We start from the raw sequence: 54,495 nt of genomic DNA, 5'->3' as shown, positions 1-54,495 counted from the left end.
GTGGACGGGTTCCGGATCGACGTGGTGCAGAAGCTGGCCAAGGATCCCCTGCTGCGCGACGTCGTCGAGGGCGCGCCGGTGCCCTACGAGGACTGGCAGCCGGCGATCCACGAGCGGCTGCGGCGGTTGCGCGCCGTGGTGGACGAGTACCCCGACCGCATGCTCGTCGGCGAGGTGTACCTCCTCGACCTCGAGCGGATCGTCGCCTACGTCAACAGCGGCGACGAGCTGCACCTGGCTCACAACTTCACGTTCGTGCACCTGCCGTGGCGGATGGAGGCGTTCCGGGCGGCCATCGACGGCTTCGAGGCGCTGGCCTCCGCAGCGGCGTGGCCCGCCTGGTTCGTGGCCAACCACGACAACCCGCGCGTCGCCTCGCGCTTCGACGACGACGACCAGGGGCCGGCCCGCGCCCGCGCGGTGCTGCTCATGTTGTACGCCTTGCGCGGGACGCCGTTCGTCTACCAGGGCGAGGAGCTCGGGCTGCCCGACGCGGCGATCCCGCCCGATCGCGTCGTCGACGTCGACGGACGCGACCCCGAGCGCGCGCCGATCCCCTGGCGGCCGCCGTCGGAGGCCGGCCCCGGCGCCGGGTTCACCACCGGCGACCCGTGGCTGCCGCTCGCGGCCGAGGCCGAGGAGCTGGCCGCGCAGCGCCAGAGCGGCGACCCGCGCTCCACGCTGGCGCTGACGCGGCGGCTGGCGTGGCTGCGCCGCGGCGAGCCGGCGCTGCAGTCCGGCGCGCAGCGCTCGCTCGACGCCGGCGCCGACCTGCTCGCCTGGGTCCGCACCGGCGACGACGGCACGGCGCTGCTGGCGATCGTCAACTTCGCGGCCCGGTCGCGTCCGTTCGCCGGCGCCCCCGACCTGCCGCCCACGGCCGTGCTCGCCCTCTCGACCGACCCTGACCGCGCGCCGGGGACGCTCGCGCTCGAGACCGTGACGCTGGGCCCCGGCGAGGCGCTGCTCCTGCGCCTGTGACCGGCGGTCATCGCCATTCCCGTTCACCGGCGTGCGCTTCGGCGTGGACAAGTCCCGCCGCGGACCTAGTGTCGGCAGGGCATGCGCACTCTCCTCCTGCTTCTCGTGCTCGCTGCCGCGACCGTCGCCGTTGCCGGCTGCGGTGGCGGTACCACCACCCAGACGGTGACCGCCGACTCCGGCTCCGCCCCGGCGGGCGCGAACGCCGCCGACAGCCTCGAGACCCAGTTCATCGACGTCGTCCGCCAGCGCGCGCCCTCCGTCGTCCAGATCGAGACCACCGACGGCCTGGGCTCGGGCGTCGCCTACGACGACAAGGGCAACATCGTGACCAACGCCCACGTGGTCGGCACGGCCAAGACCTTCACGGTCACCCTGGCCAAGGGCGACACCCACAAGGCCACGCTCGTCGGCAGCTACCCGCCGTCCGACCTCGCCGTCATCCACCTGGAGTCGGGGACCGTCGCGCCCGCGCCGCTGGCCGACTCGTCGAAGCTGGCGGTGGGCAAGGTCGTCCTGGCGATCGGCAACCCGCTCGGGCTGCGCTCCAGCGTCACCGATGGCATCATCTCCTCGCTGGGCCGCACGGTCAGCGAGGGTGGCGGCGCGGTGATCGCCTCGGCGGTTCAGACCAGCGCCTCCATCAACCCGGGCAACTCGGGCGGCGCCCTCGTCGACCTCGACGGCAACGTCGTCGGCATCCCGACGCTCGCGGCCACCGACCCCCAGCTCGGCGGCGGCCAGGCGCCGGGCATCGGCTTCGCGATCCCCAGCGACACCGTGAGGAACATCGCCGACCAGCTCGTCAAGAACGGACGCGTCACCAACTCCGGGCGGGCCTACCTCGGCGTCGAGATCGCCTCGACCCTGCAGGGCACCGGCGTCGTCGTGGCGGCCGTGACGAAGGGCGGGCCTGCCGACAAGGCCGGCGTCCGCGCAGGCGACGTCATCCTGAAGGTCGCCGGCAAGCCCACGCCCACGGCCGACGACCTCGCCACCGTGCTCGCCACGCTGAAGCCGGGGCAGACCGTGCCCGTCGAGGTCCGGCGCGCCGACGGCTCGACGAAGACCCTCGACGTCAAGCTCGGACAGAACCCCGGAACGTGAGGACACCCAGGGCGGCCGCCACCACGCACCGTCACGACGCGGGTCGCGCTGCCGGCTCAGCCGCCGACCAGCCCGACCAGCGCGCCACGTCGACGACGACGAGCGCGCCGGTCGGAGGCCGGCGGCGGTAGGGCGGGTAGCGCAGCTCGAGCGCGTCGAGCGCGCGGGTGCGCAGGGCCGGCTCCTCGCCGGCGTCCACGACCCGCGCGACGCCGTCGGCGCGCGCCCACCACAGCTGCGTCCAGTCCTCGGCGTAGTAGTCGGCCAGGACGGCGACCTGCGGGTTGGCGGCGATGTTGGCCAGCCGCCGCAGCGCCGTGGTGCGCTTGGGCTTGTGGTCGACGGCGCTGACGATCGTGCCGTCTGCGAGGACCGCGAACGTGATCGGCACCACGTGCGGCCGTCCGTCGGCGTCGGCCGTGGCGAGATGCGCCACGCGCGCGCCGGCCAGCCGCGCATGCGCCTCGGCGGCCTGCACCTCAGCCACCGGTGAGCTCGGCGATGGCCGTCTCCCACTCCTCCAGCGCACGCTCGACCGGCGCGCGCCCGCCGTTGGGCAGCCAGTGCACGACCCGCGTGAGCCCGGCCTCGTAGGCGCGCTCGAGGTGGCGCGCGTCGGCCGGGATGCCGATCGTCTGGACCTCGATCGGCCGGTCGGCCCGGGCGCGCAGCTCGGCGGCGCGGGCGTAGAGCTCGTCCGGGTTGTTGTAGTTGGGCATCCACGCGTCCCCGAAGGCCAGGACGCGGTCGAGCACCGTCGGCCCCTCACCGCCCACGAGGATCGGAGGGTGCGGGCGCTGCAGCGGCTTGGGGAAGGACCAGATGCGGTCGAAGTTCACGTGCTCGCCGTGGTAGCTCGCCTCGCGGTCGGCCCAGATCGCCTTCATCGCCTCCACGCGCTCGCGGAGGATCGCCATGCGCTTGCGGGGATCGGTCCCGTGGTTGCGCATCTCCTCGCGGTTCCACCCGGCGCCGACGCCGAACTCCAAGCGCCCGCCCGAGAGCTGGTCGACGCTGGCGACCTCCTTGGCGGTGATGATCGGGTCGCGCTCGATGACCAGGCAGATGCCGCTGCCGACCCGCAGCCGCGAGGTCGCGGCCGCCGAAGCGGTGAGCGCCACGAAGAGGTCGTAGGTGTGCCAGTACTTGCGCGGCATCTCGCCGCCCGGATACGGCGTCGTGCGCTCCGCCGGGATGTGCGTGTGCTCGGCGAAGAACAGCGACTCCTGACCGTGCTCCTCGACGAGGCGGGCCAGCGGACCGGGCCGGATGCCGTCGTGGGTGGGGAAGTAGCCGATGCCGAACTCCATGGATCGAGGCTACTCCTCGCCCTCGGCGGGCCCGGCGCTGCGCGGGCCCAGAGTGGTCTCGTGCTCGGGACAGGCCGGGAGGGAGGTCGCCGCGGGTCGGCCGCCAGCTCAGGCCAGCGCGGGCACCAGCTCGCGCCCGATCAGCTCCACGGTGTCGAGGTCGCGATGCACGAGGTGCTGGAGGTAGATGCGCTCCACGCCGGCGGCCTCGTAGGTCCGCAGCCGTGCGACGACCTGCTCGACGGTGCCCGCGACCCACCTGTCGGCCGCGGCCGCGAGGTCGACGGGCTCGCCGCGCCAGATCGTGAGGTCCTGGGCGCGGCGCCGCAGGTCGGCCTCGTCGGTGCCGATCAGCGCGGTGGTCATCACCGTGAACGGGATCGGCGCGCGCCCGGCGCGCTCGCACGCCGCGACGATGGCGGCGCGGCGCTCGGCGATCTCGTCGAGCGTCGGCATGACCGTGTTGTACTCGTCGGCGAAGCGCGCGGCGAGGCGCGCGGCGCGAGGACCGGCGGCGCCGCCGAGGATCAGCGGAGGGTGGGGACGCTGCACGGGCTTGGGCCGCGCATCGAGGTTCTCGACGGCGTAGTGCGTGCCGTGGAACGTGAACGGGCCGTCGCCCCAGTGGCCGTCGTGGAGGATCGTCAGCTGCTCCTCCAGCACGTCCATCCGCTCGCGCATCGCCAGCAACGGGAAGCCGAGCGCGGTGTGCTCGACCTCCGACCAGCCGGTTCCCACGCCGACCTCGATCCGGCCGCCCGAGACGTGGTCGGCGGTCGTGGCCAGCTTGCCGAGCACCGACGGATGCCGGAAGCTCGCGGGCGAGACCAGGGTCCCCAGCCGCAGGGTCGACGTCCGCGCCGCCAGCGCGTTGATCGTGCCCCACGCGTCGAGCGCGCCCCGCTCGTGCGCGCCGCTGACCGACAGGTAGTGATCGGAGCGCAAGAGCGCCTCGATGCCCACCCGCTCGCAGGTCTCGGCCAGGGCGACCCAGTCCTCCCAGGTGACGTCCTCCTGGCCCTCGATCATCAGCGCGACTCGCATGCCCTCAGTCATACCGGCTCGCGCGGCGCGGGCTCGCCCGGCGGCGATCGCCGAGCGAGCTGCGCTGAGCGCGCTCACCCCGGCCGGCGGAACGCGGCGCGCCAGCGGTGCGGGTCGGCGTGCTCCTCGACGGCGACCGTGGTGAGCGCGCCGCCGGCGGCGAACGCCTCGACCTCCTCGCGCACCAGCGGCCACGGCGGTCCGCCCTCACGCGCGCCGCCGTCGTGCGCCGCGGCGACGACGAGGAGCGTGCCGCCGGGGGCGACCAGGCGCGCGACGCTCGCGATGGCCGCGCGGCGCGGCGGATCGGGCAGGGCCTGCACGGTCATGATCTCGACCACGAGGTCGAAGGCGCCGATCCACTCCGCGGGCAGGTCGAGCAGATCGGCGGCCACGTACTCCACCCGCGAGTCCGGATGACGCTCCTGCGCGGCGTGGACGGCGGTCTCGGAGATGTCGAAGGCGGTGGTCGCGAACCCGAGGCCCGCGACGTGCTCGGCGTCGTGGCCCGGCCCGGCGCCGACGACCATGGCGCGCCGGCCGGCGCCTTCGAGCTCGTGCTCCTGCGTCCATCCGATCAGCAGCGGATGCGGTGCCTCGCGATCCCACGGGACGATCGCGTCGCCCGTGCGCGCCGCGGCGTACAGCCGCTCGAACCAGCCCGTGGGGTCGTTGGCGGCCAGCGACTCGCCGGCGAGCCGCGTCGCGTCGCGGTCGCGCGGCTCGTCCACCGGATCCGAGGCCGTCATGTGGTCGCGCCGTTCACGTCACCGAGAGGTCGTCGGCCCGCTGCAGCGCGGTGAGGGCGGTCACGACGAGCTCGACGCAGGCGTCCAGCGGCAGGCGCGTCGAGTCGAGCACCAGGTGGTACAGCGCCGGGTCGGACGGGTCGCGGTCGTAGTAGCGCCGGACGTAGGTCTCGCGCGCCCGGTCGACCTTGCGCCGGCGGCGCTCGGCGGTCTCGCGGTCGATGCCCTCCACGCGCATCGCCTGGACGATGCGGCGCCCGACCGGTCCGTCCAGCCGCACGTGCAAGGCGTGCGGGTCGTCGGCGAGGACCACGGCGCCCGCGCGCCCGAGGACGACCCCGCTGCCGGCGGCGGCGATCTCCCGGATGACCTCCGCGGCGCACTCGTGATGAGCCGTGCGCCGCAGCAGCGCCGGGTCGACGCCGCCCACGCCGTAGAGCTCGGCCATCGGCACCATGTTGGCCAGGATCCGGTCCAGCCCCCGCTCGACCTCCTCGTCGCGCCGGTGGGCCTCCTGCTCGGTGATCCCGAGGCGGTCGGCCACGCCGGCGGGGATCGCGCGGTCGACGAACGGCACGCCGAGCCGCTCGGCCAGCGCCGGCCCGACCTCGCTGCCGCCCGCGCCGTAGGACGCCGAGAGCGTGATGAGCGCCGGCCTCGTGTCGCTCGCGTCGGAACCGGGTCCCGTGGACGTCGCCATGCCGAGGATCCTGTCCGCTGCGGCGGACGCGAAAACACACGGCGGGCGGTGCGGGAGCTGAAACCTCCGCGACTGCCGCCCGGCCCCCGGCGGGTAGACCGGCGCACGTGGGCCTCCACCCGACATGGCCGGTGACCATCGGGGTCGCCGGCAGCTACGGCGGCCTGAACATGGGCGACGAGGCGATCCTCACCGTGATCGTCAGCGAGCTGCGGCGCCGCATCCCGGGCGTGCGCCTGGTCGTCTTCTCGCGTAACGCCCCGCACACCATCGAGCACCACGACGTCGAGGCCGTCGTCGACGCGCGCACCAGCAGCCGGAGCGAGCTGGCCGACGCGCTCTCGGGCCTCGCGCTGCTCCTGCTCGGCGGCGGCGGCCTGCTCTACGACAGCGAGGCGAGCAGCTACCTGCACGTCGTGCGGACCGCGCAGCGCCTCGGCGTCCCGACCGCGACCTACGCGATCGGCGCCGGCCCGCTGCACCGAACCGCCGATCGAGCCGCCGTCGCCGAGGCGCTGAGCGTCATGGACCTCATCACCGTCCGCGAGCCCACGGCGCGCCGCCTGCTGGAGGAGATCGGGGTCGAAGGGGAGATCGTCGTCACCGCCGACCCGGCGCTGCTGTTGGAGCCGGCCCCGCTGCCCGTCGACATGCTCCAGCGCGAGCGCCTGGAGACCGGCCGGCGGCTCGTCGCGCTCTCGGTCCGCGAGAGCGGGGGCGCCGCCGCGGCCGAGACCGCCGACCGCGAGTTCCACGCCCTGCTCGCCACCGCCGCCGACTTCATCGTGCAGCGCTTCGACGCGCAGGCCGTGTTCGTCCCGATGGAGCGCGAGGACCTCCGCGAGGCGCACCGCGTCATCAGCCACATGGCCCGGCCCGAGTGCGCCACGGTCCTGACCGGCACCTACACGCCGGGACAGCTGCGGGCGGTCATGGGCAGCTTCCACATGGCCGTCGGCATGCGCCTGCACTTCCTCATCTTCGCGGCGTCGGCCGGCGTGCCGATCGCCCCGCTGCCCTACGCGGCGAAGATCGGCGCGTTCCTGAAGGCCATCGGCCTCGAGGAGCCCGACGCGGTCGCGGCCACGAACCCCGGAACGCTGCTGGCGGGGATCGACCGCCTGTGGGATCTGCGCGACGAGCAGCTCAGCCGCGTCTCGCAGCGGCTGCCGGAGCTGCGCGCCGCGGCGGCGAGCACCGCGACGATGACCGCCGAGCTGGTGGGTGCCCGTGCGCCGGCATGAGCGCGGGGCTGCGGACGAGCTCGAAGCCGACATCATCATCCTGGGTGGCGGCACCGGTGGGTGCGCCGCGGCGCTGGCGGCGGCGCGGATGGGCCGCGAGGTCATCGTCACCGAGCCGACGGACTGGCTCGGCGGCCAGATGACCAGCCAGGCCGTGCCGCCCGACGAGCATCCGTGGATCGAGGAGTTCGGCTGCAGCCGGAGCTGGCGACGGTTCCGGACCGGCGTGCGGGCGTGCTTTCGCGACCACTTCCCGCTCAACGCCGAAGCGCTCGTCGACGAGCGGATCCAGCTCGGCGGCGCGCTGGTGACGCGCGTGCCGTGCCCGCCCGAGATCGCGTTCAAGGTCGTCGAGCAGCTCCTGCTGCCCGAGAAGATCGCCGGGCGGGTGCTGCCGCTGATCCATACGGTGCCCGTCGCCGCCGAGATGGACGGCGACCGCGTCCTGGCCGTGACGGTCGAGGACGTGCGGACCGGACACCGCACGGTGCTCACCGGCACCTACTTCCTCGACGCGACCGAGTGCGGCGACGTGCTGCCGCTCACCGGGACGGAGTACGTCACGGGCACCGAGTCCCAGGCCGACACCGGAGAGCCGCACGCGCCGGCCGTGGCCGATCCGCTCGACATGCAGGCGGTCACGCACTGCTTCGCGCTCGACCATCTCCCCGGCGAGGACCACACGATCGACCAGCCCGAGGACTATCCGTTCTGGCGCGAGTTCCGGCCTCCGTTCTGGCCCGATCGACTGCTGTCGTTCTCGGCGCCCGACCCGCCCGACCCCGAGCGCGTGCGGCGGATGAGCCTGTTCGGCGACGTCGGCACGTTCCCGCTCTTCCGGTACCGCCGGCTGATCGAGCGCGAGCAGTTCATCCCCGGGACGATCGAGAGCGACATCACGCTCGTCAACTGGCCGCAGAACGACTACTTCCTCGGGCCGGTGTACGAGGTGCCCGCCGACGAGGTCGCGCGCCACCTGCGCGGCGCCGCCCAGCAGAGCCTGTCGCTGCTGTACTGGCTGCAGACCGAGGCGCCACGGCGCGACGGCGGCCAGGGCTACCCCGGTCTGCGCCTGCGCACCGACCTGATGAACACCGAGCACGGCCTGGCCAAGGCCGTGTACATCCGCGAGTCGCGGCGCATCCGCGCGCAGCGCACGGTCGTCGAGCAGGACATCAACCCGGAGGTGCGCCAGCTGGAGTGGGCCGCGTCGTTCCTCGACACGGTCGGGATCGGCGCCTACCGGATCGACCTGCATCCGAGCACGGGCGGGCGCACCTACCTCGACGTGCCGAGCATGCCGTTCGAGATCCCGCTCGGCAGCCTGATCCCGCAGCGCGTCGAGAACCTGCTGCCGGCCGCCAAGAACATCGGCACGACCCACATCACCAACGGCTGCTACCGCCTGCACCCGGTCGAGTGGAACATCGGCGAGGCCGCCGGAAGCCTCGCCGCGCACTGCCTCGACACCCGCAGCCAACCCCACCAGATCAGCGGCGACCCCTTGCGGGTGGGCACCTTCCAGGCGGTGCTCGAGGAGCACGGGGTCGAGCTCCACTGGCCGCGGCTGCGGCCGCTCTGAGGCGCCTACCCGGTGGCGCCCACGGCCGCGGGCGCCCGCACCGGCCGGGTGCGCAGCGCGAGCAGGATCACCGCGAGCGTCAGCGCGAGGAACACGGCCGAGCCGGTGATCGCGCTGCCGACGGCATGGGCCAGCTCGTACCGGGCCTCGGCCTGGTGTGACGCGCCGGCCAGGGGATGGTCGGCGGCGGCGCGCCCGGCGGAGGCGAACACCGTGACGAGGATGCCCAGGCCCAGCGAGCCGCCGAGCTGGTGGGCGACGTTGACCAGGCCCGAGGCCGCGCCCGCGTCGCGCGGGGCCACCCCGGCGATGCCGGCCGACGTCAGCGGGGTGAACGCGAGCCCGATGCCCACGCCGAGCAGCACCATCGGCAGCGCGATGCCCGGGAAGTACTGCGTGCCGTCGGAGATCCGGCTCAGCCAGGCCATGCCGGCGAGGGCCAGCGACACGCCGCCGACGAGCAGCCGGGCGTCGCCGAAGCGCGGGGTGAGCCGCGGCACGACGCGCACCATCGAGAACATGACCGCGGTCATGGGCAGGAACGCCAAGCCGGCCTCCAGGGCGCTGAAGCCCCGGACGCCCTGCAGGAACTGCGTGACGAAGAAGAACATGGCGAACATGCCGCTGACCATCAGCACGCGGGCGAGGTAGGCGCCCGAGCGCCGGCGGCTGGCGAAGAGCCGCAGCGGCGTGATCGGCTGCTCGGCGCGCAGCTCGGTCAGGACGAAGGCCCCGAGCAGCACGGCGCTGGCGCCGAAGGAGGCGACGGTGCCGCGCTCGCTCCAGCCGTCCGACGCGGCGCGGACGAAGCCATAGACGAGGGCGGTCATCCCGAGCGTGGACGTCACGGCTCCGGTGAGGTCGAAGCGCCCGGCGTGGCGCTCGGTCTCGGGCAGGACGCGCGGCGCGAGCCACATCAGCACGAGGCCGATCGGCACGTTGATGAACAAGCCCCAGCGCCACGAGACCCAGTCGGTCAGCATGCCGCCGAGGACGAGCCCGAGGCTGCCGGCGCCGCCGCCGACGGCGCTGTAGAAGGCGACCGCGCGCGTGCGCTCCTGGCCCTCGGCGAAGCTCGTCATCAGCAGCGCCAGCGTGGACGGCGCGGCGATCGCGGCGCCGATGCCCTGCACGGCTCGCGCGACGAGCAGCCACGCCTCGGACTGCGCGAGGCCGCCGGCCAGCGATGCGACGGTGAACAGGCCGATGCCGACCACGAAGGTGCGGCGGCGGCCGAGGATGTCGCCGGCGCGGGCGCCGAGGAGCAGCAGGCCGCCGAAGGTCAAGGTGTAGGCGTTCTGCACCCACGAGAGGCTCGTGGAGGAGAAGTGCAGCGCGTCGTGGATCTTGGGGAGCGCGGTGATGATGACCGAGGCGTCGACGACGATCATCAGCTGGCAGGCGAGGATGATCGCCAGGATCAGCGCGGAGCTCGAAGGGGTCGCGTCCGAGGCTCGGCGCAGGAACCGGGCGGCGGGCGCGCGACGGAGGGTGGTGGACGTCATGGGGAGAGGGATCCTTCGGTGTGGGAGCGGGGATGGCCGCTAAAATGGAGGGCGCCTCCAGAAGAGAAGCGGAGGCAGCCTCCACCTACTGTAGCGGAGGCCCCCTCCGTTTGACAAGTGGATCCAGGAGATCCGTCGCATGAGCAGCACCGAGACCAACCTCGAAGGCCTTTCCAAGCGCCCCAGGCGCGCCGACGCGCGTCGCAACTACGCGAAGCTGCTCGCCGCGGCACGCGATGCCTTCGCAGAGGACGGGACCTCGGCGTCCCTGGAGGACATCGCCCGGCGCGCAGAGGTCGGCATCGGCACGCTGTACCGGCACTTCCCGAGCCGGCCGGACCTGCTCGAGGCCGTCTACGTCGACGAGGTCGAGGCGATGGCGCGCTCGGCCGCCGACCTGGCCGACCTGCCGCCGTGGGACGCCCTCGTCGACTGGCTGCACCAGTTCGTCCGCTACGCCGCTACCAAGCGGGCGCTGGCCGACGAGATGATGGCCTACATCGACCAGGACGCCGAGGTCTTCCGCGGCTGCCGCACGGCGATCACGGCAGCCGGCGAGGCGCTGCTGCAGCGCGCCCAGGCGGCGGGCGCGGCGCGGACCGACACGAACTTCACCGACGTCGGCCGGATGGTCAGCGGCATCGCCTCGATCCGCGCCGCCGACGAGGCGCAGATCGAGCGCATCCTCGACATGGCGCTCGACGGGCTGCGGGCGCGGTAGGAGACTGTGTCGCTATCGCGACTGGGGACCCACCTCCGGCGGCGACGGCCGGCCGTCGAGGGCCTCGGCCTCTCGCCGGCCGCCTACGGCACCCCTAGTTGACGCCGCGCCGCGACCCCAGAACACTCGTGGCGTGACTTCGAGCCTGCCGGCGTTCGTCCCACCCGCCCGCCACCTGCTGCGCGCCAAGGACCTGGCCGATGCGCGGTACGCCGACGCGCTCGGCGTGGAGGATCTCGCCCGCGCCGCGGGCCTGTCGCGTGCGCACTTCAGCCGCGAGTTCCGCCGTGCCTTCGGCGAGCCGCCCCACGCCTACCTGCTGACCCGGCGCCTGGAGCGCGCCGCGGCGCTCCTGCGCGCCACCGACCGCACCGTGGCGGACATCTGCTTCTCGGTGGGCCTGCAGAGCGTCGGCTCGTTCACCTCGAGCTTCACGCGCACCTACGGCCGGTCGCCGACCGCGTACCGGAAGGCGTTCCCGCCGGCCTCCGCCCAGGCGCGCGTCCCGGCGTGCGTGGTCCGCGCGTTCGCCCGGCCGCAACGCCGCACGTTTGGAGAAGACAGCCGCACCGCGCCGGGATAGCTTCCTGCACTCCGCTCCGGACAACGACCACGCAGGAGGACATCATGATGAGGATCGCCAACGCGCAGGTGTGGGTGCACGACCAGGACGAGGCACTCGCGTTCTACACCGAGAAGCTCGGCATGGAGGTGCGCTCCGACGTCACGCTTCCCGAGATGGGGGACTTCCGCTGGCTCGCGGTCGGGCCGGTCGGCCAGGAGGACATGTCGATCGTGCTGATGGCGATCCCGGGCCCGCCGATGCTCGACGACGAGACCGCCGAGCAGATCCGCACGCTGATGGCCAAGGGCTTCGCCGGAACGGTCTTCCTCACGACCGACGACTGCCAGGCCAGCTACGACGAGCTGAGGGCCCGCGGCGTCGAGTTCAGCGAGGCCCCCGAGGAGCGGCCCTACGGCATCGACTGCGGCTTCCGCGATCCGTCGGGCAACAGCTTCCGCCTGACCCAGGTGACGATCAACCTGCAGACGACGGCCTGACGCCGTTCCCGAGTCGCGCCGGCACGACCGGCGCGACTCGGCCCGCGGGGGAGGGGTGGGGCACGAGCCGCGGGCAGACCCGCGTGCGCGGGAACCTCACCGGTGACCGTTGAGGCGGTCGGTCGGCGGACCGACCGCATGTTTCGGCCCCGTGCGTCGTTGACGCCTTCGAGAACCCCGGAGCAGGAGGAGCCGACGTGCGCAGTCACAGGACCAAGGTGCTGGTGGGCATCGCGGCGCTCGCGCTGGCACTGGCGGTGGGCGCCACGCCGGCCGGCGCTCAGGCGACGGCCGAGACGCGCGACGTCGTGATGGTCGGCAACAACTGGGACGGCACGGCCGACGTGCTCGACGGGCACACGTTCCAGCGGCTGACGCGGTTCGACGTCGTCCCCGACCTCGCCGAGCGGATGGCCGAGATCCGGACCGACCCGGCGCGGCTGGCCTATTTCCTGGCGATCCGGCAGATGATCGGCGAAGGCCACGACCAGTTCGTGGACGACATCTTCACCTCGCCCGACGGCCGGTACGCGTACGTGTCGCGGCCCAGCCTCGCCGACGTCGTCGCGTTCGACCTCGCGACCAAGAAGATCGTCTGGCGCGTCCCGGTCGACGGCCAGCGCTCCGACCACATGGCGCTCTCGGCCGACGGCCGGCGGCTGCTGGTCTCGGCATCCACCGCGCGGGTCGTCGACGTCATCGACACCGCGAAGGGCGAGATCGTGGCCCGCATCGACTCGGGCGACTCGCCGCACGAGAGCAACTTCTCCAAGGACGGCACGAGCATCTTCCACGCGAGCATCGGCACCGTGTACACGCCGCTGGACGCCCCGGAGCTCGACGCGACCAAGGGCGACCGCTGGTTCGAGGTCGTCGACGCCAAGACCTACAAGGTGCTCAAGCGCCTCGACATGGGCAAGATCCTGCGCGACTACGGCTTCCCCGACATGAGCTCGGCCGTGCGGCCGATGACGCTCTCGCCCGACGAGCGCTTCCTGTACTTCCAGGTCTCGTTCTTCCACGGCTTCGTCGAGTTCGACCTCCAGCAGGAGAAGCCGACGCGGCTGGCGATGCTGCCGGTCAGCGAGAGCGCGCAGGCGCTGCGCCGCGACGAGTACGTCCTGGACTCGGCCCATCACGGCCTGGCGATGAACGCCGCGGGCACGAAGCTGTGCGCGGCCGGAACGATGTCGGACTACGCGGCGGTCGTCGATCGCGCGACGTTCACCACCCAGATCGCCGCCCACGGCCAGAAGCCCTACTGGGCCACCAACAGCATCGACGGCAAGCACTGCCTGGTGTCGTTCAGCGGCGACGACCGCGTCGGCGTCATCTCCTACGACGACGCTAGGGAGGTGGCCAGCATCCCGGTCGGCGACCACCCACAGCGGATGCGCACCGGCCAGATGCGGGCGGCCTACCTACCCGGCTGAGCCGGGCGCGGCCGCCCGCCGTCCGAGAGCGTGTGCGTCGAGGCGTCCTACGCGGCGGGCTCCTCCACCACGACGACGGTGTTGCCGTCGGGGTCGCGCAGCATGAACATGAGCGGCGCGCCGGGCGTGCGCATCGGCTCGGCGTCGAGGTCGATGCCGCCGATGGCGCTGAGCCGCGCGTGCTCGCCGAGGACATCCTTCGTCTCGACGCCGATCGAGCTGCCGCCGGGCTTGTCGTACATCGGCGGGTTGAGCGCCAGGCGGGCGCGGGAGCCGGGCGGGGCAACCTCGAGCCAGCGCATCTCGTCGTTCTCGCCGAAGCGGGTGTCGCCGCGGAGCTCGAAGCCCAGCTTCTCGGTGTAGAACGCCAGGGCCGCATCCTGATCGGCGACGGTGAACATGACGACGCCGATGTTCGAGACGGTCGTGGGGGCCTGCTTGGTATCGGTCATATCCCCAGGACGACGCGGACGGGCGGAACTCATCGGTCGGCTTCGGACGTGTGCACCGTACGAGTACGATCCGGCCAACGGGCCGTATGTCGTACGGCGCGCTTCGGGGAGGGTGGGAGTGATGGACAGCACCGCAGGGACCGTCGGCGGTGGCGATGCCGCGTCGAGGCCGTCGCCGGCGCGCGGGCCGACCATGAAGGCCGTCGTGCGAGACCGCTACGGCTCGGCTGAGGTGCTGGACCTCAGGGACGTGGAGCGGCCCCAGGTCGGTGACGACGACGTGCTCTTGCGCGTGCGCGCGGCCGGCCTCGATCGGGGTGCGTGGCACATCATGGCGGGCCGGCCCTACCTGATGCGCATCGCCGGCTACGGCCTGCGCAGGCCGAAGGCCGCCGGGCTGGGCTCGGAGGTGGCGGGGGTCGTCGAGGCGGTCGGCGCGGCCGTGACCGGATTCCGCGCCGGGGAGTCGGTGTTCGGCACGTGTCGCGCGTCGTTCGCCGAGTACGCCCTGGCGCGACCGGACCGGCTGGCGCGGATGCCGGAGAACCTGACGCTCGAGCAGGCGGCCGCCGTGCCCGTCTCCGCCGTCACCGCCTTGCAGGCCCTCCGCGATCGTGGGCGCGTCGAGGCCGGCCAGCGCGTGCTGGTCATCGGTGCCTCGGGAGGCGTCGGGACCTTCGCCGTGCAGATCGCCAAGGCATTTGGAGCGCAGGTCACCGGCGTCTGCAGCACGCCGAAGGTCGACCTGGTGCGATCGATCGGCGCCGATCACGTGATCGACTACTCGCACGCCGACATCACCGACGACGACCAGCGCTACGACGTCGTCCTCGACATCGGCGGCAACCGGCCGCTGTCACAGCTGCGTCGCGTGCTCACGCGTCACGGAACGCTGGTCATCGTCGGCGGCGAAGGCGGAGGTCGCTGGACGGGCGGCATCGACCGCCAACTCCGTGCCATGGCGTTGTCGCCCTTCGTGCGTCAGCGCCTCGGGACGTTCATCGCGAACGAGAGCAGCGCAGACCTCGACGTGCTCCGGGCACTGATCGAGACGGGCGCGGTCACGCCTGTCATCGACCGCGTCGTCGCGCTGCAGCAGGTCCCGGATGCGATCCGCGACCTCGCCGCCGGACGGGTGCGAGGCAAGATCGTCGTCGCACCGTGACCCAGGGGAACACTGGCCCAGAGGGCCAGGTTCCCTTGCGGGTCTTCGCCCAGGGGGCGAAACCCGCGGCGGGTTTGGGACCCACGCTCTAGGCAATTGCCGGGTCGAGCCGGCGACGCTGCGTGCGGACGTCCAGGAGACGCGCGGCGATGACGCCGCCGATGCCGCCGAACAGATGCCCCTGCCACGACACGCCGTCGTGCGGCACCACGCTGAACAGCAGCGTGCTGCCGTAGACGACGGCGACGATCGCGCCGGCGGCCAGGTGCAGCAGGTCGTGGCTGAAGAGGCCGCGGGTGATCAGGTAGGTGGCGTAGCCGAAGACGATGCCGCTCGCGCCGATGTGGTCGGTGCCGGAGGCGGCCAGCAGCCAGACGCCGAGGCCGCCGACGCCGGCGACGATCACCGTGACCAGCGCGACGCGCGCCAGCCCCGACAGCGCGATGATCGCGCCGAGGACCAGGAACGGCACGGTGTTGGCGATCAGATGTCCGAACCCGCCGTGCAGGAACGGCGCGTCGACGATGCCGATCAGCCCGTCGGTCCCACGTGGCCGGATGCCGTACTGGTCCAGATGCTGGCCGCTGAGCTGGTCGGCGATCTCCTCGATCCACATGACCGCCGACATGGCCCCGACCAGCAGCAGGCCGCGACGGCGGTCGCTGCTGACGGCGGGTGAGCCGGACGTGGTGGGCGAGGCGTGCACGACACGGCGATGGTAGGCGGCCGACGAACGCGTTGCTGACGCCCGTCATTCGCCGTTGCGCGAGTGATCGGTCGTGGCGACCTCGAACACGCCGTGGAGGTCGGTCACCGCGACCGCCAGGGGATCGACCGTCGGCTGGCCTTGGACCTCGAGCGTCACGGCCACCGCGGACATCCCCTGGATCTCGCGTTCCAGCTGGTGGGTCGTGACCCGAACGATCGCGAAGCCGTGACGCGTGCTCTCCGACAGGATCGCGCGAAGGATGCCGCGACCGTCCGCGTAGACGACCCGGAGGTCGAAGCTGACATGGCGTGAGCGAGGCAGCGCAGCGAGCAGCCGGGGGTAGACCAGCACGACGACGAAATGGGCAGCCGTGGCGACCAGGGCTATGTGGACCAGCCCGGCGCCGCAGGCCATGCCGATCGCGGTCGTCATCCAGATGATCGCGGCGGTCGTCAGGCCCCGTACGGCATCGCCGCGCACGAAGATCAGGCCCGCGCCGATGAAGCCGATCCCTGACACGATCTGGGCCGCCACGCGCGACGGATCCAGGACGACGTGGCGGCCGGGGACGTCGCTGAAGCCGTACTTGCTGACGATCACGAACAGCGCCGCACCGACGCCCACCAAGGTATGGGTGCGCAGGCCGGTGGGCTTGTGGCGCCACTCGCGCTCCACCCCGATCAGCGATGCGAGCCCGAACGCCAGCCCCAGTTCACCGATCTGCTTCCACGTTTGGGCACCCGCGACAACCGCCGTGACAGAGGCGCCGATCATGTTCCACGCAGGTTCGCGCGCCGGTGCTCAGCCGACACGTGCGCCGACGATCGCCGGCCGCGGCTGGCCCACGATGCGCGCGGGCATGTCAGGGGCCGATCGCGACGTTGCCGGCGGACACGACCGAGGTGCCGACGAACGCGGGGCCGATGATCGTAGGGCCGACCACCGTGGCGATCTGGCCGACGGAGGGGCCGATGAAGCTGAGGCCCGTGCCCATGCAGACCTGGTAGTCATTTCCGCCCGTGCGACCCTGGCCCTCGTTGCCGGTGGCGGACCCGCACGGCCCGGCGCCGGTGTTGCTCGGGGTCGACAAGATGCCACCGACCGGCGTCTCCGGGAACCCCCCGAAGGCGGTTGGAGCCAACCCCGTCGGAACGGAGAACTGGGGGGTGGCGGCTGCGTTCGCGCTCGCCGCCGGCACACCGACGGCGAGCGCGGCGGTGGCGGTGAGCGCTGCGACGAGGGCCTTGCGGACCGGCATCATGCTGTTCGCTGTCCTTTTCGTCCGAGTCAGTGCCGTGCACATGCTGGCCGCGGCCTGCGAGCCCGGACACTGGCCGCCCGGCACCGTTGGCCTGTCCTCACGGACCGGTCAGCGGCGCCGTCGCTGTGCACTGGCGGATGCGAATCCGGCGAACCGCCTTTGAGGCAGCTCCACGAACCGGACTCCACCTTCGCCGCGAGCACCCCGGCCGGCGACTGTCCATGAGTCCAGCTGAGGCCTGTCAGGGCGAGACCTGCTCTAGATGAGTTGTTCCACGGGTTCGCTGCCGCCTCGTGGAGCAACCCATCTAGCGCTTCGACGGGTCGACCGGCACTTCGACCACCGCCGTCATCCCGAGCCGGCGGGCGCGATCGACGTCGACGATCTCGCGACCCATGGGCAGCAGCGACACCGGGATGAGCTTGAAGTTGGCGAGCCCGAGCGGGATGCCGATGATCGTCAAGCACAGCACGATGCCGGTGATGAGGTGGCCGATCGCCAGCCACCACCCGCAGAGCACGAACCAGATGATGTTGCCGATCCCGGAGGCCACGCCGGCGTCGGCGCGCTTGACGACGGTCTTGCCAAACGGCCACAGCGCGAACAGCGCGATGCGCAGCGCGGCGATGCCGAACGGGATCGTGATGATCAAGACGAAGCAGATCAGCGCGGCGAACGCATAAGCGATGGCCAGCCACAGGCCGGCGAACACGAACCAGATGATGTTGAGCAGCACGCGCATGGGCGGTCCGTCTTTGGTTGGGATGGCCGGTCCAGCGAGGACGGTGGGGCTGACGCGTTCGTCTGGTCTCCCCGCTCGTGGTCATAAGACACACTAAGCCGAGCCAGGACGACGCGGGCGTACCGCTTCCGATGCTCTGGTCTGGGGCCGTCGGTCGGCCGACGTCGTTGGTTGACGCCGACCTTCCACGACCTATAGGCCAATGGGCTATGGGCACCATGCCCCGTGACCGAGCAGGGCGGGATGCGCACCAGAGGGGGGACGGGAGCGAGCCCGAGGATTGCCCCGCCTGCGGTGGCACCGGCTTGGTGGGGTCGCGCGGGCGCGCTGCAGACATCGACCCGCGCTGCCCGGTCTGCGACGGCTACGGCGTCGTGCCCAAGCCCGAGTTCGGCGAGCGCCGGTAGGTCCGCTCGTCGCGCGCGACTTCACTCCGAGAGCGATTGTGCGTCAGTCGCCGTCCGTGTCCTCCGTGTCGGCGAACGTGCCGACTTGCTCGTCCTCGGGCAGGGTCTCTTCGCCTTCGGCGAACGTGCCGACTTTGTCGTCCTCGGGCAGGGTCTCTTCGCCCTCGGCGAATGAGCCGACCTGCTCGTCCCTCGGCACCGTCTCCTCGCCTTCGGCAAAATCGCCGCCGGAGGGCTCGTCACGCCGCTTCTCCATGGAACCTTCCCCCTGGTCGTGGTGTGGGCATCGCCCGGGCGGGCATGTCATCGACGCTCCCCGGTCGCTCGGCGACCGGGAGACCGCCACCGCAGCGTGGCGCCGCGCCGGGCGGTTGGCATCACCCGCTTCGGACGATGTCGCGCACGGCGACCGCGCCTAGACGGCGCAAGCGCGGTGACTTGAGCGTGCGTCCGGTGCGCAGCGTGGCCACTGCGCACGTCAGGAAGCACGCGGCGCCCAGCGCGGTGTTGACGTTGGCCGCGGCCAGGTCCAGCGGCGAGCCGGTCGCGGGGACCACGTAGCCGGCGACGGCGGCGATGCCGAAGAAGACGCAGCCGAGCAGGTTGATCGACGGCTCCCACCAGCCCGCGGGGCCGTGCGCCGGCCGCCTGCCGCGGCGGGCCGAGGCGCGGTAAGCGATCACGCCCGACACCAGAAAGCAGATCGAGCCGAACGCGTCCGGTCGCCAAACGACGCGGTTGTAGTCGGCGTTGGAGAGCGACGTATGTACGGCCTGGTAGGTCGTGACGTTGAAGAAGAGCGTTCCGGCGAGCTGGATCGCGGCGGCGTGCCACGCCGCCGGGCCGTGGGGGAAGGAGCGTCGCTCGGGGAACGCGATCGCCGCCTGCACCGCGCCGCCGCCCGTGAAGAAGATCGAGCCGACGAAGAACGTGATCGCATCGGCCTGCGCCCCGACGAGCTGCGCGTAGCCCGGGAACGGCCCGACGACGAAGCACACGGATCCGAGCGCGAACGGCCCGGCCATCAAGCGCTCGCGGCTCACGACGCACCGGGCGCGACGCTATCGCTGCCAGATCGGGTCGGGCTCGTCATTCACGACGTCTCATAGTTCGTCGGGGTGGGCGATCTCGGTGTGCAGCGCGCCTTGGGCGGCGCCGGACCCCGCGCCCCCGCCGCCGGGTCCGCGCAGCACGAATGCAACCGCGACCGCCACCGCGGCACCGGCGATCGGGCCTGCGATGTACACCCAGTAGTCGGTGAACCTTCCGCCGACGAGATCCGGGCCGAACGTGCGGGCCGGGTTCATCGAGGTTCCCGAGATCGGGCTGCCCCACAGGCCGGCCAGTGCGATGTAGGCGCCGATGCCGAACGCGCCGACGATCCCGATGTTCTGCGCACCGGACGCGGTGCCGAGAATCACGCTCACCAGCCCCAAGGTCAGGATGAGCTCCATCCAGAACGCGGAGCCCGCCGAGTACGAGGCCGCCGGGTAGTTCGAGCCATAGGTCGCCGACACGTCGATGACCGCGCGAAGGAACAACGCGGCCAGCGTCGCGCCGACCAGTTGCACGACGACGTAGCCGGGAACACGGCGCCACGGAAAGTCACCACGCGCAGCGAACGCAAGACTGACCGCCGGGTTGAGGTGTGCGCCCGAGATCTTGCCCATGAACAGGATGATTCCCAGCACCATCAGGCCCGGCGCGACCACCGCTGCGGAGCGTTCGATCGTGTCCGGGAACGCGTGGCTCATCATTCCGCCGCCGGCCGCCACGAGCACCAGGAGGAACGTTCCGAACAACTCGGAGAACAGTCGCCTCCACTCCTGCTTCGGGTTCTGGAAGTCCTCGATCGGACGGATCACATCCGCTTCGAACCGCTCAGCAAGATACTGCCGTGTGCTCTGATCCGCGGCCGATGACGTCGCATCCATGAGCCTGAAATCTCCATTCATGGTCTAGGCATGAGAAAGCGCTCGCGTCCGAGCTCCCCGGCCCGACACCCATGTCCCGACCGTATGACGGCGTCCCAGCCCGCGCATCGCCCGGATCGGATGAACCCGGCGGCTTGAAGCAGATGGCCCCAAGCGATGGCCGGGCGACGGGCCGCGGTCAAGAACGTCGGCGATCTGCTGGGCCACGCGTTGCGCTCCTTGCGCCCGGACCGGGAGAATGTCGTTCATGCACGCCGTCGTGCGCGCTGTCGTGCTCATCGCCGTCGGCTGCGGCCTGGCGGCCGGCCCGGCCGGCGCCGCCGAACCGCAGACCGTCATCGTCAAGTTCCGTGCGGGCGCCGCGCCGGCGGCGACCGCCGCGCTGCTGGGCGCCGCGCGGCAGGTGGGCACGGTCCCGGCGCTCGGGGCCGCGGTGGTGCGGCCCGACGGCGATCCCTCGGCGCTCGTCGCCGCGCTGAACCGCCGCGACCTTGTCGACTACGCCGAGCCCAACCGCACGCTGCGGATCTTCACCACGCCCAACGACCCGCGCTACCCCGAGCTCTACGGGCTCAACAACACCGGCCAGACGGGTGGCACGCCGGACGCCGACATCGACGCGCCCGAAGGCTGGGACGCCGCCGGCCTCGGCACCTTCCCCGCCACGGGCGGCGTGAAGGTCGGCATCGTCGACACGGGGATCCGCGCCACGCACGAGGACCTCGTCGGCAAGCTCGCCGATTGCGCGGAGTCCTCCAGCGCGCCGCTGACCGGGGCCGCATCGATCACCGAGGGGACCTGCGCGGACGACTACGGCCACGGCACGCACGTCGCCGGGCTCATCACGGCCGACGCGAACAACGGCAAGGGCGTCACGGGCGTCGCGTTCGACAGTCCGCTCGCGGTCTGCAAGCCGGTCGGGGGGCTGCTCGGGCAGGGATTGACCTCCGACGTGGCCAACTGCATCACCTACCTCGCTGACAAGGGCGCGAAGGTCATCTCGATGAGCCTCGGCGGCGCCGGGACGACGACGCTGCAGAACGCGGTCCGCTACGCCGCGGGCAAGGACGTGCTGCTCGTCGCGGCCGCCGGCAACGACGCCAACGCGAGCCTCAACTATCCGGCCGCGTACGCCGAGGTCGTGTCCGTCGCCGCGACCGACAGCAGCGACCGGCGGGCGTTGTTCTCCAATGCCAACAGCGACGTCGAGATCGCCGCGCCTGGCGTCAACGTGCTCTCGACGTTCAACACGTCCGACAGCGCCTACGTGCCGATGTCGGGTACGTCGATGGCCACGCCGCAGGTCGCGGGCGTCGCCGCGATCATCCGCACGCGGAACCCGGGCTTCACCGCCGACCAGGCGCGCGCGAAGCTCGACGCGTCGGTCGACGACCGCGGCGCTCCCGGGCGCGATCCGCAGTACGGCTTCGGGCGCGTGAACGTGCTCATGGCCGCCGGCTGACAACCGCCTTCAGAACGAGCATGGAGGCTTGCCGGAGCCGCGGCCTGACGGTTGCTAGTAGACATAACGCCGATTAGCGAGCATTGATGGTTCGGGCGGGAGGGCGCGCCGCGCGTGTGACGCGACCGCAATGATGAGTTCGTGGGCGAAATTCGCGAGAAACGCACAGGAGCCCGTGCTCACTCCGCTGCGAGGTGCGCGAGCCAGGAGGGGTCGTCCAAGCCCGCAGCCGGCCCGATTGGTACGACTGCCGAGAACTCGACCAGCCACGTCATCACCGCGCCACTCCGCAATCGTGCCGGCGGCTCGACACGCACGACCGCGACGGCTCCATTGGTGTCGACCACGACCGTTGTGGGCATGGCCCGCCAACTCGGATGGCGGTCCAGAACCGTGCGTCGGACGCGGCCCGGGGCCGCGAGTCTGCGGCGGAGCTCTCGTGCGCGCACGAGATCGGTCACGCCCCTGATGGCTGTGACGGCTCCTAGCGGTGTCTCCCGCGCCTCTGACGCGACGGGGGCCATCGTGCGGCACACCTCAAGAAACCACTGGGGACTGCCAGGTTGATATGGCCCGCCCGCCGAGCCGATGCTCGTGACCGCCCCGGAGTCGACTTCGACCTCTCGCAGTCCCCCGCGATATCTCACCCGGATCGGCTTACCGCCTTGCCGAACGATTTCGCGCATCCCCGGCGTCAGATCGTCCCGTGCCAGTCGAGTCGCCACTTCTGCCGGGGTTAGGGCCCGCTCGTGCAGCTCAGCAGAATCCCGCGGCGGGTAGACGACGCCCCATGACCTCACGTGCTCCTCTCGAATGGATCGCTCAGCGCACGACCATTGGAAATGTCGGACGCCGACGCGATCGGCGCTCAGCGTCGTCGCTGCGGCGGCGGACAGGTCGATCGTATGCGAGCGGGACATCACTACTACGAGATTATCACTGGGATTCGGAATGGTCCTACCTGCGCGAGGAGTGCGAGGAGGCAGCCGATGGATCGAGTCTCGCTTCCTGTCGCGGCCGTGACAAGCGGGTCGCTCGTCTAGCCTCCGATCGATGGCCCTAGGAGACGCATGACCGCGCCCCGCATCGCCCTGCGCGCCTTCACGTCCGCCGACGACGCCGCGCTGCTCTCGTGGGTCCCCGACGCTGTGGCGCTCGAGCGCATCGCGGGCCGGACGCTCACGTGGCCGTTGACGGCCGAGCAGCTCCAGGGCCTCCGCGACGAGGCCACGTACACCCCCTTCACCGCGCACGAGCCGGCCACGCCCGACGTCCCGGTCGCGCATCTCGAGATCGTCCGCTTGGGCCCGAGCGAAGGCCGCCTCGCTCGCGTCGTCGTGGATCCGGCCCGCCGCGGCGAAGGCCTCGGCAAGCCGATCGTCGGCGCGGCGCTGGACTGGGCCGCTGCGCACGGCTTCACCGACGTCGAGCTCCGCGTCTTCGCCGACAACACGCCGGCGATCCGGACCTACGCCGCGGTGGGCTTCACGACCTCCGAGCCCTACCCGAACGACGACCGCATCGTGGTCCTCCGCTGCCTCCTGCAGGACCGTTGACCACACAGGGTTCTCGCGCGTAGGCGGCGGTCCCGGACCGCGTTCCCGACGCGCTCCTTCCAGAGCGCCCGCGCGTCACACTGAACGCACGGCCCACGACCACGAGGTGCTGCCATGTCCGTTCGCGTATCCGTCGAGCTTCCCGATCCGATGCCGCCCGGCCCCGAGCCGGGACCGCCCGGTCCGGACCCGGCGCCGCCGCCCGACCCGCCCGGACCGCAGCCCCCAGCCCGCCTTACGGCGAGCCCGGCTCACATAAGGCGCGCGTTCGGGCCCCCGCCCCCGCGTCACTCCCTCCCCAGCTCCCGCAGGTTGGTCCGGGCGACGTCGAGGATCTCGTCGCCGCGTCCGGAGAGGATCGTGCGGGTCGCCCAGAGCGAGAAGCCCTTGACCTGATCGAGGGTGACCTTGGGCGGCATGGACAGCTCGTGGCGGTCGGTCAGGACCTCGACCAGGGCCGGGCCGGCGTGGGCGAAGGCGGCGCGCAGGGCCGGCTCGAGCTCGGCGCCGCGCTCGACGCGGGCACCGTGGAGGCCGACCGAGCGGGCGACGTCGGCCAAGTTGGGGTTGTCGAGCTCCGTGCCGAAGTTGACGATGCCGGCGGCCTTCATCTCCAGCTCGACGAACGACAGCGCACCGTTGTTGAAGACCACCACCTTGACGGGCAGCTCCTGCTGGCGCAGCGTGACGAGCTCGCCGAGCAGCATCGTGAGGCCGCCGTCGCCCGACAGCGAGACCACCTGGCGCCCGGGCTGCGACGCCTGCACGCCGATCGCCTGCGGCAGCGCGTTGGCCATCGTCCCGTGGACGAACGAGCCGAGCAGGCGCCGGCGGCCGTTGAACGTCAGGTAGCGGCTCGCCCACACCACGGGGGTGCCGACGTCGGCGACGAACACGGCGTCGCCGGTGGCGAGCCGGTCGATCGTCGCCGCTACGAGCTGCGGGTGCAGCGGGCTGCGCTCGGGGTCCTCGCCGGCCAGGGCGTCGAGCCGCGCTCGCGCGCGCTGGTGGTGGGCGAGCATGCGCTCCAGGTGCGCTGGGTCGCGCTCGGTGCGCAGCCGCGGCGCCAGCGCGTCGATCGTGTCCTTGACGGTCCCGACGAGCGCGACGTCGACGGCCGTGCGCCGGCCGATCTGCTCACCGCGGAGGTCCACCTGCACGACCGGCACGTCGTCGGGGTAGAACGCGCGGTACGGGAAGTCGGTGCCGAGCATCAGCAGCGCGTCGCAGTGCTCCATCGCGCGGTAGCCCGAGGTGAAGCCGAGCAGCCCGGTCATCCCGACGTCGAACGGGTTGTCGTGCGCCAGGTGCTCCTTGCCGCGCAACGCGTGGACGATCGGCGCCTGCAGCGCGCCGGCGAGCGCCACGACCTCGTCGTGCGCTCCCGCGCAGCCGGCACCGGCGAGGATCGTCACGCGCTCGGCGCGGTTGAGCACCGCCGCGGCCGCGGCGAGGTCGCCGTCGGCGGGCCGGACGACCGAGGACGTCGCGCGGATCGCGCGAGGCCGGGCGGCCGGCTCGGCGGCGCGCTCCAGGAAGATCTCGCCCGGGACGACGACGACCGCGACGCCCTGGCGCTCGATCGCGCAGCGCATGGCGATCTCGAGCATCCGCGGCAATTGCTCGGCGACGCTGATCATCTCGCAGTACACGCTGCATTCGCGGAAGAGCTCCTGCGGATGCGTCTCCTGGAAGTAGCCGCCGCCGATCTCCTCGCGTGGGATGTGCGCCGCGATCGCCAGCACCGGCACTCGGCTGCGGTGCGCGTCGAACAGGCCGTTGATGAGATGCAGGTTGCCCGGGCCGCAGCTGGCCGCGCACACGGCCAGCTCGCCCGTGACGGCCGCCTCGCCGGCGGCGGCGAACGCCGCGGCCTCCTCGTGGCGGACGAGCTGCCAGGCGAGCCCGCCGTCGCGCCGCAGCGCGTCGGTGAAGCCGTTGAGCGAGTCGCCGGGCAACCCGTACACCCGCTGGACCCCCGAGTCCTTCAGGGTGGCGACGACGACGTCCGCGATGGTGGTCGGCATGGCGTCAGGGGCCTCCTAGTCACCGAGCGCCTCGTCGGCGCTCACGACGTCGGCGTACATGCCGTCCAGGGCCGCCATGAAGGAGGCGTGGACCGTGGCGCCCGGGATCGTCTCGTCACCGAAGCGGAGATCCGGGGCGGCGCAGCCGTCGTGGACGACGGTCGCGGTGAAGCCGAGGTCGACCGCCGCGCGGACGGTCGCGTCCACGCACATGCTGCTCATCATCCCGGCGACCACGATCTCGTCGATGCCGTGGCCGCGCAGCTCGCGTTCCAGGCTGGTCCCGACGAACCCGTTGGGTGCCTGCTTCTGGATGACCGGCTCGTCGCCGGCCGGCGCGACGAGCGGGTGGATCTCCACCCCGTCGGTCCCGGGTCGCATGAACGTCGCGTCGGGGCCTTCGGAGATGTGCTGGAGGTGGATGACGGGCTCGCCGCGGTCGCGGTAGTCCGCCAGCAGACGCCGTGCCGCCTCGGCGGCAGGCTCGGGTCCGACCAGCGGATGGGCGCCGCCGGGGAAGTAGTCGCGCTGGATGTCGATGAGCAGCAGGGCCTTGGACATGGGGCGATGATCGCGCATGCGCTCCCGGAACTAGGGTGGGGCCGGTGCCCACGACCGAACACGGCGCTGAGACCATCGTCCGGATCGCGCTGCGCTGGCGCGACATGGACATGCTCGGCCACGTCAACCAGGCCGTCTACCACGAGCTGCTGGAGGAGGGCCGCGGGGCGCTGCTGAGCTCGCTCGGCGCCGTCGGCCGCTTCCCGTTCGTGCTGGCGCGCGTCGAGCTCGACTACCGCCGCGAGGTGCGCCACGCCCACGGGCACGTCGACGTGCGGACGTTCGTCGAGCGCGTCGGCACCACGAGCATCACCGTCGGCCAGGAGATCACGCTGCCCGACGGGACGGTCGCCGCGGCCGGCCGGTCGGTGCTCGTCGCCTGGGACGCCCGGGCGCGGAGCGCACGTGCGCTGAGCGACGCTGAGCGAGAGGCGCTCGCCACCGGGTCCGGCGCCTCCTGAGCGACCGGTCGCCGCTGGCAGCACCCTCGAGCCCGCCGCGGAGCTGCCGAACGGCTACTGCCCGACGGTGCGGCGAAACAGCAGGCCCGACACGCCGGCGACGATCAGCGCGAGCAGGAAGATGCCCCAGCCGATCACGCCGGCGACGGCCAGGACGAACGTGACGACGGCGACGGCGGCCGCGCCACCGCCCACCACGAGGAGCTGGAACGCGCGGCGCTCGCGCGCGCTGCGGGAGATGCCGGAGCCCGGGCGGCGAGAGAGGTTGCTCATGTCGAGAGAGGATGACAGCCCGGCCGGTTGGGCACGTACGGCATGCTGCGCCCGTGACGTCGCAGGCCCCCTTCACGCCGCCCGCAGGAACGTCAGCACGGCCAGCACCCGGCGATGGTCGTCGTCGGTGGCGAACAGGTCGAGCTTGCCGAAGATGTTGGTGACGTGCTTCTCCACGGCGCCGGGCGTCACCACGAGGTGACGGGCGATCGCGGCGTTCGTGCGGCCCTCGGCCATCAGCTCGAGGACCTCGCGCTCGCGCGGCGTCAGCGCGGCGAGCCGGTCGCCGCCGGCGCCCCGGTCGCGGCCGCGGACCAGCTCGGAGACGACCTCGCGGTCCAGCGCGGTGCCGCCGGCGGCCACGCGCTCCACGGCGTCCATGAACGCGCGGACCTCCCCCACCCGTTCCTTGAGCAGGTAGCCGATGCCGCCCTCGCCGGACTCCAGCAGCTCCGCGGTGTACACCGGCTCGACGTACTGCGACAGGATCAGCACGTTGAGGCCCGGCTGGCGCCGGCGGGCCTCGATCGCGGCCCGCAGCCCCTCGTCGGTGAACGTCGGCGGCAGCCGCACGTCGACCACCGCGAGGTCGGGCTTGTGCCCGGCGACGATGCGCAGCAGCCCCTCGCCGTCCTCGGCCTGGGCGACGACGTCGACGTCGTGCTCGCGCAGCAGCGCCACGATCCCCTCGCGCAGCAGGGCGAGGTCCTCGACGATCACGGCCCGCACGGCAGCTCCGCCCGGACCGTGGTGCCCTGCCCTGCGACGCTGGTGACGGTCAGCTCGCCGTCGAGCGCCTCGACGCGATGGCGCAGGCCAGTCAGCCCGCCGCCGTTGGCGTCCGCCCCGCCGGGGCCCTCGTCGACGATCTCGATCACGAGGCGTCCATCCTCCTCCACGAGGTGGACGTGAGCGGGCGCGCCCGCGTGCTTGGCCACGTTGGTCAGCGCCTCGGCCACGACGAAGTACGCCGCGGTCTCAACGACCGGCAGCGGGCGGTGGTCCAGCTCCGAGGCGTGGACGGTCACCGGCGTCGCCGCGCGGCGCCCCAGGGCCTCGACCGCCGCGGCCAGGCCGCGGTCGGCCAGCACCGGCGGCGCGATCCCGCGCGCCAGGTCGCGCAGCTCCCCGATCGCGGCGCTCGCCTCGCCGCGCGCGCGGCGCACGAGCTCGGCCTCCTCGGGCCGGTCGGCCAGCCGCTCCTCGGTCCGTCCGAGCAGCAGGCTGAGCGCCACCAGCCGCGCCTGCGCGCCGTCGTGCAGGTCGCGCTCGATGCGCCGCAGCTCGGCGGCCTGGACGTCGAGCGCGCCCCGCCGCGTGCGGGTCAGCTCGCCCACCCGCTCGGCAAGCTGCGCCTCGCGCCGGCGGCCCGGCAGCCGGTCGGCGTAGGTGATCAGCGCATGCACCGCGACGGAGGACCCGAGCGCCAGCAGCGGCCAGACCGGCCAGAACGTCGGGCTGTCGGTCATCGCCCAGAGCAGGAGCAGCAGCACGCCGAGCGCGCCGCTGCTCGCGGCGTGGATCGCCAGCGCATGCCCGGCGCTGGTCGGCCGGCTGAGCCCGAAGCGGATCAGGACGTGGACGGCGATCGGGATCGACACGCCGAGCCACACCCACATCGGCCAGTAGAACCCGCCGCCCGACGCGCCCCAGACGATCGTCACCGCGAGGCCCGCCAGCGCCGACAGCGCCACGTGCAGCGGGAGCGCGTCGAACGGCTCGGCGGGCGTGGGAGCCTCGGGCGGCGTGGCCGCCGTCGGCTCCGTCGGGGTGTCGGCCTGCGCCGGGCTAGCGTCCATGGTGGGCTTCCACGGTGGCGACCGCGGGACGGCCATGATCCCACTGCGTGCGGTCGCGAGCGCGACGGCGCGGGACCTTCCAGCCCCGGTCGCCCAGCACGGCGATCGCGGCCGGCAGCGCGACGCCGCGCACGAGCGTCGCGTCCAGCAGCACGGCGGCGGCCAGGCCGACGCCGAGCTGCTTCATGTCCAGGAGCCGCAGCGTCGCGAAGACCGCGAAGACGGCCACCATGACCACGGCCGCGCTGGTGATCGTCCCCGCGGTGGCGCCGACGCCGGCCGCCGCGGCCTCGCGCGCGGGCAGGCCCGAGCGCCGCGCCTCACGGACGCGCTCGAGCACCAGCACCGTGTAGTCCATCGACAACCCGAACAGGATCACGAACGCGAACAGCGGCAGCCAGCTGACGACCGCGCCGGTGGACGTGAAGTCCAGGACGCCCTCGGCCCACGTGCTCTGGAAGACGCTGACGAGGATCCCGTACGTCGCGCCGATCGACAGCAGGTTCAGGCCCATGACGGCGAGCGCCAGCGGGAGCGACCGGAACGCGGCGAGCAGGAGCACCATCGCCAGGCCGAGGACGAACGCGATGACCCACGGCGTGCGCTGCGCCAGGCGGTCGGTGAAGTCCGTCTCGCCCGCCGCCGAGCCGGTCAGCAGCGCCTGGGCGCCGGGCCCGACCCGTGCCGCGGTCGGCAGCACCTCGGCGCGCAGCGCGTGGACCACGCCGCCCGACTTCCCCGCGCCGTGGTCGGGCATCGGCACGCCGACCAGCGCGGTGCGCCCGTCGCGCGCCACATCGATCGTGATCCGGCCGCGGCCGCCGGTGGTGCGCAGCGCGCGCCGGCCGAGCGCCTCGAGCCTCGTGCGCGCGGTCGGGGTGTCGAGCCGGCGGCCGCTGACGACCAGCTGCGCGCTGTCGGGCGCGCCGGGGAACGCGCGCTCGATCGCGGCGTTGGCCTGGGCGATCGGCAGGTCGCGCGGCAGGCCCGAGTTGCCGCCGTTGGCCGTGTTCATCTGGAACGCCGGGACCGCCAGCGCGCCGAGCAGGCACGCGGCGGCGACGAGCGAGGCGAGCGGCCGGCGCGTCACCAGCCGCGCCAGCGCGGCCCAGGCGCCGCGCGGGCGGGCCCCGACCGGCGTGGCGCCGCGGCGCCCGAGGAACGGCACGCGTCCCTTGTTGATGCGGTCGCCCAGGAGCGCCAGCACGGCCGGCAGCACGGTGAGCGAGCCGATGACCGAGATCGTGACGACGAGCATCGTCGCCAGCGCGCTGGCCTTGAACACCGACAGCCCGGTCACCAGCAGGCCCGAGAGCGCCACGATGACCGTCAGCCCGGAGACCAGGATGGCGCGGCCGACCGTCGCGGCGGCGGCCTCCAGCGCGGCGTGCGGCCCGCGGCCGGCGGCGCGTTCCTCGCGCTCGCGGCGGATGTAGAACAACGAGTAGTCGACGCCCACCGCCAGGCCGATCAGCACGACGAGCGAGCCCGTCGTCTGATCGATCGGCGCGACCTGCGAGACGACGCCCAGCGCGCCCATCGCCGCGGCGACCGAGGTGACTCCGAGCAGCAGCGGCACCGACGCGGCCACCAGGGCGCCGAAGGCCAGGACGAGGATGATCAGGGTGAGCGGGAGCGAGATGAGCTCGGCGCGGTGCAGGTCGTCGCCGACCATCGTGTTGATCGCGTCGTCGATCGATCCGGGCCCGGACTGCTGGAGCCGGACCCCGTGCTGCGAAGCCTGGGTGGCGGCGACGGCGCGCTGCACGCCGGCGACGTGGTCGGCCGCGTCGTCGGGATCGCCGCGCAGGGTCGCCTGCACGAGCACGGTGCGCCCGCCGGCGGTCGAGAGCGCAGGAGCGTCACGCGGGCCGCGGACGGACTCCACCTCGCGCACCGCGCGCAGGCGCTGCTGCAGCGCGGCGGCCGCGCGGGCGGTCGTGGCGGCGTCGCCGGAGCGGACGAGCACGTTCTCGGTCGCAGCATCGCGCAGGCCGGCGGCGTCGATGCGCGCATCGGCGCGGGCGGACTCGCCGACGCCGGCCTGCGCGCCGGTCAGCTCCTTGGTGCCGGCGAGTCCCCCGGCGACGAAGCAGCCGATGACGAGCACCAGCCAGAGGGCGATCATCGTGCGCGGCCGGCGGGCCGAGGCGCCTGCGGCGCGGCGCACCGCGCCGGCCAGCGCCCCGTCGCCACGCACCGGCTGCGAGGAGTCAGAGGAAGGAGAGGAGGTCATGGCCCAAGCGTCGTCGCGCGGAGGCCGCGCGTCGCTGGGGCGCGGCGCCGTCCGGCGCGCCGGACGCCCCCGTCCGCATGCTCGGGCTATCCCCCCACGCGGGATCCGCGCCATGCCGTTGTGAACACCATGTTCAGGCGATGTTCAGGAGGTCTGCGCGACGCTGGCGGGCGCCCGATGGACCTCTCTCTGTTGCAGCGTCTCAACGACTTCTTCGCCGGGCACGATGCCGTCGAGGATCCGCTCGTGGCCTACGCCAACGCCTCCGAGCTGCTGTTCCTGGCCATGCTCGTGCTGGCCTTCGTCCTGATCGCGGGGCCGGCCCGCCGCGCGACACGCCGCGCCGTCGTCGCCGCGGGGCTCAGCGCCGCGGTCGGCCTCGCGGTCGCGCAGGTCGTCTCGCGCCTGGTCGACCGGCCGCGGCCGTTCGTGTCGCACCCGCACGCGGTCCACCTGTTCGCCCACCACGCCGCCGACGCGGGCTTCCCGAGCGACCACACGACCGCTGCGTTCGCGATCGGCGTCGCGCTCGTGCTGCGCTTCCGGACGTGGGGCACGGTCGTCCTCGTGCTCGCCACGCTGCTGGCGTTCACACGGGTGGCGATGGCCATCCACTACCCGACCGACGTGCTCGGGGGCGCCGCCATCGGCGGGCTCTCGGCGCTCGTGCTGTACCTCCCCGCCGTGCGGGCCCTGCTGAACCGCCTGGCCGACGGCTCCGGCGCGCTGCTCGACGCGGTCGTCCGCGCCACCGTCGGGCGCCTCGCCCCCACCCGCACGTAACGGTACGGTCCGGCGCGCATGCCGCGCCCCTGGCCCACCGACCCGCCGACCGCCGCGCATCGCGCCGCCTACGCGGGCGCGGCGACGACGTCGTTCTGGCTCGATGACCTGCCCGAGCGCGCCGGCGACCCGCCGTTGTCGGGCTCCACGACCGCCGACCTCTGCATCGTCGGCGGCGGCTTCACCGGCCTCTGGGCCGCGCTGCACGCCAAGGCCGACGACCCGTCGCGAGACGTCGTCCTGCTGGAGGCCGACCGCATCGGCGCGGGCGCCAGCGGACGCAACGGCGGCTTCGCCGTCGCGTCCCTGACGCACGGCCTCGGCAACGGCCTCGCGCGCTTCCCGGCCGAGATGCCGGCGCTCGAGCGCCTGGCGCTGGAGAACTTCGCGGGCATCAAGGACGACCTCGCCCGCCACGGCATCGACGCACAGCTCGAGGAGACCGGCGAGCTGCTGGCGCTGCTGGAGCCCCACGAGGTCGAGGCCGCGCAGCAGGACGCCGAGCTGGCCCGGGCCTTCGGGCACGACGTCGAGGTGCTCGATGCCGTGGCGATGCGCGCCGAGGTCGACTCCCCCCTCTTCCTCGGCGGCGTCTGGGACCGCACGGGCGCCGGCGTCCTGCACCCCGGCCGGCTGGTGGCGGGCCTGCGGGACTCCGCGCTCGTCGCCGGCGTCCGCCTCCACGAGCGCACGCCCGCGCTGGGCCTGGAGCGCGCGGGCGACGCCATGGACGTCCGCACGCCCGGCGGCACCGTCCGCGCCCGCCGCACGCTGCTGGCCACGAGCGCCTACCCGCCGCTGCTGGCCCGCCTGCGCCACTTCGTCGTCCCGGTCTACGACTACGTGTTGGTCACCGAGCCGCTCAGCGCAGAGCAGAAGGCCTCGGTCGGCTGGCGCAATCGCCAGGGCATCGGCGACGGCGGCAACCAGTTCCACTACTACCGCCTGACCGCCGACGACCGGATCCTCTGGGGCGGCTACGACGCGGTCTACCGCCGCGGCGGCCCCGTCGGCCCGCAGTACGACGACCACGACCCGACGTTCGCTGCATTGTCCCAGCACTTCTTCGCGACGTTCCCGCAGCTGGAGGGCGTGCGCTTCACGCACCGCTGGGGCGGCGCCATCGACACGTGCAGCCGCTTCTCGGTGTTCTTCGGCACCGCCCACGGCGGTCGCGTGGCCTACGCCACGGGCTACACCGGCCTCGGCGTCGCGGCCACGCGCTTCGGCGCCCGCGTCGGGCTGGACCTGCTCGACGGCCGCGAGACCGAGGCGACCCGCCTGCGCTACGTGCGCCGCAAGCCGGTGCCGTTCCCGCCCGAGCCGCTGCGCTCGGCGGTCGTCGCCCTCACGCAGCGCGGGCTCGCCGCCGCCGATCGCCACGAGGGCCGTCGCGGCCCGTGGCTGCGGCTGCTCGACCGCCTCGGCCTGGGCTTCGACAGTTAACCCACGAGCGTCCGGAGCACCGCCGCCGTCCGGGCGTCGGCGGGGAAGAACGCCTCGATCGACAGCTCGGACAGCGTGATGTCGAGCGGCGTGCCGAACGTCGTGACCGTGCTCATGAACGCCAGCTCGCCGGCCTCGTGGCGCAGCCGCAGCGGCACGACGATCTTGCCCGGGCCCGGCACCTCGACGCCCGCGCCCGGATCGTCTCCCGGGTAGGACGACAACTCGCTCAGCAGCGACACGAGCTGCGCGTCGTGCGTCGCGGCGACCGCGCGCCGCAGCCGGCCGAGCAGGTGCGCGCGCCACTCGGCGAGGTTGGCGATCCGCGGCGCCATGCCCTCGGGATGCAGGCTCAGCCGCAGCGCGTTGATCGGCGGCTCGAGCAGGTGCGCGGCCACCCCGGCGGTCATGAGCGGCAGGCCCGCGTTGCCGTCCAGCAGCTCCCACTGGCGGTCGATCGCCACGGCCGGGTAGGGCTCGTGGGCGGCCAGCAGCCGCTGCACGACCTCGCGCGCCTGGCCCATCTGCTCGTCGTCGAGGCCGGACTCCGGGTAGGCGGGCGCGTAGCCGGCGGCCAGCAGCAGCTCGTTGCGCTCGCGCAGCGGCACGTCGAGGTGCTCGGCGAGCTTGACCACCATGTCGCGGCTGGGCTTGGAGCGCCCGGTCTCGACGAAGCTCAGGTGGCGCGTCGAGACGGCGGCATCGAGGGCGAGCTCCATCTGGCTCAGGCGCCGCTGGTCGCGCCAGCGCCGCAGCAGCGGGCCGACGCCCTCGGGCGCGGGACGGGACAGGACGGCGGCGGCGCTCATGCCCTCCACCGTAGGCGCCGGGGGTGACGCACGCCATGACCTCGGAGGTCATGGCGCCGCCGCCGGGCGGTGCGCGTCAGCCGCCGGCCGCGACCTTGGCCGCGGCGACCGCGAGGCGATCGGCGCGGTCGTTGAGCACCTTGTGCGCGTGCTCGGCGCCGGTCTCGTGGCCCTTGACCCAGTGCCAGCGCACGTCGGCGTGGCGGGCGATCTCGGTCTCCAGCGCCGTCACGAGGTCCTGGTTCTTGACCGGGTCGCCCGAGGCGGTCTTCCACCCCTTCTTCTTCCATCCGTGGATCCACTTGGTCATGGAGTCGAGCATCAGCCGCGAGTCGGTGACGATGCACGCCACGCTGTCAGCCGGCAACGAGCGCAGGCCCTCCAGCGCCGCCATGTACTCCATGCGGTTGTTGGTGGTGTGCGGTTCGCCGCCGGACAGCTCGACGTTCTCGGAGCCCTCCACGACGACGATCGCGGCCCAGCCGCCGGGGCCGGGGTTGCCCTGGCAGGCGCCGTCGGTCCAGACCAGCGCCTCCCCCGGGCGCGCGACGATCGGGATCTCGGGAACGGGCGCGGAGCGACGGCGGCGGAAGGTACTGGCGGCAGGCGACATGAGCGGACCATCCTAGGCGTCGCCCAGGACGGCGGCGCTCACGCCGGTACGGTCAGGCCACCCGCCTAGGCTGTGGCCGTATGACCGACGATCCGACCTGGTTCATCGCCAACGTCACCGAGCAGACCTGGCGCGGGGCGCCCGGCTGGGGCCGGTGCACGAAGTTCGAGCCCGAGGGCGTGCGGTTCCAGGACTACGGCATCAACCTGCACACGATCGACCCGGGCGAGCGCAGCACGATGTACCACGGCGAGGACGGCCAGGAGGACTTCCTGGTGGTCGCGGGCGCGTGCCTGGCCATCGTCGAGGGCGAGGAGCGGACCCTGCGCCAGTGGGACCTCCTGCACTGCCCCGCGTGGACGCGGCACACGTTCGTCAACGAGGGCGACGAGCCGTGCACGATGCTCATGGTCGGCGCGCGCCGGGCGGGCGCCGAGACCGACTGCGTGTACCCCGTCGAGCCGCTGGCGGTGCGCCGCGGCGCCGGGGTGACGAAGGAGACCACCTCGCCGGACGAGGCCTACGCCGGCACTCCGGACGACCAGGACATGCCGTACGTGGAGGGAACACTGCCCGGGGCGTGACTTGCGCGCCCCGGGCCGATGCGTTCCTAGTGCGACCGCAGCGCGCCCCCGCAATGGGGACAGGTGCTGCGATGGCCGTGCAACTGCGCGTCCCAAAGACGCAGGCAGCTGCCGCAGATCAAGCGGATCATCTGGTGATCCTTTCGTTCGGCGCGATCAGGCGCCGAGCAGCGAGCTGGGTGCTACAGCTGCTGGACGTTGACCGCGTTGGGGCCCTTGGGCCCGCTCTCAGCCTCGTAGGAGACCTTCGCGCCCTCGGGCAGCGAACGGAAGCCGTCGCTGTTGATCGCCGAGTGATGCACGAAGAGATCCTTGCCCCCGTCGTCGGGGGTGATGAAGCCGAAGCCCTTCTCGTCGCTGAACCACTTCACGGTTCCGGTAGCCATGTAAATCGATCCTCCGGGTGTTGTGCACTGCGTGACGCGGAGGATGCTTCTGGCAACGACTGCGGACACACGGGCACTGCGGTGCTGAGCATGATCGCTCAGCCTGTACATCACAAAGGCTAGCAGCACTGGACGCTCGAGTGATAGCCCTCGGAACAGCTAACCTCTGTCGTCCGGCGGGCTGCCCACTCGACCGGGGTCCTTCCCTTGTGGTGGACCCAGCCAGGCAACGCGCCGATCCTCGGATCGGCGGCCCGTCCTGGTGGTTGGGAGTGTCACGCCGCCCAGGCATAGACACTCGTCCTGGGATGTAAGAAAACAGCGGTGGCCTATGACCGGGCGGAGCCGCTCGGACCCACGTGGTCCGGGCGGCGCAATCCGCCGCCGGACGCCGGCGCGGCTCAGGCCGCGTCCTTGAGCGCCTCGATCTCCCGCACCATCGACAGCCGCTCGAGCGCGCGGCGCTCGAGCGTGCGCACCTCGTTCTGGCGCAGTCCGAGACGGCGGCCGATCTCCTGGATGCCGACCGGCTTGGTGTCCCCGTTGAGGCCGTAGCGCATCTGCACGACCTGGCGCTCGGTGTCGCTGAGCCCCTCGAGCGCGTGGCGCACGGCGCTCTCGCGGAGGCTGACGACCACCTGCTCCTCGGGCGGCGGGGCGGCGGAGGCGAGGAGGTCGCCGAACGCGGTGCCCTCGCCCTCGCCCACCGGCCGGTCCAGGCTGGTGACGGTCCGCGCCATGTCGCGCAGCGCCTCGACCTCGCCGACGCCGAGCTCGGCGCGCACGGCCACCTCGTCGTCGGACGGCGGCCGCCCCAGCTCGGCCGACAGCTCCTTCTCGGCCTTCTGCGCGCGGCGCTCGCGTTGCAGCACGTTGGTGGGGATCCGGATCGTGCGCTCCTTGTTCTCCATCCCCCGCTGGATCGCCTGGCGGATCCAGTAGGTGGCGTAGGTGGAGAACTTGAAGCCGCGGCGCCAGTCGAACTTCTCGGCGGCGCGGATGAGGCCGAAGATCCCTTCCTGGATCAGGTCCAGGAGCGTCAGGCCGTCGGTCGGGTAGCGCTTGGCGATCGAGACCACGAGCGCCAGGTTGGAGGTGATCATCCGCTCCTTGGCCGCCTCGTCGCCGTTCTCGATCCGCTTGGCGAGCTCCACCTCCTCGGCGGCGCTCAGCAGCGGGTGCTTGCGGATCTCGCGCAGGAAGAGCGACAGCGCGTCGGTCGTGGCGCCGGCCAGCTCGCCGTTGAGGTAGTGCGTCGCCGGGACGCGCAGGCGGCCGCAGTCGTCGCTGAGCTCCAGGCCGCGCGTGCGGGCCTCGTCCTCGATCTGGCCCTGGGCCTCGTCGTCGAGCTCCAGGCGTGCGACGAGCGTCGCGATGTCGGCCAGGCAGAGGACGCCGTCGTCCTCGGCGAGGTCGAGCAGGGTGGTCACCGCGGCGCGCTGCCTGTCGTCGAGCTCCATCTCACTGAGTTACCCGCACGGGCTCGTAGGATGCGCCCGGTGTCACGTCCAGCGATCGAGACCATCGGCCTGCAGCGCGAGTTCAAGGGCGGCTTGAAGGCCGTCCAGGGGATCGACCTCGCGGTCGCGCCAGGCGAGGTGTACGGGTTCCTCGGCCCCAACGGCGCGGGCAAGACCACGACGGTGCGGATGCTCGTGACGCTGCTGCGCCCAACGGGCGGCCGCGCGACGATCGCGGGCTTCGACGTCGCCACGCAGCCGGCCGAGGTCCGGCGGCGGATCGGCGTCGCGCTCCAGGAGGCGGCGCTGGACCTCCTGATGACCGGCCGCGAGCTGATGGAGCTGCAGGCGACGCTGCACGGCATCCCGCGCCGGGCGGTGGCGCGGCGCGCCGATCAGCTGATCGAGCGCGTCGGGCTGGCGCAGGCCGCCGGGCGGCGCGTCGGGACCTATTCGGGCGGCATGCGCCGGCGGCTGGACCTCGCGATGGCGCTGATCCACGAGCCCGAGGTCCTGTTCCTCGACGAGCCGACGACGGGCCTGGACCCGACGTCGCGCATGACGCTGTGGGACGAGGTCCGCCGCCTGCGCGACGAGGGCACCACGGTCTTCCTGACCACGCAGTACCTGGAGGAGGCCGACGTGCTGGCCGACCGCGTCGGGATCATCGACAGCGGCGTGCTGGTGGCCGAGGGGACGCCCGCGGCGCTCAAAGCGCAGGTCGGCGCCCCGCATCTGGACATCACGCTCGGGGGCGAGCGCCCCGACGTGGAGGCCGCCCGCAGCGCGATCGGGCCGCTCGGCGAGCTGCTGGCGCACGGCGCCGGGGCCGGCGGCACGCACCTCTCGCTGCGCGTCGTCGAGGGCGCCGCCGCGATCGCGCCCGTCGTCCGCGCCCTGGACGACGCGGGCTGCGTCGTCGAGGGCATCGAGGTCGTGCGCCCGACGCTGGACGACGTCTTCGCCGAGCAGACCGGGCACCACCTGGAGGGCGCCGCGGCCGGCGAGCCGGTCGAGCCGGCCGTGCCGTCGTGATCGCCCCGGCGCTGGCGCTCGCGCGCCGGACCCTGATGGGCGCGGTGCGCCGCCCGCAGTTCCTCGCGCCGCTGGTGATCATGCCGACGCTGTTCCTCGCGGTGAACACCGGCGGGCTCACGCGCACGACCGGCCTGCCGGGCTTCCCGGACGTCGACAGCTTCCTGGACTTCGAGCTGGCCGGCGCGATCGTCCAGTCGCTGCTGCTCGGGGGCGTCATGCAGGGCATCGGCACCGCGCTGGAGATCGAGGGCGGGTTCTTCGACCGGCTCGTGGCCTCCCCCATCCCGCGCGTGTCGATCGTGCTCGGGCGCATCCTCGCCGGCTCGGCGATCGCGGCGGTCCAGGTCGTCTGGTTCCTCGTGCTCGGCCTGATCTTCGGCGCCCAGATCCGCGCGGGCGTGCCGGGCGCGCTGCTGGTGCTGGTCATCGGCGTGCTGGCCGGGACGGGGTTCGCCGCGCTGGGCGTGGTGCTCGCGCTGCGCGCCCGCAACGCCTCGACCGTGCAGGGCATCTTCCCGCTGGTCTTCGTGATCCTGCTGGTCTCCAGCGCCTGGTTCCCGCGCGAGCTGCTGCAGGCGCCGGCCGACTGGTTCGCCACCTACAACCCGCTGAGCTACATCGCCGAGGGCATGCGCGACCCGATCATCTCCTCGGTCTCGGCGCGCTCGGCGCTGGAGGGCGTGGCGTCGGCGGCGGCGCTGACCACGGTGTTCGTGGCCCTCGCCGTGTGGGCGCTGCGCGGAAGGCTGCGCGACGCATGAGGGCGAGCCTGTCGGTGATCCGCGCGCTCGTCGTGCGGGCGCTCAACGAGATCACGCGCGTCCCGGGCGCGGCGCTGCCGGGCGTGCTGGCGCCGACGATCTTCCTGATCGGGATGAGCGGCGTCTTCGGCGAGGCGGCGCGCCTGCCCGGCTTCGACGCGACCGACTTCCGCACGTTCGTCGTGCCCGTCGGCCTCCTGCAGGGCGCGGCGTTCACCGGCGCGGCGACGGGCGTCAACCTGGCGCGCGACATCGAGCGCGGGTGGTTCGACCGGCTGATGGTCTGCCCCGCGCCGCGGACCACGATCCTGCTGGGCATCGTGGCGAGCGCCGCGCTCCGGGCGCTGCTGCCGGCGACGTTCCTGCTCGTGGTCGCGTTCGCGCTCGGCACGGACTTCCCCGGCGTGGGCGCGCTGGCGCTCGACGTCGTGCTGGTCATGGGGCTGGCGACGGCGGTGGCGTTCTACTCGGTGCTCGTCGCCCTGCGGTTCCGCACGCAGCAGGCCGCCCCGCTCATGCAGGCGGTCGGCTTCATCGCCGTGCTCTTCACCACCGCCTACGCGCCGAAGGAGCTGCTGGCCGGGTGGCTGCGCGCGATCGCCACGGTCAACCCCGTCACGTTCGTCCTGGAGGGCGTGCGCCAGGGCTTCACCGGCGGCGTCACGTGGGGCGACACGTGGCCGGCGCTGCTGGCCGTGTTCGGGCTGCTGGCGGTGCTCGGCGGGCTTGCGACCCGGCGGCTGGGCCGCGTGGGCGTGTAGTTGCAGCACATCAAGCTGCAACGGATGTTGCAGCTTGCAGGGATTTTTGGTGGTAGAACGACGCCGCGCCGAATCGTTCGCTTGCGAACGGACGGGGGACCCACTGCGGCCACGAACCGGCCGCCGGGGCGAATCGACGTCTGGATGACGTCGTAGCGCTGCTCTCCGCAGCGCGAGCCCGACAGCTCACCCCGCAGGCGCGCCAACCATGCCTGTTCCCATCTTCCGCCTCCTCCTGGCGCTGCTCGCCGCGACGCTCGTCGTCCTGCCGGCCGCCGCCGACGCCAAGCCGCTCAAGCACGGCAGTCACGGCGCGCGCGTCAAGACGCTGCAGCGCGACCTGAGCATCTCCCCCGCCGACGGCGTGTTCGGCAAGGGCACGCTGCGCGCGGTCAAGCGCTTCCAGCGCCGCCACGACCTGACCGCCGACGGCGTCGTCGGCGCCGGGACGTGGGCGATGATCCGCCGTGCGCGCCGCGCACACAGCAGCGCCTCGGCGGGCAGCAGCAGCGTCCGCGTCGCCACCCGCGGCGCCCCGGTGCGCCTGCTGCAGCGCAAGCTCGGCGTCGGCGCCGACGGCGTCTTCGGCCCGGGCACGTCGAGCGCCGTCAAGCGCTTCCAGCGCGCCCACGGACTCACCGCCGACGGCATCGTCGGACCCGGCACCTGGAAGGCGCTCGGCATTCGCGGCTCGCACCCGGTGCTCAAGCGTGCGCACCTGCGCGGCGCCACCGCGGTTTCGGCGTCCGTTCGCCTGCTGCGCCGCGCGGTCGCCGCCGGCAACCGCATCGCCCGTCGGCCCTACGTCTACGGCGGTGGCCACGGGAGCTTCAAGGCGTCGGGCTATGACTGCTCGGGCTCGGTCTCCTACGTGCTGCACGCGATGGGCAAGCTCAGCCGCCCGATGGACTCGAGCGAGTTGATGCACTACGGCTCGCCCGGGCCCGGCCGCCACGTGACCGTCTACGCGAACCCCGGCCACGCCTTCATGGTCATCGACGGCCGGCGCTTCGACACCTCCGGGCGCTCGGGCAACGGCTCGCGCTGGCAGCCCGACAGCCGCTCGGCGGCGGGCTACACCGTGCGGCATCCGGCGGGGCTGTAGGGGGCGCGGGCGCCTGGTGTCCTCCCCGGGGCGCCGGGATGGGGTCGTGGTCCGTGGCGTTGTTGCGCTCCGTTCGTGCGCTGGTCGTCGTGCGGGGCGTGGTCCGGCGGCGATGACGGGTGCGTGAACGGGAGTGCCGGCGCCTCGTGTCCTCCGCGGGGCGCCGGGGTCGGGGTCGTGGTCCGTGGCGTTGTCGCGCTCCGTTCGTGCGCTGGTCGTGGTGCGGGGCGTGGTCCGGCGGCGATGACGAGTGCGTGAACGGGGTGCGGGCGCGTCGTGTTCTCCGCGGGGCGCCGGGGTCGGGGTCGTTCGGGCGCGAATGATGCACCGCGCGCGACCGTTGGCGGATAGGGGTCGGCACACGACCCCAACCCGCCATCCGTCTCGGTGGCGACCGGCGAACGGCACTTGGACGTTGAGATGCAACGGCCAGGTGCCGCTCGTCTCCCACTCGGCCGATCGATGGCGAATCGCCGTTGAGATGCAACGTCAAGTCGCCATCCGTCCTGCGGACGCCCGCCCACCCGGGCGCCCCGCGGACGACCGACCCCGCCTGCGCCCTGCAAGCGCGTTCACTCCGTCACTGCCCCCACGACGCGCCGGCACTCCGACAGCGCCCGAGCGGAACGCCACCGGCGCCCGCCCCGCCCCGCCCCCCTACCGCCGCGCGCAGCGCTTGGCGGCGGTCGCGCCGGCCCGCGTCACGCAGCGCGCGGTGGGCTTCTTGGGCTTGGCTGCGGCTGCGGTGGCCGAGCCGCGGGAGCCGAAGTCGGTGACGTAGGTGGCCGCGTCGCCGCGGACGCCGGCCTGGGGCGCGCCCGGTGCGATGCCGATGCCGATCTCGACGAAGGCGCCGTTGAGGATGTTGGCGCGGTGGCCCGCGCTGTGCATCCAGCTGTCGACGATCGACGCCGGCGTGCCGGAGCCGCCCGACCCCCAGGCGATGTTCTCGCCGGCGGTCCAGGAACCCGAAGCGGCGACCCAGCCTGCGGCCTTGATGCGCTGGAGCATCGTCGAGCCGTCGGGCGAGACGTGGTCGAAGAACCTGCGGCCCACCATCTCGCGGGCGTAGGCGGAGGCGGCGGCGCGCAGCGGCGACGAGCTGCTGAGCGCCGGCAGGTGCTGCGCCGCGCGCTGCTCGTTGAGCAGGCACAGCGTCGCGGCCACGGCGCCGGGATCGGCGGGCGGCCCGCCCTCACCGGCGCACGCGGCCAACGCCGGTGCGGGGAGCGCGAGCGCCAGGAGCGCGCCGCAGGACAGCAGGAGTCGGCGCGCGTAGGTCGGCACTCCCGGTGCCCATCGGGCTTCTGCGCCCTCGCATGACGCGGTGCGCTGGATTCTGGACGATCGTTTGAGAAGGGGCGGGACGTCCCCGGCCGTGCGGGGCCGGGGACGCCCACCGGTTGGCCACCATTCCGGTCCAGCGGAGAGCGGTGGCCAAGCTGGGGTCAGCCGATCGTCAGCGACGACGGATCGGCCGGATCGACGCGCACCGGGACGGTGCCCCCGGGCTGGAAGCTCGCGATCGCGCTGCGCGAGATCGCCTGCTCGTGCGTCACGGCGTAGGCCGGCCCGCCGCCGACCGACACCGACAGGTCGAGCTCGACGATCGGGTCGTCGTCGACCGTCGTGCCGGCGTCGCGGACCGCCTGGATCGTCGCGGTGCCGATGCGACCACCGGCGACGGCGCGATGCTCGGGCGGCACCATCGCTCCGGCCTGCTCCTCGAGGTTGCGGATGTCCTTCAAGAACCCCATGTTGCTCGTCTGCTCCTGGAGGGATCGGGGATGGTGTGCCGTCGATGACCGGCGTGCTCATCCGTGCTCACGCCGGTCGAGGACGACGCTACGTCCGCCACGCCCGCGCGTCAGTGTCGATCCGGTCTCAGGCGCGCGGCGTCATGAACGCCACGGGGACGGTGAGTCCCGCCGCGCGGCGCACCGAGGCGATCCGGCGCCCCGGCTGGACCGCGTCGCGCGGCCCGCTCACGCGTTCGGCCCCGAGCAGCGCGCAGGTGGCGTCGAGATCCGCCACCACGAACGTGATCCCCCACAGCCGCGACGGCCCGTCGTCGTCCGGCTCCGGCGGTCCGACGACCTCGACGATCGCCTCGGCCGTCAGCAGGAACCCCTGGCGCAGCGGCTGCTCGGGCGTGCCGGCGTCGCGGACCGCCCGCAGCTCGAAGCCCGCGGCCTCGAAGGCCTCGAACGTCCGCACGGTGTCGGGCGTCATGACCACGACGTGGTCGATCGCGACGGTCCCGTTGGGATGCGCGGGCGAGGACCGCTCGGCGTCGGGCGCCGGCTTGACCGCGGTCGGCACGCCGTCGATCCCGTCGTCGGCGGGGATCGCGCCATGCAGCGCCCAGCCCTCGATCCCGCCGGCTCCGCCACGCAGCAGCAGGTCGGTCGGGCCCACGCGACAGCGCCCGTCGCCGTCGACGGCGAACCCCAGCGCCGTCCAGTCCTCCGCCACGCCGGCCACGTCGAGCTCGACGAGCCGCGGACGGCTCACGCCGGGGCTCCCTCGCCCTGGGCGGCCAGCGCCGCGTAGCGCCCGCCCCGCTCGATCAGCTCCTCGTGCGTGCCGCGCTCCACCAGCCGCCCGCCGTCGAGCACGACGATCTGGTCGGCATCGCGGACCGTCGAGAGGCGGTGCGCGATCGCGATCGTCGTGCGGCCCTCGGCCAGGCGGTCGAGCGCGTCCTGCACGGCGCGCTCGGTCTCGGTGTCCAGCGCGCTGGTGGCCTCGTCGAGCACGAGGATCGGCGGGTTGCGCAGCACGACGCGCGCGATCGCGATGCGCTGCTTCTCGCCGCCGGAGAACCGGTAGCCGCGCTCGCCGACGACCGTGTCGTAGCCCGCGGGCAGCGACGCGATCAGGTCGTGGATCTGCGCGGCGCGCGCCGCGTTCTCGAGCTCCTCGTCGGTCGCGGTCGGGCGCGCGAAGCGCAGGTTCTCGCGGACGGTCGCGTGGAAGAGGTAGGTGTCCTGCGACACGAGCCCGACCGTGCGGGCCAGCGACGCGAAGCTCGCGTCGCGCACGTCCACGCCGTCGATCGTCACGCGGCCCGCGCGCACGTCGTAGAGCCGCGCCGCGAGGTAGGCGAGCGTCGTCTTGCCGCTGCCCGTCTCCCCCACGATCGCCGTGAACGAGCCCGCCGGGACGTCGAGGTCGATGCCGTCGAGCGTCGGCGCGACGTCCTCGTCGTAGCCGAACGTCACGTCCTCGAAGCGCACCTCGCCGCGGATGTCGTGCAGCTGCACCGGGTCGGCGCGCTCCGCGAGGTCGATCGGCAGGTCGAGGTACTCGAAGATGCGGTGAAACAGCGCCATGGAGCTCTGCAGGTCGACCGACACCGACAGCAGCGAGCCGATCGGGAACAGCAGCCGCGTCTGCAGGGTCGTGAAGGCCACCAGGGTGCCGACGCTGATCGCCGACGTCTGCCCCGCGAACCAGTAGACGAGCGCGGGCATGATCGCGAAGCTCATCTGCACCGACGCCATGCGCCAGCGCCCGGCCATGCGCGAGCGGACCTCCAGCGTCGCCAGCTCGCGCGACTCCGCCGTGAAGCGGTCGACGAGCTCGTCGCCGCGGCCCATCGTGCGGCCGAGCAGGATGCCGGTGACCGACAGCGACTCCTCGACCAGGGACGACATGTCGGCCACGCGCCCCTGGCGCTGGGCGGTGATCTTGCGGCGCTCGCCGCCGACGCGCCGGGTCATCCACACGAAGAACGGCAGGACGACCAGCGAGAACGCCGCCAGCCGCCAGTCCAGCACGAACATCGCGGCGACGGTCGCCAGGACCGTCGTGACGTTGGAGACGATGGACGTCGCCGTGCTCGTCACGACGCTCTGGATGCCGCCGATGTCGGACGCGATCCGCGCCTGCACCTCGCCGGTGCGCGTGCGCGTGAAGAACGCCAGCGACATCCGCTGCAGGTGGCGGTACACCGCGGCGCGGAGGTCGTGCATGACCTCCTGGCCGACGATGTTGGACAGGTAGGTCTGCGCGACCCCGAGCGCGCCGGTGACGATCGCGATCGCGATCATGCCGGCCACCAGCCACGTCAGCTGCGTCGTGTCGCGCTGGGGGATCGCCTGGTCGAGGACCTCGCGCAGCAGGAACGGCGACACCATGCTCAGCCCGGCGCTCAGCGCGATGAGCGCGAGCACGGAGAAGAGCCGTGCGCGGTATGGCCGGAACAGCGCGGCGATGCGCCGCAACTCGGAGCGCTCGGGCGTCACGAGGCCTGGCTGCCGGCCAGGCGACCGCCGGCGACGTCGGCGACCTCGTCGAGCACCTCGGCGAGATCGCCGGCCAGCGCCGGCCACGAGTAGCGGTCGCGGGCGTCGCGCCACGCGCGCCGCCCGCGCCGGCGGCGCTCGACCGGATCGCCGATGCACTCGACCATGGCGTCGGCGAGCTGCGCCTCGTCGTCGGGCGCGACGAGCCATCCCGTCGTGCCGTCGTCGACGATGTCGGCAGGCCCGAAGCGGTCGACGGCGATCGGTGGCAGGCCGCAGGCCATGCCCTCGACGAGCACCGAGCCGAACTGCTCGCGCACCGAGGCGAGCACCAGCGCGTCCGACGCCGAGAGGAAGGACGGCAGCTCGTCGTGGCCGTGCCAGCCGGCGAGGAAGACGTTGCGCGCGCAGGAGGCGGCGACCGCGTCGGACGGATGCTCGCCCTCCCACTCCCCCGGGTAGCCGCCGAGCAGCACGAGCGACGCGTCGGCCGTCAGGCGCCCCGAGGCCTGGGCGCGGGCCCAGGCGCGCACGAGGAGGCCGAGGCGCTTGACGGCGGTGAAGCGGCTCACGCAGATGAGCACCGGGCCGCGCGAGAGCGGCTCGACCTCGTGGGCGCTGTAGCCGATGCTGCCCTCGTCGCCGCCGGGGCGCCAGCCGCGCGGCTCGCGGACGAGGTGGTGGCGCCAGTGCGTGCCGCGGTCGACCTCGAGGCGATCGAAGGTCTCGGGATCGAAGCCGTTGGGGCTCAGCACGCAGCGGCCGGGATCCACGCCGAGCAGCTCCTCGGCGCGGGCGACCTGGCCGGGCGACAGCACGAGCAGGCGCTCGGACCGCTGGGCCCAGCGGCGCATCCGCCGCACCCAGGCGTCGGCGTGCGGCCACGGCGCGCCGTCGGCGATCTCCTCGAGCATGAGCAGCTCGGTGCCGTGCAGGTGCGTGATGACCGGCACGCCGGGCGCGACGCGCGCCGCGGCTTCGTGCAGCGGCGTGAGGTGATGGAGGTGCAGGACGTCGTGCTCGGCGGCGCCGGCCTCGCTCAGCGCGTCGGCCCAGGCGTCGACGTGGCGCTCGAAGCCCGCGTCGTCGATGGCGGCGAAGACGCCGTCGGTCGCGCCCGGGCGGTCCTCGTAGGACGGATGCATCGGCGCGTCGCCGGCGTCGAAGTCGACCGGGTGGATGTCGAGGCCCGCGTAGAAGGCGCGGGCGTCGCCGTGGCCGTCGCGCGAGCCGGCGACGAGGGTCACGTCCCAGCCGTGTGCGGGCAGCTCGTGGGCCAGTGCACGGGCGACATGCGCGGATCCACCACGAGGGAAGAACATCAGTCCGGAGAGCACACGCACACCACTGTTGTACCGGATGGCGGGCGAAACCCGGGTATGGAGTCGGGATTCAGGAGGTCTCGACGGTCACCGACGAGACCCCGCGGTGCGGCGCGAGGCGCTCGGCGGCGGCCTGCAGCGCCCTGGGGTCGGGCCGGTCGGCGGCCGGGCCGAGCGGCGCGACGGCGACCGTGAGGCGCTTGCCCTGCTTGCGCGCGCGCCACAGCGCCGCGGGTCGCCCGTCGACCAGGACGAGCCCGGGTCCTGCGAGGACCGCGAACAGCTGCTTGCGCAGGGCGGGATCGGGCACGAGCGCCTCGCGGTCGCGGCCGACGAGCAAAGGGTCGCCGGGCGCGAGCAGGCGGACCCCCGGGGCGGGCGGCGGGTCCTGGAGCCGCGGGAGGTCGCGCGTGAGCGCCCAGGCGGGCGCGCCGCCGACCGCGACCTCGCTGACCTCGCCGGCCGCGCTCGTCCAGAGCGCCTTGGCGTGCGCGGTGCCGAGGCCCGACCACTGCTGGAAGTGTTGGTGCGTGGAGGGCCCGTAGGCGGTCAGGTAGCGGCGCACGAGCTCGATGCCGGCGGTCGCGCGGTCCGGAGCATCCCAGCCGGTCCACTGGTCGGTGCGGGCGAACGCGGGCTGCCGGCCCACGCGCCCCGCGAGGCACAGCCGCCCGTGGAGGCCGGCCAGGACCAGCAGCCCGCGGCGCGCGTGGTGGGTCTCGCAGCCCTTGCACCACGGCAGCAGCGCGCCGGGCAGCCGCTGCCGGAGCGCCTCGTGCAGGTCGTCGCGGCTCAGCGTGGCCCCATCGAGCGCGTCGGAGATCGCGGCGACGCCGAGCGCGACCGGCTCCGCGAAGCCCTCCGAGATGTCCGGCAGCGCCGGTCCCGCGATCGCCTTCAGGCCGGCGTCGTCGTCGCCGGGCAGCATGGCGGTCGCGTACGTGGCGGCCTCCCCGGCGGGCAGGACGGCGGTGGCGGTGCGCGCGTTGTAGAGCGCGACCAGCGTGCGGTCCTCGAAGAGCGCGCGGTCCAGCCAGCCGGCGTCGATCGCTCCGTCCTCGGTTCGGGCCAGCACGGCCGCGACCGCGGTCCCCGGTGGCGAGTCCTGCACCGTCCAGCCGCGCAGCGCGGCGCTGGCGTCCGCGGCGGGCGTGGCGAGATCCTGGCCCGCGAGACGGAAGGCGAGCACCTGCTCTGCGGCGACGTTCATCGCCGCCGGAGGGTAGGGGCGCGGGCTCAGCGCTTGCGGAAGACGATGGCGGTCGGGACCGTGCGCCCGCCGGGCAGCGCGATGCCGTGCGCCTCGCGCGGCGCGTTGCGCAGCCGCCCGCCACAGACCAGCGAGGTCGAGCCGCCGCCGTCGAGGTTCATCGCCTGGACCGCCCCCAGCGCGGCCATCGCCTCGGCCAGCTCGGCCATGCTCAGCCCGGCCTCGTCGTCGGCGCGTCCGTCGCACGCGACGGCCAGCGCCTCGCCGCGGCGCGTGATGCCGATCGCGGTCCGCGGGTAGCGGCCGTCGGTGATGTCTGAGTCGAACTGGTGCGAGCCGGCCGAGAAGCCCTCGCGGTCGCCGGTCACCAGCGCGCCGCCGCGCACCAGGAGCGGGCCGGCCTGCAGCAGGTCGCCGGCGGGCTCGGCGGGCAGGTCGTGGCGGTGGCCGATCGTCAACTTGCCGCCGCTGACGCTCAGCGAGGCGCGGACGTCGCCGTAGGGCGTGGCGAACGGCACGTGGCGCCGCACCACGCCGCCCGTGCGCAGCTCGCCCAGCGGCGTCAGGTCGGGCCGCTGGTAGAAGCCGCCGACCAGCGCCTCGTCGAACCCGTTGGCCTGGCAGTAGGCCTCCAGCGGCAGCGGGCGCGCCAGCCGGACGACGCGGACCTCGGTGCGGCGCAGGTCGTAGCGCGCGACGTAGAGCGTCGTCCGCGCGCCGTCGCCGAGGCGCAGGCGCTCGCGGCGCAGGTGCCGGAGCTTCGGCAGCGGCGGCAGCAGCTGCGTCATGCGAGGGCGGGTGGCCATGGCGCGAGGCATAAGGGTGAAGGGTCAGGTCGTCGTTGTCGTGAAGGTCGTGTGACGGTGGTCGACCGGCGGACCACGCAGTTTGAGTTCGGAGCCGGCTTCCCGCCCCCTCCCGGCGACCAGGTTCGCGAACCTTAGGTACGCGGCCGGAGGGCATCGGGTGCGGCCATGCCCCCACGCCGCCGCGCGCGAAACTCGCGCCCCTTGACGCGGTTGCCGCAGAGCTGCATGGAGCACCACTGGCGCGAGCGGTTGCGCGAGCCGTCGTAGAACAGCCATCCGCAGTGCGGGCCCGGGCAGGCCTTCAGGCGGCTCCAGCTGCCCTCGGCCATCGCCTCGGCCACCACGCCGAGCACGAGCGCCAGCGCCGCGTCGGGCCCGTCCCCCGCGGGCGCGTGGCGCGGGTGGGCGTCGCCGCCGCCGAAGCGCAGGTGCAGCGCGCCCCGCCGCCCGAGCGCGTCGAGCACCGCGAGCTCGGGGGCGTCGGGCGGATCGTGCGGCGCGTCGTGGTGGCGGCGGGCCAGCGCGCGCAGGGCTTCGCGCAGCTCGACGGCGCGAGCGCGGTCGGCCGCTCCGGCGGCCTCGCCGGCGAAGCCGCGCGCCCGCAGCCAGCGGCGGAAGCCGGCGACGTCGGCCCACTCGTCGGCGCCGCCCCGGCCGAGGTCCCAGAACGAGTTGGTGAACGCCTGCACGAGCCCGAGGCGGCCCGGGGCGGGCGTGCGGCCCGAGGGCTGGGGGCCGGGGTCGAAGCGATCCACGCACGCCATGGTTGCGCACAACCACCCAACCTGTCTACGCTGGTTAGGTCGTGCCCGACGCCGAGGAGCCGCCGCCCCGGATCTGCCCCACCTGCGGGCAGGAGGGTCGCACGCGGTTCGAGCGCTGTCCGCATTGCAACGGGTCGTACTTCGCCACGCCGCCGGACGTGCGGCGCCGGCGCCGGATCATCGGCGGGGCCGCGGGCGCGGTTGTCGCGGCGGCGCTGGCCGCGTTCGCCGTGCTCGCGTTCGGCGATCGCACGGACCGCGAGGCGCGCCAGAAGGCCGAGACCGCCCAGCGCGTCGCCGCGCTGCGGGCCAGGATCGCCCGCTACCAGGCGCCGCACCATGGCGCGGCGCGCTCGCTGCGCCCGCCCGCCGGCGCCGGCGCCGCCCGGCGGCTCGCCGCGCGCGCCTCGCTGGTGCGTGCCGTGGAGGTCCGGATCACCGCCGACGCGCGCGGCCGCGAGCGGACGGGCGAGCTCGACGGGCCGATCCTCGGCACGGAGTGCGGTCCGATCCTGAAGTCCAAGACCGCGATCCCCGACGACCGCGTCCTGACCAAGCACATCGGTCGCTACGACTGCGTGGCGATCAAGAAGCACGTCGAGGGCATCGGCGGCGAGAACGTCGCCGAGCTGGGCCACGCCTTCGTCGCCGCGCTGAACTTCGACACCTACACCTACACCTGGTGCCGGAACACCCCGGCCCAGGGCGAGGCCGGCGTCGCCCTCGTCTTCGTCCGCCTCGACCGCGCGTGCCTGGCGGCGACGGGCCAGGCGCTGGGGACGGGCTACGTGGCCTCCGACGACCCGACGCGCTGACAGGCGAAGCCTCGCCCAGGGGGCTCGTTTCGCTGCAGGTACTCGCCCAGGGGCTCGTACCCGCGGTCCAGTAGGGACCCGGGCTCCTAGCTACGGACGGTTCTTCTTCCGCGACGCCCGCGAGCGTTTCGCCGCGGCGCGGTTGCGCGCCTTGCGGCGCTTGAGGTCGGCCTCCTGGCGGGCCTTGGCCTCGGCTTTGGTCTCGGGCTCGTCGCCGGTCGGCGCGACGCTGCGCGCGTCGGTGACGATCGCCCACGCGATGCCGAGCAGCAGGATCCCGCCGGCAAGCACGATCAGCGTGGTCTGCCAGCCCTTCAGGCCGCCGTCGTCGGTCGTGCTCGACGAGGAGGTCGTGGTCGGCTCCGGCGGCGCCGTCTGGGCCGGCGGCAGCGGCGCGAACGGCGAGTCCTGGGCCTGGGCGGCGACGGGCGCCGCGAGGGCGGCGAGGCAGATGAGGAGCCTGAACCGGCGAAGCATCGAGCGCGACATCCTTCCACGTGCGGCGGGCGCAATGGAAAAGCCTGCTGTCGATAGGCTGGGAAGGACATGCCGCCCAAGCAGCGCCAGATCCGGATGCAGCAGCAAGGTGGACTTGCTGCGATGCAGCAGCTCGAGACCCGCTCCGACGAGGAGCTCGAGCGCGAGCAGAAGTTCAAGGCGGCCGCGCAGGCCATCCTCGGCGCGCGTGCGGCGGAGCGCTACGACGCCAAGGCCGCGCGCGAGCACTTCCGCCAGGCGCTGGCGTCCGCCCGCCCGCAGGAGCGCATGGCGCTGCGCCGCATGGCCGACGCGTCGCTGGCCCTCGCCGAGCGCCGCCCGGACGACCTCAAGGCCGCCGTCGAGCGCCTCGGGCAGGCTCCGCCGTCCAACCGCCAGCTCATGCTGCTGCGCTTCATGGGGCTCGTGGCGCCGCCCGGCAACGCCGGCGTCCTGGCGCGTGTGCGCGGCATCGTCATCATCCTCGCGCTGATCGTCGCGCTCGTGCTCGTCGGCACCGGCATCGCCCTGCTCATCGGCCTGCCCTTCGGCGGCCTGAGCCTGCTGACCGCGGTCTGGCTCGGCATCGTCATCGTGATCCTCGCGCTGGTCGTGCTCGCCGTCCTGGGGCGCCGTCGCCAGGGCCGCGCCAAGGCCGCGCGGGCGGCCGGACCAGGGAAGTAGCCGTGTGCGGGCGCTACTCGCTCGCCACCCCCGCCCAGGTCGAGCTGCGGGCGCGCTTCGGGCTGGGCGAGTCGGTCGACATCCGCCGCCGCTTCAACGTCGCGCCCGGCGACGACATCCTCGCCGTGACGACCTCCAAGGAGGGCGAGCCCCGCGGCGACGTCCTGCGCTGGGGCCTGGTCCCGCACTGGGCCAAGGATCCCAGGACCGGCTTCAAGCTGATCAACGCGCGGTCGGAGACCATCGCCGAGAAGCCCGCCTACCGGGACGCGCTGAAGACCCGCCGCTGCCTGATCGTCGCCGACGGCTTCTACGAGTGGCGCAAGCGCGACGACCGGGCGCGCAAGCAGCCGTTCCACATCACCCGCGCCGACGGCGCGCCGTTCGCCTTCGCCGGCCTGTGGGCCGTCTGGCACGGCCCCGGCGACGAGGTGCTGCGCACCGCCACGATCGTCACGACCGGCGCCAACGACCTGCTCGCCGACATCCACGACCGGATGCCGGTGATCCTGCCCGACCAGGGCGCCGAGGACGCGTGGCTGGACCATGGCACCCCGCGCGCGGCGCTGACCGACCTGCTCGCGCCGCTGCCCGACGCGCTGACCGCCCGCCGCCCGGTCGGCCTCGCCGTCAGCGACGCGCGATACGACGGACCGGACTGCCTGGCCGACCCGGAGCCGGAGCCCGAGGCGCGCTCCGAGCGCGCGGGTCCCGGCGACCTCAGCCTCTTCTGACGATCTCCTTGCGACGAGCGGCTAGGGTCGATGTCGTGGAGCTGACCACCCCTCGACTGCGTCTTGCGCCGCTCTCGCCCGCGGCCATGCAGGACCTGCTCGACGGTCGCCCCGCCAGCGGCCACCGCTGGGCCGAGGGCTATCCGCTGGACGGCACGCTCGTCGCGGTCGCCATGCAGGCCGACCTCGTCAAGCACGACGTGCCCCGCGGCCCGTTCTGCCACTACCAGGTGCTCCTGCGTGAGGACGGCCTCGTGATCGGAGACATCGGGTTCCACGCCCCGCCCGACGACCTCGGCGAGGTCAGCATCGGCTTCGGCATCGTGCCCGTCGCGCGCCAGCGCGGCTACGCCCGCGAGGCGCTCACCGCCTTCCTCGAATGGGCGCTGCAGCAGCCCGAGGTCCGGACCGTGCACGCCGACACCGACCTGGTCAACCTCGCCTCCCAGCGCGTCCTGCTCGGCGCGGGCATGCACCTGGCCGCCGACGAGGGCGACCGCAAGGTGTACGAGATCTCCGCTCGTGGCTGAGCGCCGGCTGGCGCCGCTGCTGACGCGCTACGACCACGTGCTGCTCGACCTCGACGGGTGCGTGTGGGTCGGCGACGAGCCGACGCCCGGGGCCGCCGAGGCCATCACCGCGCTGCGCGCCGCGGGCAAGAACATCGCCTTCGTCACCAACGACGCCCGCCACTCCGGCGAGGAGTACGTCCGCAAGCTCTGGGGCCTCGGCTTCCGGGCGGCGCTGGAGGAGGTCGTCACGGTCGGCGGCGCCGTGCAGCACGTGCTGGCCGAGACCGAGCGCTGGCGCACGGCCTACGTCGTCGGCGCTCCCGTGATCCACCGCCACGTCACCGACGCCGGCGTGACGATCGTCAACGGGGTCGACGTCCCCGAGGCCGACGTCGTCGTGGTCGCCGCCTACGACCAGTTCGACTACGCCGACCTGCGCGGCGCGGTCCAGGCCGTGCTCGCGGGCGGCGAGCTCATCAGCGCCGGGCGCGACCCCACGTTCCCGATGCCCGACGGCCTGTGGCCCGGCACGGGCCCGATCATCGCCGCGGTCGAGGCCGCGACCGGCGCGGTGGCCGTCAACGCGGGCAAGCCCGCCGCCCAGCCGTTCCTCACCGCGCTGGACCGCCTCGGCGCCGACCCGGCCGATCCGCGGGCGCTGGTGATCGGCGACCGGCTCGACAGCGACCTGGCCGGCGCCCACGCCGCCGGGCTGGACGGCGCGATCGTGCTCAGCGGCGCAACCGGCGAGGCCGAGGCCCGCGCGGCGACCGACCCGGCTCCGGTGGCGATCGCGCAGACGCTGGCGGCCCTCGTCCTGCGCGGCTGATGCGGCAGGATGGGCGGCCGATGCCGCGCCCCGTCGCCCTGCTCGTCAACCCCTCGGCCGGCGGCGGCCGTGCGCTGCGCGCGCTGCCCGCCGTCGAGTACGAGCTGCGCCGCCTCGGCGTCGCGTTCCGGACCGAGCGCACCCAGTCGCTGCTGCACGCCTGCGCGCTGGCCACCGAGGCCGCCGCGATCGGCGAGGTCGTGGTCCCGTTCTCGGGCGACGGCCTGGTCGGCGCCGTCGCGGGCGCGCTGCGCGGCCACGAGAGCGCGATCATCGGCGTGCTGCCCGGCGGCCGCGGCAACGACTTCGCGCGCGGCTGCGGCATCCCACGGGACCCCGTCGCGGCGTGCACGGTGCTCGCGCAGGGCGAGGTCCGCGCCCTCGACGTCGGCGAGGTCACCAGCACGACGGGCGCCGGCCGGACCTTCGTCGGCATCGCCTCGCTGGGCTTCGACTCCGAGGCCAACCGCATCGCCAACGGCGCGCCGTCGCGGCTGGGACCGCTCGTCTACGCCTACGGCGCGCTGCGCGCGCTGGCCACGTGGCGCCCCGCGACGTTCGACGTGGTCGTCGACCGCGACCGGCGCACGTTCGCCGGCTGGACGGTCGCCGCCGCGAACGCGAAGGCCTACGGTGGAGGGATGTTCCTCGCCCCCGACGCCGAGCTCGACGACGGCCGTCTGGACGTCGTCATGATCGCCCCGCGGTCGCGCCGCCAGTTCGTGCGGTGCCTGCCGATGGTGTTCAAGGGCACGCACGTCGGGCTGGACTCGGTGAGCGTCCTGCGCGGGGCCGAGGTCCGCATCGCGGCCGACCGGCCGTTCACGGTCTACGCCGACGGCGACCCGATCGGGGACCTGCCGGTCACGATCCGCGCGATTCCGGGCGCCGTCCGGGTACTCCTGCCGGCGTCATGACGCTGCTCGGACCGAAGCTGGCCGCGGCCCGCGCCGCCGGCGCGGTGTCGCGCCGCTCCGGCCGCGGCGGCACGTCGCTGCCCGGCAAGCTCCTGCTGCGCCTGGAGCCCGGCGCGGTCGGCGCGCTCGCCGCGCGGCTGCCCAACGGCAACGCGGTGATCTCGGCGACCAACGGCAAGACGACGACCGCGGCGATGGTCGCCTCGATCCTGGAGCGCGGCGGCCACGCGCTCGTGCACAACCGCGCCGGGGCCAACATGGCGGGCGGGATCGCCGGCACGCTGCTGGAGGCGGCCGGGCGCGGCGGGGCGATCGCCGGTGACACCGGGCTCTTCGAGATCGACGAGTTCTGGCTGGACCGCCTCGTCCCCCAGCTGCACCCGCGCGCGCTGCTGCTGGCCAACCTCTTCCGCGACCAGCTCGACCGCTACGGCGAGCTCGAGACGATCGCCGACCGCTGGCAGTCCGTCGTCGCCGACGTGCCCGACACCACGCTCGTGCTCAACGCCGACGATCCGCTGGTCGCCGACCTCGGGCGCGAGCGCGTCGGGACCGACGGCGTGATCTTCTTCGGCGTCGAGGATCCCGCGATGGCGCTGGCGGGCATGGCCCACGCCGCGGACTCCAAGCACTGCCGCCGCTGCGGCGCCCCGTACCGCTACGACTACGTGTTCTTGGGGCACTTGGGCCACTACCACTGCGACTCGTGCGGGGCGACGCGCCCCGAGCCGCAGGTCGCCGCCGAGCGCGTGGTGCTCGACGGGCTGCGCGGCGCGCGCGTGACGATGCGGCTGCCGTCGGGTGTGGTCGACGTGCGGCTGCCGCTGCCCGGGCTCTACAACGTGTACAACGCCCTGGCCGCCGCGGCGCTGGCGACGGCGCTGGGCGCCGGGCGCGACGACATCGTGGCGGGCCTCGAGTCGGTCGCCGCGGCGTTCGGGCG

At 73.4% G+C, this 54,495-nt stretch carries 59 protein-coding genes and 1 riboswitch (2 of these 60 only partly in view); of the genes, 26 read left to right on the top strand and 33 right to left on the bottom strand.

The genetic code is table 11. The features are described from left to right. Positions 1-981 carry the 3' portion of an alpha-amylase family glycosyl hydrolase gene (locus VK501_RS27100; protein WP_324343168.1) on the top strand. Its footprint begins 606 nt before the window's first position, so the window shows 981 of its 1,587 coding nt (coding positions 607-1,587); its start codon lies beyond the left edge, outside the window; the stop codon is at positions 979-981. Between the two features lie 81 nt (positions 982-1,062). After that, on the top strand, positions 1,063-2,088 hold the full coding sequence (locus VK501_RS27095; protein WP_324343167.1) for a S1C family serine protease: 1,026 nt from the start codon (positions 1,063-1,065) through the stop codon (positions 2,086-2,088). A gap of 31 nt (positions 2,089-2,119) precedes the next feature. Here VK501_RS27095 and VK501_RS27090 read toward each other — a convergent pair whose 3' ends face one another. The 5 genes from VK501_RS27090 to VK501_RS27070 form a co-directional block, all read right to left on the bottom strand. After that, positions 2,120-2,575, bottom strand: coding sequence for a TIGR03668 family PPOX class F420-dependent oxidoreductase (locus VK501_RS27090; protein WP_324343165.1), 456 nt, complete (start codon positions 2,573-2,575; stop codon positions 2,120-2,122). Further along, complete coding sequence (locus tag VK501_RS27085; protein WP_324343163.1) at positions 2,568-3,398, bottom strand: LLM class F420-dependent oxidoreductase; 831 nt, start codon at positions 3,396-3,398, stop codon at positions 2,568-2,570. Before VK501_RS27085 ends, VK501_RS27090 begins: the two co-directional genes overlap by 8 nt. A gap of 108 nt (positions 3,399-3,506) precedes the next feature. Then, entirely contained in the window at positions 3,507-4,442 is a 936-nt protein-coding gene (locus tag VK501_RS27080) for an LLM class flavin-dependent oxidoreductase (protein WP_324343161.1), read from the bottom strand. 74 nt (positions 4,443-4,516) lie between these two features. After that, positions 4,517-5,191: a class I SAM-dependent methyltransferase gene (locus tag VK501_RS27075; protein WP_324343159.1), complete on the bottom strand. Its 675-nt coding sequence runs from the start codon at positions 5,189-5,191 to the stop codon at positions 4,517-4,519. A 13-nt stretch (positions 5,192-5,204) separates the two neighbouring features. Beyond that, positions 5,205-5,891 (bottom strand): cytidylate kinase-like family protein, encoded by a 687-nt coding sequence (locus tag VK501_RS27070; protein WP_324343157.1) that lies wholly within the window; start codon positions 5,889-5,891, stop codon positions 5,205-5,207. Positions 5,892-5,998: 107 nt separating this feature from the next. Between VK501_RS27070 and VK501_RS27065 the strand changes: the two genes are divergently transcribed. Both VK501_RS27065 and VK501_RS27060 read left to right on the top strand, forming a co-directional pair. Continuing rightward, positions 5,999-7,135 (top strand): polysaccharide pyruvyl transferase family protein, encoded by a 1,137-nt coding sequence (locus tag VK501_RS27065; RefSeq protein WP_324343155.1) that lies wholly within the window; start codon positions 5,999-6,001, stop codon positions 7,133-7,135. Then, on the top strand, positions 7,122-8,717 hold the full coding sequence (locus tag VK501_RS27060) for an FAD-dependent oxidoreductase (RefSeq protein ID WP_324343153.1): 1,596 nt from the start codon (positions 7,122-7,124) through the stop codon (positions 8,715-8,717). The genes VK501_RS27065 and VK501_RS27060 overlap by 14 nt, the downstream gene beginning before the upstream one ends. 5 nt (positions 8,718-8,722) lie before the next feature. Here VK501_RS27060 and VK501_RS27055 read toward each other — a convergent pair whose 3' ends face one another. Continuing rightward, positions 8,723-10,222, bottom strand: coding sequence for an MFS transporter (locus VK501_RS27055; RefSeq protein WP_324343151.1), 1,500 nt, complete (start codon positions 10,220-10,222; stop codon positions 8,723-8,725). 139 nt (positions 10,223-10,361) lie between these two features. Here VK501_RS27055 and VK501_RS27050 point away from each other — a divergent pair, with 139 nt between their 5' ends. From VK501_RS27050 to VK501_RS27035, 4 genes are all read left to right on the top strand, one after another. Continuing rightward, positions 10,362-10,943: a helix-turn-helix domain-containing protein gene (locus VK501_RS27050; protein ID WP_324343149.1), complete on the top strand. Its 582-nt coding sequence runs from the start codon at positions 10,362-10,364 to the stop codon at positions 10,941-10,943. Between the two features lie 133 nt (positions 10,944-11,076). Further along, the gene (locus VK501_RS27045) at positions 11,077-11,526 is read left to right on the top strand and encodes an AraC family transcriptional regulator (protein WP_324343147.1); all 450 of its coding nucleotides are present in this window, start codon (positions 11,077-11,079) and stop codon (positions 11,524-11,526) included. A gap of 44 nt (positions 11,527-11,570) precedes the next feature. Continuing rightward, a complete protein-coding gene (locus tag VK501_RS27040; protein ID WP_349261069.1) occupies positions 11,571-12,005 on the top strand; it encodes a VOC family protein in 435 nt (144 codons plus the stop codon). 197 nt (positions 12,006-12,202) lie between these two features. Beyond that, a complete protein-coding gene (locus VK501_RS27035; RefSeq protein ID WP_324343143.1) occupies positions 12,203-13,438 on the top strand; it encodes a hypothetical protein in 1,236 nt (411 codons plus the stop codon). Positions 13,439-13,485: 47 nt separating this feature from the next. Here the strand turns inward: VK501_RS27035 and VK501_RS27030 are convergent, their stop codons facing one another. After that, entirely contained in the window at positions 13,486-13,890 is a 405-nt protein-coding gene (locus VK501_RS27030) for a VOC family protein (protein ID WP_324343141.1), read from the bottom strand. A 193-nt stretch (positions 13,891-14,083) separates the two neighbouring features. Here VK501_RS27030 and VK501_RS27025 point away from each other — a divergent pair, with 193 nt between their 5' ends. Beyond that, a complete protein-coding gene (locus VK501_RS27025; RefSeq protein ID WP_349261074.1) occupies positions 14,084-15,055 on the top strand; it encodes an NAD(P)-dependent alcohol dehydrogenase in 972 nt (323 codons plus the stop codon). A gap of 88 nt (positions 15,056-15,143) precedes the next feature. On the opposite strand, the gene VK501_RS27020 is transcribed toward VK501_RS27025, so the two are convergent. The 7 genes from VK501_RS27020 to VK501_RS26990 form a co-directional block, all read right to left on the bottom strand. Next, entirely contained in the window at positions 15,144-15,761 is a 618-nt protein-coding gene (locus tag VK501_RS27020; RefSeq protein WP_324343137.1) for a rhomboid family intramembrane serine protease, read from the bottom strand. Between the two features lie 45 nt (positions 15,762-15,806). Beyond that, complete coding sequence (locus tag VK501_RS27015) at positions 15,807-16,538, bottom strand: MgtC/SapB family protein (RefSeq protein ID WP_324343135.1); 732 nt, start codon at positions 16,536-16,538, stop codon at positions 15,807-15,809. An 88-nt stretch (positions 16,539-16,626) separates the two neighbouring features. Beyond that, positions 16,627-17,022 carry a hypothetical protein gene (locus VK501_RS27010; RefSeq protein ID WP_324343133.1) on the bottom strand — a complete coding sequence of 132 codons (396 nt, stop codon included), beginning with the start codon at positions 17,020-17,022 and terminating at the stop codon, positions 16,627-16,629. A 310-nt stretch (positions 17,023-17,332) separates the two neighbouring features. Continuing rightward, a complete protein-coding gene (locus VK501_RS27005; RefSeq protein ID WP_324343131.1) occupies positions 17,333-17,767 on the bottom strand; it encodes a YccF domain-containing protein in 435 nt (144 codons plus the stop codon). Positions 17,768-18,217: 450 nt separating this feature from the next. Beyond that, a complete protein-coding gene (locus VK501_RS27000; protein ID WP_324343129.1) occupies positions 18,218-18,430 on the bottom strand; it encodes a hypothetical protein in 213 nt (70 codons plus the stop codon). Positions 18,431-18,551: 121 nt separating this feature from the next. Then, positions 18,552-19,217, bottom strand: coding sequence for a hypothetical protein (locus tag VK501_RS26995; protein ID WP_324343127.1), 666 nt, complete (start codon positions 19,215-19,217; stop codon positions 18,552-18,554). Positions 19,218-19,277: 60 nt separating this feature from the next. Next, positions 19,278-20,108: an MIP/aquaporin family protein gene (locus VK501_RS26990; protein WP_324343125.1), complete on the bottom strand. Its 831-nt coding sequence runs from the start codon at positions 20,106-20,108 to the stop codon at positions 19,278-19,280. A 247-nt stretch (positions 20,109-20,355) separates the two neighbouring features. Between VK501_RS26990 and VK501_RS26985 the strand changes: the two genes are divergently transcribed. Beyond that, positions 20,356-21,570, top strand: coding sequence for a S8 family serine peptidase (locus tag VK501_RS26985; protein ID WP_324343123.1), 1,215 nt, complete (start codon positions 20,356-20,358; stop codon positions 21,568-21,570). A 1,070-nt stretch (positions 21,571-22,640) separates the two neighbouring features. Next, positions 22,641-23,126 carry a GNAT family N-acetyltransferase gene (locus VK501_RS26980; RefSeq protein ID WP_324343121.1) on the top strand — a complete coding sequence of 162 codons (486 nt, stop codon included), beginning with the start codon at positions 22,641-22,643 and terminating at the stop codon, positions 23,124-23,126. Positions 23,127-23,413: 287 nt separating this feature from the next. Here the strand turns inward: VK501_RS26980 and poxB are convergent, their stop codons facing one another. Then, on the bottom strand, positions 23,414-25,153 hold the full coding sequence (gene poxB, locus VK501_RS26975) for a ubiquinone-dependent pyruvate dehydrogenase (protein WP_324343119.1): 1,740 nt from the start codon (positions 25,151-25,153) through the stop codon (positions 23,414-23,416). Between the two features lie 15 nt (positions 25,154-25,168). Continuing rightward, positions 25,169-25,714 (bottom strand): cysteine hydrolase family protein, encoded by a 546-nt coding sequence (locus VK501_RS26970; RefSeq protein WP_324343117.1) that lies wholly within the window; start codon positions 25,712-25,714, stop codon positions 25,169-25,171. Between the two features lie 44 nt (positions 25,715-25,758). Here VK501_RS26970 and VK501_RS26965 point away from each other — a divergent pair, with 44 nt between their 5' ends. Continuing rightward, the gene (locus VK501_RS26965) at positions 25,759-26,175 is read left to right on the top strand and encodes a thioesterase family protein (RefSeq protein ID WP_324343116.1); all 417 of its coding nucleotides are present in this window, start codon (positions 25,759-25,761) and stop codon (positions 26,173-26,175) included. Between the two features lie 54 nt (positions 26,176-26,229). On the opposite strand, the gene VK501_RS26960 is transcribed toward VK501_RS26965, so the two are convergent. From VK501_RS26960 to VK501_RS26945, 4 genes are all read right to left on the bottom strand, one after another. Continuing rightward, positions 26,230-26,448, bottom strand: coding sequence for a hypothetical protein (locus tag VK501_RS26960; RefSeq protein WP_324343114.1), 219 nt, complete (start codon positions 26,446-26,448; stop codon positions 26,230-26,232). 72 nt (positions 26,449-26,520) lie between these two features. Then, positions 26,521-27,177, bottom strand: coding sequence for a response regulator transcription factor (locus VK501_RS26955; protein WP_324343112.1), 657 nt, complete (start codon positions 27,175-27,177; stop codon positions 26,521-26,523). After that, positions 27,165-28,247 (bottom strand): sensor histidine kinase, encoded by a 1,083-nt coding sequence (locus VK501_RS26950; RefSeq protein WP_324343110.1) that lies wholly within the window; start codon positions 28,245-28,247, stop codon positions 27,165-27,167. The genes VK501_RS26955 and VK501_RS26950 overlap by 13 nt, the downstream gene beginning before the upstream one ends. Further along, positions 28,237-30,483 carry an MMPL family transporter gene (locus VK501_RS26945; RefSeq protein WP_324343108.1) on the bottom strand — a complete coding sequence of 749 codons (2,247 nt, stop codon included), beginning with the start codon at positions 30,481-30,483 and terminating at the stop codon, positions 28,237-28,239. The genes VK501_RS26950 and VK501_RS26945 overlap by 11 nt, the downstream gene beginning before the upstream one ends. Positions 30,484-30,660: 177 nt before the next feature. On the opposite strand from VK501_RS26945, the gene VK501_RS26940 reads away from it, so the two are divergent. After that, positions 30,661-31,266 (top strand): phosphatase PAP2 family protein, encoded by a 606-nt coding sequence (locus VK501_RS26940; RefSeq protein ID WP_324343106.1) that lies wholly within the window; start codon positions 30,661-30,663, stop codon positions 31,264-31,266. 18 nt (positions 31,267-31,284) lie between these two features. Continuing rightward, positions 31,285-32,712 (top strand): FAD-binding oxidoreductase, encoded by a 1,428-nt coding sequence (locus VK501_RS26935; protein ID WP_324343104.1) that lies wholly within the window; start codon positions 31,285-31,287, stop codon positions 32,710-32,712. On the opposite strand, the gene VK501_RS26930 is transcribed toward VK501_RS26935, so the two are convergent. Then, positions 32,709-33,521: a helix-turn-helix transcriptional regulator gene (locus tag VK501_RS26930; protein WP_324343102.1), complete on the bottom strand. Its 813-nt coding sequence runs from the start codon at positions 33,519-33,521 to the stop codon at positions 32,709-32,711. The genes VK501_RS26935 and VK501_RS26930 overlap by 4 nt on opposite strands. A gap of 76 nt (positions 33,522-33,597) precedes the next feature. Then, the gene (locus tag VK501_RS26925; protein ID WP_324343100.1) at positions 33,598-34,134 is read right to left on the bottom strand and encodes a ribonuclease H; all 537 of its coding nucleotides are present in this window, start codon (positions 34,132-34,134) and stop codon (positions 33,598-33,600) included. 80 nt (positions 34,135-34,214) lie between these two features. Here VK501_RS26925 and VK501_RS26920 point away from each other — a divergent pair, with 80 nt between their 5' ends. Next, complete coding sequence (locus VK501_RS26920) at positions 34,215-34,718, top strand: cupin domain-containing protein (protein ID WP_324343098.1); 504 nt, start codon at positions 34,215-34,217, stop codon at positions 34,716-34,718. Positions 34,719-34,900: 182 nt separating this feature from the next. Here the strand turns inward: VK501_RS26920 and VK501_RS26915 are convergent, their stop codons facing one another. Both VK501_RS26915 and VK501_RS26910 read right to left on the bottom strand, forming a co-directional pair. Next, positions 34,901-35,104 carry a cold-shock protein gene (locus VK501_RS26915; protein WP_146921180.1) on the bottom strand — a complete coding sequence of 68 codons (204 nt, stop codon included), beginning with the start codon at positions 35,102-35,104 and terminating at the stop codon, positions 34,901-34,903. 401 nt (positions 35,105-35,505) lie between these two features. Beyond that, positions 35,506-36,564: a sigma-70 family RNA polymerase sigma factor gene (locus VK501_RS26910; RefSeq protein WP_324343097.1), complete on the bottom strand. Its 1,059-nt coding sequence runs from the start codon at positions 36,562-36,564 to the stop codon at positions 35,506-35,508. A gap of 30 nt (positions 36,565-36,594) precedes the next feature. On the opposite strand from VK501_RS26910, the gene VK501_RS26905 reads away from it, so the two are divergent. From VK501_RS26905 to VK501_RS26890, 4 genes are all read left to right on the top strand, one after another. Continuing rightward, the gene (locus tag VK501_RS26905; protein ID WP_349261068.1) at positions 36,595-37,599 is read left to right on the top strand and encodes an ATP-binding cassette domain-containing protein; all 1,005 of its coding nucleotides are present in this window, start codon (positions 36,595-36,597) and stop codon (positions 37,597-37,599) included. Further along, a complete protein-coding gene (locus VK501_RS26900) occupies positions 37,596-38,363 on the top strand; it encodes an ABC transporter permease (RefSeq protein ID WP_324343093.1) in 768 nt (255 codons plus the stop codon). Before VK501_RS26905 ends, VK501_RS26900 begins: the two co-directional genes overlap by 4 nt. After that, positions 38,360-39,124, top strand: a complete 765-nt coding sequence (locus tag VK501_RS26895; RefSeq protein WP_324343091.1) for an ABC transporter permease — start codon at positions 38,360-38,362, stop codon at positions 39,122-39,124. The genes VK501_RS26900 and VK501_RS26895 overlap by 4 nt, the downstream gene beginning before the upstream one ends. Before the next feature lie 66 nt (positions 39,125-39,190). Further along, positions 39,191-39,324: riboswitch (cyclic di-AMP (ydaO/yuaA leader) on the top strand. A gap of 8 nt (positions 39,325-39,332) precedes the next feature. Beyond that, positions 39,333-40,229: a peptidoglycan-binding protein gene (locus VK501_RS26890; RefSeq protein ID WP_324343088.1), complete on the top strand. Its 897-nt coding sequence runs from the start codon at positions 39,333-39,335 to the stop codon at positions 40,227-40,229. A gap of 657 nt (positions 40,230-40,886) precedes the next feature. Here the strand turns inward: VK501_RS26890 and VK501_RS26885 are convergent. The 8 genes from VK501_RS26885 to VK501_RS26850 all read right to left on the bottom strand — a co-directional run bounded on the left by VK501_RS26885 (position 40,887) and on the right by VK501_RS26850 (position 48,575). Further along, the gene (locus tag VK501_RS26885; protein ID WP_324343086.1) at positions 40,887-41,516 is read right to left on the bottom strand and encodes a CAP domain-containing protein; all 630 of its coding nucleotides are present in this window, start codon (positions 41,514-41,516) and stop codon (positions 40,887-40,889) included. Between the two features lie 161 nt (positions 41,517-41,677). Continuing rightward, positions 41,678-41,986, bottom strand: a complete 309-nt coding sequence (locus tag VK501_RS26880) for a DUF3592 domain-containing protein (protein WP_324343084.1) — start codon at positions 41,984-41,986, stop codon at positions 41,678-41,680. Between the two features lie 127 nt (positions 41,987-42,113). Next, positions 42,114-42,743, bottom strand: a complete 630-nt coding sequence (locus tag VK501_RS26875) for a VOC family protein (RefSeq protein ID WP_324343082.1) — start codon at positions 42,741-42,743, stop codon at positions 42,114-42,116. Beyond that, positions 42,740-44,479, bottom strand: coding sequence for an ABC transporter ATP-binding protein (locus VK501_RS26870; RefSeq protein WP_324343080.1), 1,740 nt, complete (start codon positions 44,477-44,479; stop codon positions 42,740-42,742). Before VK501_RS26870 ends, VK501_RS26875 begins: the two co-directional genes overlap by 4 nt. Then, complete coding sequence (locus tag VK501_RS26865; RefSeq protein WP_324343078.1) at positions 44,476-45,816, bottom strand: glycosyltransferase family 4 protein; 1,341 nt, start codon at positions 45,814-45,816, stop codon at positions 44,476-44,478. The genes VK501_RS26870 and VK501_RS26865 overlap by 4 nt, the downstream gene beginning before the upstream one ends. Positions 45,817-45,871: 55 nt before the next feature. Next, positions 45,872-47,011 carry a winged helix DNA-binding domain-containing protein gene (locus VK501_RS26860; RefSeq protein ID WP_324343076.1) on the bottom strand — a complete coding sequence of 380 codons (1,140 nt, stop codon included), beginning with the start codon at positions 47,009-47,011 and terminating at the stop codon, positions 45,872-45,874. Between the two features lie 26 nt (positions 47,012-47,037). Further along, positions 47,038-47,817 carry a phosphodiester glycosidase family protein gene (locus tag VK501_RS26855; RefSeq protein ID WP_324343074.1) on the bottom strand — a complete coding sequence of 260 codons (780 nt, stop codon included), beginning with the start codon at positions 47,815-47,817 and terminating at the stop codon, positions 47,038-47,040. Between the two features lie 134 nt (positions 47,818-47,951). After that, positions 47,952-48,575 carry a CGNR zinc finger domain-containing protein gene (locus VK501_RS26850; RefSeq protein ID WP_324343072.1) on the bottom strand — a complete coding sequence of 208 codons (624 nt, stop codon included), beginning with the start codon at positions 48,573-48,575 and terminating at the stop codon, positions 47,952-47,954. 50 nt (positions 48,576-48,625) lie between these two features. Between VK501_RS26850 and VK501_RS26845 the strand changes: the two genes are divergently transcribed. Then, a complete protein-coding gene (locus tag VK501_RS26845) occupies positions 48,626-49,399 on the top strand; it encodes a hypothetical protein (protein WP_324343070.1) in 774 nt (257 codons plus the stop codon). A 90-nt stretch (positions 49,400-49,489) separates the two neighbouring features. Here the strand turns inward: VK501_RS26845 and VK501_RS26840 are convergent, their stop codons facing one another. Beyond that, a complete protein-coding gene (locus tag VK501_RS26840; protein ID WP_324343068.1) occupies positions 49,490-49,876 on the bottom strand; it encodes a hypothetical protein in 387 nt (128 codons plus the stop codon). A gap of 69 nt (positions 49,877-49,945) precedes the next feature. Here VK501_RS26840 and VK501_RS26835 point away from each other — a divergent pair, with 69 nt between their 5' ends. The 6 genes in view from VK501_RS26835 to VK501_RS26810 are tightly spaced (at most 35 nt apart) and all read left to right on the top strand, a layout consistent with a single transcriptional unit that may run on beyond the window. Beyond that, the gene (locus VK501_RS26835; protein WP_324343065.1) at positions 49,946-50,560 is read left to right on the top strand and encodes a hypothetical protein; all 615 of its coding nucleotides are present in this window, start codon (positions 49,946-49,948) and stop codon (positions 50,558-50,560) included. 2 nt (positions 50,561-50,562) lie between these two features. Beyond that, positions 50,563-51,294 (top strand): SOS response-associated peptidase, encoded by a 732-nt coding sequence (locus tag VK501_RS26830; protein WP_324343063.1) that lies wholly within the window; start codon positions 50,563-50,565, stop codon positions 51,292-51,294. 35 nt (positions 51,295-51,329) lie between these two features. Further along, entirely contained in the window at positions 51,330-51,824 is a 495-nt protein-coding gene (locus tag VK501_RS26825; protein WP_324343061.1) for a GNAT family N-acetyltransferase, read from the top strand. Beyond that, positions 51,817-52,635, top strand: a complete 819-nt coding sequence (locus tag VK501_RS26820; RefSeq protein WP_324343060.1) for an HAD-IIA family hydrolase — start codon at positions 51,817-51,819, stop codon at positions 52,633-52,635. The genes VK501_RS26825 and VK501_RS26820 overlap by 8 nt, the downstream gene beginning before the upstream one ends. 20 nt (positions 52,636-52,655) lie before the next feature. Continuing rightward, positions 52,656-53,552 (top strand): diacylglycerol kinase family protein, encoded by an 897-nt coding sequence (locus tag VK501_RS26815; RefSeq protein WP_324343058.1) that lies wholly within the window; start codon positions 52,656-52,658, stop codon positions 53,550-53,552. Further along, a protein-coding gene (locus VK501_RS26810) for a MurT ligase domain-containing protein (RefSeq protein WP_324343056.1) crosses the window boundary here: on the top strand, positions 53,549-54,495 show its 5' portion. 439 nt of this gene lie beyond the right edge of the window; only the first 947 of its 1,386 coding nucleotides appear in the window; the start codon lies at positions 53,549-53,551; its stop codon lies beyond the right edge, outside the window. Before VK501_RS26815 ends, VK501_RS26810 begins: the two co-directional genes overlap by 4 nt.

The organism is Baekduia sp., from assembly GCF_035318805.1.
Classification (GTDB): Bacteria; Actinomycetota; Thermoleophilia; order Solirubrobacterales; family Solirubrobacteraceae; genus Baekduia.
This window is presented reverse-complemented; position numbering and strand designations above follow the sequence as displayed.

What these genes read in the sequence shown, in the direction of transcription:
- VK501_RS26880 (WP_324343084.1), bottom strand. Translation starts at nt 41,986, where the DNA reads ATGGGGTTCTTGAAGGACATCCGCAACCTCGAGGAGCAGGCCGGAGCG.
- VK501_RS27070 (WP_324343157.1), bottom strand. Translation starts at nt 5,891, where the DNA reads ATGGCGACGTCCACGGGACCCGGTTCCGACGCGAGCGACACGAGGCCG.
- VK501_RS26840 (WP_324343068.1), bottom strand. Translation starts at nt 49,876, where the DNA reads ATGCTTCGCCGGTTCAGGCTCCTCATCTGCCTCGCCGCCCTCGCGGCG.
- VK501_RS26925 (WP_324343100.1), bottom strand. Translation starts at nt 34,134, where the DNA reads ATGTCGCCTGCCGCCAGTACCTTCCGCCGCCGTCGCTCCGCGCCCGTT.
- VK501_RS27095 (WP_324343167.1), top strand. Translation starts at nt 1,063, where the DNA reads ATGCGCACTCTCCTCCTGCTTCTCGTGCTCGCTGCCGCGACCGTCGCC.
- VK501_RS26910 (WP_324343097.1), bottom strand. Translation starts at nt 36,564, where the DNA reads ATGGAGCTCGACGACAGGCAGCGCGCCGCGGTGACCACCCTGCTCGAC.
- VK501_RS26895 (WP_324343091.1), top strand. Translation starts at nt 38,360, where the DNA reads ATGAGGGCGAGCCTGTCGGTGATCCGCGCGCTCGTCGTGCGGGCGCTC.
- VK501_RS27010 (WP_324343133.1), bottom strand. Translation starts at nt 17,022, where the DNA reads ATGCCGGTCCGCAAGGCCCTCGTCGCAGCGCTCACCGCCACCGCCGCG.
- VK501_RS26905 (WP_349261068.1), top strand. Translation starts at nt 36,595, where the DNA reads ATGCGCCCGGTGTCACGTCCAGCGATCGAGACCATCGGCCTGCAGCGC.
- VK501_RS27000 (WP_324343129.1), bottom strand. Translation starts at nt 18,430, where the DNA reads ATGGAGAAGCGGCGTGACGAGCCCTCCGGCGGCGATTTTGCCGAAGGC.
- VK501_RS26985 (WP_324343123.1), top strand. Translation starts at nt 20,356, where the DNA reads ATGCACGCCGTCGTGCGCGCTGTCGTGCTCATCGCCGTCGGCTGCGGC.
- VK501_RS27015 (WP_324343135.1), bottom strand. Translation starts at nt 16,538, where the DNA reads ATGATCGGCGCCTCTGTCACGGCGGTTGTCGCGGGTGCCCAAACGTGG.
- VK501_RS26970 (WP_324343117.1), bottom strand. Translation starts at nt 25,714, where the DNA reads ATGTCCAAGGCCCTGCTGCTCATCGACATCCAGCGCGACTACTTCCCC.
- VK501_RS26960 (WP_324343114.1), bottom strand. Translation starts at nt 26,448, where the DNA reads ATGAGCAACCTCTCTCGCCGCCCGGGCTCCGGCATCTCCCGCAGCGCG.
- VK501_RS26980 (WP_324343121.1), top strand. Translation starts at nt 22,641, where the DNA reads ATGACCGCGCCCCGCATCGCCCTGCGCGCCTTCACGTCCGCCGACGAC.
- VK501_RS26890 (WP_324343088.1), top strand. Translation starts at nt 39,333, where the DNA reads ATGCCTGTTCCCATCTTCCGCCTCCTCCTGGCGCTGCTCGCCGCGACG.
- VK501_RS27075 (WP_324343159.1), bottom strand. Translation starts at nt 5,191, where the DNA reads ATGACGGCCTCGGATCCGGTGGACGAGCCGCGCGACCGCGACGCGACG.
- VK501_RS27055 (WP_324343151.1), bottom strand. Translation starts at nt 10,222, where the DNA reads ATGACGTCCACCACCCTCCGTCGCGCGCCCGCCGCCCGGTTCCTGCGC.
- VK501_RS27080 (WP_324343161.1), bottom strand. Translation starts at nt 4,442, where the DNA reads ATGCGAGTCGCGCTGATGATCGAGGGCCAGGAGGACGTCACCTGGGAG.
- VK501_RS26940 (WP_324343106.1), top strand. Translation starts at nt 30,661, where the DNA reads ATGGACCTCTCTCTGTTGCAGCGTCTCAACGACTTCTTCGCCGGGCAC.
- poxB (WP_324343119.1), bottom strand. Translation starts at nt 25,153, where the DNA reads ATGCCGACCACCATCGCGGACGTCGTCGTCGCCACCCTGAAGGACTCG.
- VK501_RS26920 (WP_324343098.1), top strand. Translation starts at nt 34,215, where the DNA reads ATGACCGACGATCCGACCTGGTTCATCGCCAACGTCACCGAGCAGACC.
- VK501_RS26860 (WP_324343076.1), bottom strand. Translation starts at nt 47,011, where the DNA reads ATGAACGTCGCCGCAGAGCAGGTGCTCGCCTTCCGTCTCGCGGGCCAG.
- VK501_RS27050 (WP_324343149.1), top strand. Translation starts at nt 10,362, where the DNA reads ATGAGCAGCACCGAGACCAACCTCGAAGGCCTTTCCAAGCGCCCCAGG.
- VK501_RS27025 (WP_349261074.1), top strand. Translation starts at nt 14,084, where the DNA reads ATGAAGGCCGTCGTGCGAGACCGCTACGGCTCGGCTGAGGTGCTGGAC.
- VK501_RS27040 (WP_349261069.1), top strand. Translation starts at nt 11,571, where the DNA reads ATGATGAGGATCGCCAACGCGCAGGTGTGGGTGCACGACCAGGACGAG.
- VK501_RS27005 (WP_324343131.1), bottom strand. Translation starts at nt 17,767, where the DNA reads ATGCGCGTGCTGCTCAACATCATCTGGTTCGTGTTCGCCGGCCTGTGG.
- VK501_RS26945 (WP_324343108.1), bottom strand. Translation starts at nt 30,483, where the DNA reads ATGACCTCCTCTCCTTCCTCTGACTCCTCGCAGCCGGTGCGTGGCGAC.
- VK501_RS26930 (WP_324343102.1), bottom strand. Translation starts at nt 33,521, where the DNA reads ATGAGCGCCGCCGCCGTCCTGTCCCGTCCCGCGCCCGAGGGCGTCGGC.
- VK501_RS27030 (WP_324343141.1), bottom strand. Translation starts at nt 13,890, where the DNA reads ATGACCGATACCAAGCAGGCCCCCACGACCGTCTCGAACATCGGCGTC.
- VK501_RS26935 (WP_324343104.1), top strand. Translation starts at nt 31,285, where the DNA reads ATGCCGCGCCCCTGGCCCACCGACCCGCCGACCGCCGCGCATCGCGCC.
- VK501_RS26950 (WP_324343110.1), bottom strand. Translation starts at nt 28,247, where the DNA reads ATGGACGCTAGCCCGGCGCAGGCCGACACCCCGACGGAGCCGACGGCG.
- VK501_RS26990 (WP_324343125.1), bottom strand. Translation starts at nt 20,108, where the DNA reads ATGGATGCGACGTCATCGGCCGCGGATCAGAGCACACGGCAGTATCTT.
- VK501_RS26835 (WP_324343065.1), top strand. Translation starts at nt 49,946, where the DNA reads ATGCCGCCCAAGCAGCGCCAGATCCGGATGCAGCAGCAAGGTGGACTT.
- VK501_RS26815 (WP_324343058.1), top strand. Translation starts at nt 52,656, where the DNA reads ATGCCGCGCCCCGTCGCCCTGCTCGTCAACCCCTCGGCCGGCGGCGGC.
- VK501_RS26855 (WP_324343074.1), bottom strand. Translation starts at nt 47,817, where the DNA reads ATGGCCACCCGCCCTCGCATGACGCAGCTGCTGCCGCCGCTGCCGAAG.
- VK501_RS26915 (WP_146921180.1), bottom strand. Translation starts at nt 35,104, where the DNA reads ATGGCTACCGGAACCGTGAAGTGGTTCAGCGACGAGAAGGGCTTCGGC.
- VK501_RS27085 (WP_324343163.1), bottom strand. Translation starts at nt 3,398, where the DNA reads ATGGAGTTCGGCATCGGCTACTTCCCCACCCACGACGGCATCCGGCCC.